44 protein-coding genes, 1 tRNA gene, 2 pseudogenes and 1 riboswitch are annotated in these 50,351 nt (G+C 64.7%); of the genes and pseudogenes, 23 read left to right on the top strand and 24 right to left on the bottom strand.

All coding sequences use genetic code 11. The features are described 5' to 3' along the window. Positions 1-57: 57 nt before the first annotated feature. From HMPREF0298_RS07295 to exaC, 5 genes are all read right to left on the bottom strand, one after another. Positions 58-444 carry a heat shock protein transcriptional repressor HspR gene (locus tag HMPREF0298_RS07295; RefSeq protein WP_006840501.1) on the bottom strand — a complete coding sequence of 129 codons (387 nt, stop codon included), beginning with the start codon at positions 442-444 and terminating at the stop codon, positions 58-60. 24 nt (positions 445-468) lie between these two features. Then, a complete protein-coding gene (gene dnaJ, locus HMPREF0298_RS07290; RefSeq protein WP_006840500.1) occupies positions 469-1,662 on the bottom strand; it encodes a molecular chaperone DnaJ in 1,194 nt (397 codons plus the stop codon). A 145-nt stretch (positions 1,663-1,807) separates the two neighbouring features. Beyond that, on the bottom strand, positions 1,808-2,476 hold the full coding sequence (gene grpE, locus HMPREF0298_RS07285) for a nucleotide exchange factor GrpE (protein WP_006840499.1): 669 nt from the start codon (positions 2,474-2,476) through the stop codon (positions 1,808-1,810). 12 nt (positions 2,477-2,488) lie between these two features. Further along, positions 2,489-4,342, bottom strand: a complete 1,854-nt coding sequence (gene dnaK, locus HMPREF0298_RS07280; RefSeq protein ID WP_006840498.1) for a molecular chaperone DnaK — start codon at positions 4,340-4,342, stop codon at positions 2,489-2,491. A gap of 196 nt (positions 4,343-4,538) precedes the next feature. Then, positions 4,539-6,059 (bottom strand): acetaldehyde dehydrogenase ExaC, encoded by a 1,521-nt coding sequence (gene exaC / locus HMPREF0298_RS07275; RefSeq protein WP_006840497.1) that lies wholly within the window; start codon positions 6,057-6,059, stop codon positions 4,539-4,541. Between the two features lie 253 nt (positions 6,060-6,312). On the opposite strand from exaC, the gene HMPREF0298_RS07270 reads away from it, so the two are divergent. Together HMPREF0298_RS07270 and HMPREF0298_RS07265 are read left to right on the top strand one after the other, a co-directional pair. Then, positions 6,313-7,674 (top strand): AI-2E family transporter, encoded by a 1,362-nt coding sequence (locus HMPREF0298_RS07270; protein WP_157464429.1) that lies wholly within the window; start codon positions 6,313-6,315, stop codon positions 7,672-7,674. Positions 7,675-7,778: 104 nt separating this feature from the next. Continuing rightward, positions 7,779-8,303 carry a type 1 glutamine amidotransferase domain-containing protein gene (locus HMPREF0298_RS07265; RefSeq protein ID WP_006840495.1) on the top strand — a complete coding sequence of 175 codons (525 nt, stop codon included), beginning with the start codon at positions 7,779-7,781 and terminating at the stop codon, positions 8,301-8,303. Between the two features lie 87 nt (positions 8,304-8,390). Here HMPREF0298_RS07265 and HMPREF0298_RS07260 read toward each other — a convergent pair whose 3' ends face one another. From HMPREF0298_RS07260 to HMPREF0298_RS07220, 9 genes are all read right to left on the bottom strand, one after another. Further along, on the bottom strand, positions 8,391-9,200 hold the full coding sequence (locus HMPREF0298_RS07260) for an alpha/beta hydrolase family protein (RefSeq protein WP_006840494.1): 810 nt from the start codon (positions 9,198-9,200) through the stop codon (positions 8,391-8,393). 18 nt (positions 9,201-9,218) lie between these two features. Further along, positions 9,219-9,446: a hypothetical protein gene (locus HMPREF0298_RS07255; protein WP_006840493.1), complete on the bottom strand. Its 228-nt coding sequence runs from the start codon at positions 9,444-9,446 to the stop codon at positions 9,219-9,221. Between the two features lie 198 nt (positions 9,447-9,644). Further along, complete coding sequence (locus HMPREF0298_RS07250; protein WP_006840492.1) at positions 9,645-10,595, bottom strand: sulfite exporter TauE/SafE family protein; 951 nt, start codon at positions 10,593-10,595, stop codon at positions 9,645-9,647. After that, complete coding sequence (locus HMPREF0298_RS07245) at positions 10,592-11,320, bottom strand: sirohydrochlorin chelatase (RefSeq protein ID WP_006840491.1); 729 nt, start codon at positions 11,318-11,320, stop codon at positions 10,592-10,594. The genes HMPREF0298_RS07250 and HMPREF0298_RS07245 overlap by 4 nt, the downstream gene beginning before the upstream one ends. 5 nt (positions 11,321-11,325) lie before the next feature. After that, the gene (locus HMPREF0298_RS07240; protein WP_006840490.1) at positions 11,326-12,594 is read right to left on the bottom strand and encodes a sulfate adenylyltransferase subunit 1; all 1,269 of its coding nucleotides are present in this window, start codon (positions 12,592-12,594) and stop codon (positions 11,326-11,328) included. Then, complete coding sequence (gene cysD, locus HMPREF0298_RS07235) at positions 12,594-13,517, bottom strand: sulfate adenylyltransferase subunit CysD (protein ID WP_006840489.1); 924 nt, start codon at positions 13,515-13,517, stop codon at positions 12,594-12,596. The genes HMPREF0298_RS07240 and cysD overlap by 1 nt, the downstream gene beginning before the upstream one ends. Positions 13,518-13,538: 21 nt before the next feature. Beyond that, complete coding sequence (locus HMPREF0298_RS07230; protein ID WP_006840488.1) at positions 13,539-14,318, bottom strand: phosphoadenylyl-sulfate reductase; 780 nt, start codon at positions 14,316-14,318, stop codon at positions 13,539-13,541. Beyond that, positions 14,311-14,607, bottom strand: coding sequence for a hypothetical protein (locus HMPREF0298_RS07225; protein WP_006840487.1), 297 nt, complete (start codon positions 14,605-14,607; stop codon positions 14,311-14,313). Before HMPREF0298_RS07225 ends, HMPREF0298_RS07230 begins: the two co-directional genes overlap by 8 nt. After that, entirely contained in the window at positions 14,604-16,280 is a 1,677-nt protein-coding gene (locus tag HMPREF0298_RS07220) for a nitrite/sulfite reductase (RefSeq protein WP_006840486.1), read from the bottom strand. Before HMPREF0298_RS07220 ends, HMPREF0298_RS07225 begins: the two co-directional genes overlap by 4 nt. Positions 16,281-16,564: 284 nt before the next feature. Between HMPREF0298_RS07220 and HMPREF0298_RS07215 the strand changes: the two genes are divergently transcribed. Next, positions 16,565-17,929 (top strand): FAD-dependent oxidoreductase, encoded by a 1,365-nt coding sequence (locus HMPREF0298_RS07215; protein WP_006840485.1) that lies wholly within the window; start codon positions 16,565-16,567, stop codon positions 17,927-17,929. Between the two features lie 9 nt (positions 17,930-17,938). Here HMPREF0298_RS07215 and HMPREF0298_RS07210 read toward each other — a convergent pair whose 3' ends face one another. Further along, the gene (locus HMPREF0298_RS07210) at positions 17,939-19,555 is read right to left on the bottom strand and encodes a CTP synthase (RefSeq protein WP_006840484.1); all 1,617 of its coding nucleotides are present in this window, start codon (positions 19,553-19,555) and stop codon (positions 17,939-17,941) included. Positions 19,556-19,722: 167 nt separating this feature from the next. On the opposite strand from HMPREF0298_RS07210, the gene HMPREF0298_RS07205 reads away from it, so the two are divergent. Genes HMPREF0298_RS07205 through HMPREF0298_RS07190 form a run of 4 tightly spaced genes read left to right on the top strand, consistent with a single transcriptional unit; the run spans position 19,723 to position 25,388 of the window. Continuing rightward, positions 19,723-21,438, top strand: a complete 1,716-nt coding sequence (locus tag HMPREF0298_RS07205) for an ABC transporter ATP-binding protein (protein WP_006840483.1) — start codon at positions 19,723-19,725, stop codon at positions 21,436-21,438. Position 21,439: 1 nt separating this feature from the next. Continuing rightward, positions 21,440-23,422 carry an ABC transporter ATP-binding protein gene (locus HMPREF0298_RS07200; RefSeq protein ID WP_006840482.1) on the top strand — a complete coding sequence of 661 codons (1,983 nt, stop codon included), beginning with the start codon at positions 21,440-21,442 and terminating at the stop codon, positions 23,420-23,422. A 10-nt stretch (positions 23,423-23,432) separates the two neighbouring features. Then, on the top strand, positions 23,433-24,056 hold the full coding sequence (locus HMPREF0298_RS07195; protein WP_006840481.1) for a DUF1707 SHOCT-like domain-containing protein: 624 nt from the start codon (positions 23,433-23,435) through the stop codon (positions 24,054-24,056). Between the two features lie 9 nt (positions 24,057-24,065). After that, a complete protein-coding gene (locus HMPREF0298_RS07190) occupies positions 24,066-25,388 on the top strand; it encodes a pyridoxal phosphate-dependent aminotransferase (RefSeq protein WP_006840480.1) in 1,323 nt (440 codons plus the stop codon). On the opposite strand, the gene HMPREF0298_RS07185 is transcribed toward HMPREF0298_RS07190, so the two are convergent. Continuing rightward, entirely contained in the window at positions 25,385-26,335 is a 951-nt protein-coding gene (locus HMPREF0298_RS07185) for an AraC family transcriptional regulator (RefSeq protein ID WP_006840479.1), read from the bottom strand. The two genes, HMPREF0298_RS07190 and HMPREF0298_RS07185, sit on opposite strands and share 4 nt — an antisense overlap. Before the next feature lie 156 nt (positions 26,336-26,491). Between HMPREF0298_RS07185 and HMPREF0298_RS07180 the strand changes: the two genes are divergently transcribed. Together HMPREF0298_RS07180 and HMPREF0298_RS11610 are read left to right on the top strand one after the other, a co-directional pair. After that, a complete protein-coding gene (locus HMPREF0298_RS07180; protein WP_006840478.1) occupies positions 26,492-27,361 on the top strand; it encodes an NmrA family NAD(P)-binding protein in 870 nt (289 codons plus the stop codon). Further along, a complete protein-coding gene (locus tag HMPREF0298_RS11610; RefSeq protein ID WP_006840477.1) occupies positions 27,362-27,832 on the top strand; it encodes an anthrone oxygenase family protein in 471 nt (156 codons plus the stop codon). Positions 27,833-27,839: 7 nt separating this feature from the next. Here the strand turns inward: HMPREF0298_RS11610 and HMPREF0298_RS07170 are convergent, their stop codons facing one another. Beyond that, a complete protein-coding gene (locus HMPREF0298_RS07170) occupies positions 27,840-29,159 on the bottom strand; it encodes a UDP-glucose dehydrogenase family protein (RefSeq protein ID WP_040422819.1) in 1,320 nt (439 codons plus the stop codon). 10 nt (positions 29,160-29,169) lie between these two features. Further along, the gene (dcd, locus tag HMPREF0298_RS07165) at positions 29,170-29,736 is read right to left on the bottom strand and encodes a dCTP deaminase (RefSeq protein ID WP_006840475.1); all 567 of its coding nucleotides are present in this window, start codon (positions 29,734-29,736) and stop codon (positions 29,170-29,172) included. An 85-nt stretch (positions 29,737-29,821) separates the two neighbouring features. Between dcd and HMPREF0298_RS07160 the strand changes: the two genes are divergently transcribed. Further along, positions 29,822-29,895 (top strand) — tRNA-Gly (locus HMPREF0298_RS07160). A gap of 206 nt (positions 29,896-30,101) precedes the next feature. On the opposite strand, the gene HMPREF0298_RS07155 is transcribed toward HMPREF0298_RS07160, so the two are convergent. Then, on the bottom strand, positions 30,102-30,602 hold the full coding sequence (locus tag HMPREF0298_RS07155; protein ID WP_040422818.1) for a VOC family protein: 501 nt from the start codon (positions 30,600-30,602) through the stop codon (positions 30,102-30,104). Between HMPREF0298_RS07155 and HMPREF0298_RS12960 the strand changes: the two genes are divergently transcribed. Continuing rightward, entirely contained in the window at positions 30,601-31,440 is an 840-nt protein-coding gene (locus HMPREF0298_RS12960; RefSeq protein WP_083789534.1) for a helix-turn-helix domain-containing protein, read from the top strand. The two genes, HMPREF0298_RS07155 and HMPREF0298_RS12960, sit on opposite strands and share 2 nt — an antisense overlap. Here the strand turns inward: HMPREF0298_RS12960 and HMPREF0298_RS07145 are convergent. Beyond that, positions 31,437-31,991 carry a hypothetical protein gene (locus tag HMPREF0298_RS07145; protein ID WP_006840472.1) on the bottom strand — a complete coding sequence of 185 codons (555 nt, stop codon included), beginning with the start codon at positions 31,989-31,991 and terminating at the stop codon, positions 31,437-31,439. The two genes, HMPREF0298_RS12960 and HMPREF0298_RS07145, sit on opposite strands and share 4 nt — an antisense overlap. Before the next feature lie 102 nt (positions 31,992-32,093). Next, positions 32,094-32,215, bottom strand: a riboswitch (SAM riboswitch). 389 nt (positions 32,216-32,604) lie between these two features. Here HMPREF0298_RS07145 and HMPREF0298_RS07140 point away from each other — a divergent pair. From HMPREF0298_RS07140 to HMPREF0298_RS07130, 3 genes are all read left to right on the top strand, one after another. Then, positions 32,605-33,693, top strand: a complete 1,089-nt coding sequence (locus tag HMPREF0298_RS07140) for a YibE/F family protein (RefSeq protein WP_006840470.1) — start codon at positions 32,605-32,607, stop codon at positions 33,691-33,693. A 121-nt stretch (positions 33,694-33,814) separates the two neighbouring features. Next, on the top strand, positions 33,815-35,695 hold the full coding sequence (locus HMPREF0298_RS07135) for an MFS transporter (protein ID WP_006840469.1): 1,881 nt from the start codon (positions 33,815-33,817) through the stop codon (positions 35,693-35,695). A gap of 33 nt (positions 35,696-35,728) precedes the next feature. Beyond that, positions 35,729-36,559, top strand: a complete 831-nt coding sequence (locus HMPREF0298_RS07130) for an esterase/lipase family protein (RefSeq protein ID WP_006840468.1) — start codon at positions 35,729-35,731, stop codon at positions 36,557-36,559. Between the two features lie 9 nt (positions 36,560-36,568). On the opposite strand, the pseudogene HMPREF0298_RS07125 reads toward HMPREF0298_RS07130, so the two are convergent. Further along, positions 36,569-37,486, bottom strand: a pseudogene (locus HMPREF0298_RS07125) (SUMF1/EgtB/PvdO family nonheme iron enzyme). A gap of 32 nt (positions 37,487-37,518) precedes the next feature. On the opposite strand from HMPREF0298_RS07125, the gene HMPREF0298_RS07120 reads away from it, so the two are divergent. The 3 genes from HMPREF0298_RS07120 (at position 37,519) to HMPREF0298_RS11595 (ending at position 40,000) form a co-directional block, all read left to right on the top strand. Next, positions 37,519-38,349 carry a bile acid:sodium symporter family protein gene (locus HMPREF0298_RS07120; RefSeq protein WP_006840465.1) on the top strand — a complete coding sequence of 277 codons (831 nt, stop codon included), beginning with the start codon at positions 37,519-37,521 and terminating at the stop codon, positions 38,347-38,349. A gap of 80 nt (positions 38,350-38,429) precedes the next feature. Next, a complete protein-coding gene (locus tag HMPREF0298_RS11600; protein WP_169304968.1) occupies positions 38,430-39,053 on the top strand; it encodes a sulfatase-like hydrolase/transferase in 624 nt (207 codons plus the stop codon). After that, positions 38,978-40,000 carry a sulfatase-like hydrolase/transferase gene (locus HMPREF0298_RS11595; RefSeq protein WP_006840463.1) on the top strand — a complete coding sequence of 341 codons (1,023 nt, stop codon included), beginning with the start codon at positions 38,978-38,980 and terminating at the stop codon, positions 39,998-40,000. Before HMPREF0298_RS11600 ends, HMPREF0298_RS11595 begins: the two co-directional genes overlap by 76 nt. Before the next feature lie 9 nt (positions 40,001-40,009). Here the strand turns inward: HMPREF0298_RS11595 and HMPREF0298_RS07110 are convergent, their stop codons facing one another. Further along, entirely contained in the window at positions 40,010-41,581 is a 1,572-nt protein-coding gene (locus HMPREF0298_RS07110) for a VanW family protein (protein WP_083789540.1), read from the bottom strand. Between the two features lie 138 nt (positions 41,582-41,719). After that, a complete protein-coding gene (locus HMPREF0298_RS07105) occupies positions 41,720-42,877 on the bottom strand; it encodes a glycoside hydrolase family 3 N-terminal domain-containing protein (RefSeq protein WP_006840461.1) in 1,158 nt (385 codons plus the stop codon). Between the two features lie 72 nt (positions 42,878-42,949). Here HMPREF0298_RS07105 and HMPREF0298_RS07100 point away from each other — a divergent pair, with 72 nt between their 5' ends. Beyond that, on the top strand, positions 42,950-43,168 hold the full coding sequence (locus HMPREF0298_RS07100; protein WP_083789539.1) for a DUF2613 domain-containing protein: 219 nt from the start codon (positions 42,950-42,952) through the stop codon (positions 43,166-43,168). An 8-nt stretch (positions 43,169-43,176) separates the two neighbouring features. Further along, a complete protein-coding gene (locus HMPREF0298_RS07095; RefSeq protein ID WP_006840459.1) occupies positions 43,177-46,092 on the top strand; it encodes an alpha-(1->3)-arabinofuranosyltransferase domain-containing protein in 2,916 nt (971 codons plus the stop codon). A gap of 33 nt (positions 46,093-46,125) precedes the next feature. Here HMPREF0298_RS07095 and HMPREF0298_RS07090 read toward each other — a convergent pair whose 3' ends face one another. Beyond that, positions 46,126-47,145, bottom strand: a complete 1,020-nt coding sequence (locus HMPREF0298_RS07090; protein ID WP_006840458.1) for an acyltransferase family protein — start codon at positions 47,143-47,145, stop codon at positions 46,126-46,128. Between the two features lie 33 nt (positions 47,146-47,178). Between HMPREF0298_RS07090 and HMPREF0298_RS07085 the strand changes: the two genes are divergently transcribed. The 4 genes and pseudogenes from HMPREF0298_RS07085 to HMPREF0298_RS12460 all read left to right on the top strand — a co-directional run. Next, the gene (locus HMPREF0298_RS07085; RefSeq protein WP_006840457.1) at positions 47,179-47,889 is read left to right on the top strand and encodes a DUF3068 domain-containing protein; all 711 of its coding nucleotides are present in this window, start codon (positions 47,179-47,181) and stop codon (positions 47,887-47,889) included. 120 nt (positions 47,890-48,009) lie between these two features. Then, on the top strand, positions 48,010-49,017 hold the full coding sequence (locus HMPREF0298_RS07080) for a type IV toxin-antitoxin system AbiEi family antitoxin (protein ID WP_169304967.1): 1,008 nt from the start codon (positions 48,010-48,012) through the stop codon (positions 49,015-49,017). Continuing rightward, positions 49,007-49,795 carry a hypothetical protein gene (locus HMPREF0298_RS07075; RefSeq protein ID WP_006840455.1) on the top strand — a complete coding sequence of 263 codons (789 nt, stop codon included), beginning with the start codon at positions 49,007-49,009 and terminating at the stop codon, positions 49,793-49,795. The genes HMPREF0298_RS07080 and HMPREF0298_RS07075 overlap by 11 nt, the downstream gene beginning before the upstream one ends. 134 nt (positions 49,796-49,929) lie before the next feature. Beyond that, positions 49,930-50,351: pseudogene (locus HMPREF0298_RS12460) on the top strand (hypothetical protein); the annotation flags it as partial.

Here is a 50,351-nt window from a genome sequence, read left to right as displayed (position 1 = left end):
TAAACACTAGCAACGAAAAACTGCACCGGGAACCTCCCGGTGCAGTTTTTTCATGCCTTAGCGTCCGCGGCGACGCATGTTCGGATCCCACGCCACGATTGCGGTTGAGCGGGGCACGTGAACGAGTTCCCCGCCGCGTCGGAAAGCGGACTCGGCGCGGCGGCGAAGCTCGTCGTTTTCCTCCTGCAGCTGTTCGATCTGGCTGGTGAGCTCAATGATCGTCTTGATGCCCGCGAGGTTGACGCCCTCTTCCTGGGACAGGTACTGGATGCGACGCAGCAGGCTGATGTCTCGGCGCGAGTAGCGACGCCCCCCGCCGCTCGTGCGCATCGGAGTCACCAACCCCATCCGGTCATAAGTGCGCAGCGTCTGGGCGTGCATCCCAGTCAGCTCCGCGGCGACGGAAATGACGAAGTACTCCTGGTCATCGCTGTGGTAAGCCACCGTAGATTGGCACCCCCCTTCCTCTTACTTCAACCCGGCCCACCCGGCGCGCGGGTCGAAGCCGGAATCCTTTTCGGCCTGCGCGTAGGCGCGCAGAGCCGAGGTCGCGGCAGCGTCTAGATGGGACGGGACTGCCACTTCCACGGCCACCAGCAAGTCACCCGCGGCACCCGATTTCTTGGGCACGCCGCGGCCCTTGACACGCAGCGTCCGGCCGTTCGGGGTGTTGGCCGGCACCTTGACCTTAACCGGGTTGTCCAACGTCGGTACGGTGACGGTTCCGCCGAGTGCGAGCTCGCTGAAACTCACCGGCACTGTGACCTCAAGGTCGTCGCCGGTGCGCGTGAACACCGCATCCGGGCGCACGTTGACGGAGACGAAGAGGTCGCCCGCCGGCGTGCCGTTCGGACCCGCTTCACCCTGGCCGGCAAGGCGCACCTTCTGCCCGTCGATCACCCCCGGCGGGATGCGCACCGTAATAGACCTGCTGCGCCGCACGGTTCCTGTCCCCGAGCATGTAGTGCACGGATCCTCGATGATCTCGCCCGTGCCACCGCACTGCGGGCAGGGCCGCGCCATGCCGAATGCTCCGCTGTTCTCGCGGAGGTAACCGGTGCCCGAGCATTGCGAACACGTCGTTGTCGTGCCCGACTTCGAACCGGAGCCGTGGCAGGTGGTGCAGGGCGCGTCGCCGGTGAGCTCCACCGGGATGGTGGTGCCCTTCGCCGCCTCGCGGAAGTCGAGGGTTATTTCCGTTTCGACGTCGGCCCCCCGCGTCGGCCTAGCATTCCTGCCAGCAGCGCCGCCGCGGTTAAAGAAGCCACCGAAGATATCACCAAGGCCGCTGTCTCCAGCTTGTCCACGAGATGCGGCTGATCCGAAGATGTCGCCGAGGTCGAAGTCTTGCGTCGACGTGGAGCGAAACCCGCCCGGGAAGCCCGAGCCTCCTGCCCCTCCGAAGCGGCCGAAGCCGCCGGAGTTCACCATAGATTTCAACTCGTCGTACTCTTTGCGCTTCGCCTCGTCGCCGATGACGTCGTACGCCTCGGCTACGCGCTTGAATTTTTCCTCCGCTGACTTGTTACCGGGGTTGCTGTCAGGGTGGTTCTCGCGCGCGAGCTTGCGGTACGCCTTTTTAATGTCAGCGGCGCTCGCCGTCGATGAGACGCCGAGGTCGCCGTAGTAGTCCTTGTTCACCCAGTCCTGCTGCATCGCCATGTCACAGCCTCCTTTCACGTGATCAGTTTGTGTGTGTTGGGGCTAAGTAGTTTTCGTTGAATCTAATCGTGATTAAGGCCGGGGATGAGGCCCCGCGTTGGCGTGTCCTCAGTCCCCGGCCATCTCAACCCTTTAAGTGGAGGGGTTAAGCTCCAGTGCCGCCAGCTGGGTCGGCCGGGTCGGTGATGATGACCATGGCGTTGCGCACGAGCCGGTCGCCGACGCGGTATCCCCTGCGCAGCACGGTCCCGAGAACCTTCGTGTCGCCCTCGGAGAGGTCCTGTACCGCCTCGTGGATTTCCGGGTCGAAGTCCTCGCCCTCCTCGCCGAAGGCGACGACCTTGTGGCTGCCGAGCGCGGAGCGGAACTTGTCCGCGAACACTTTCAGCGGACCTTCATTGAGGTCGCCGTGCTGCTCGGCGAGGTCGAGGTCGTCGAGAAGCGGCAGCATGTCGGAGAGCACGCGCGCTTTCGCCTGCTCGGCGATCTGGCCACGCTCGCGCTCGGTGCGGCGCCGGTAGTTCGCGTACTCGGCGCTCACCCGCTGCAAGTCTTCGGTGCGCTCCGCGAGCTTGAGCTCGGTTTCCGAGATCACTCCGTCACCGTCGGCATCCGGGTTGACCTCGCTCGCCAGAGCGTCCTCGATCTCGGCGTCGGTGATGTCCCCGAGGGGGTCCTCGTCCGCATCGAGCGCCGCGGACTCAGCCGCCTCGTCCGCCAGGGTCTCAGCCTGGTCGGGGGAGACGTACTGCTCGTCCGTGTTCTCTGGAGCGCCGGGGTCATCCGGCATCTGAGAGTTGGTCGGGTTCGTCATCAGTTACGTCCTTTACTTATTGTCGGAGTCGCCGGTGGTGCCGGTCTCCTCGGCGTCGTCCTCGACGACCTCTGCATCGACGACGTTGTCGTCGGCCGGGACGTCAGCCTGGGTGGCGCCGGAGTTGGCCTCGGCCTCGTAGAGAGCCTTGCCCAGTTCCTGGGACTCGGTGGTGAGCTTCTCCACCGCGGACTTGATTGCCTCGAGGTCGTCGCCCTTGAGGGCCTCGTCAACCTCGTCGGCTGCGGCGCTCACACGCGTCTTGAGGTCCTCCGGCAGCTTGTCGGTGTTTTCATCCATGAACTTGCGGGTCTGGTACGCCATGGTCTCCGCGTTGTTGCGGGTCTCCTGCTCCTCGCGGCGCTTGCGGTCCTCGTCAGCGTGAGCCTCGGCGTCCTTGATCATGCGGTCGATGTCCTCCTGGGACAGCTTGGAACCGTCCTGGATGGTGATGGTGTTTTCCTTGCCGGTTCCCTTGTCCTTCGCGGAGACAGAGACGATGCCGTTGGCGTCGATATCGAAGGTGACCTCGATCTGCGGCACGCCGCGCGGTGCGGGCGCGATCCCGCCGAGCTCGAACGAGCCGAGCAGCGTGTTCGCGGAGGCGATTTCACGCTCGCCCTGGAAGACCTGGATCTGCACCGACGGCTGGTTGTCCTCAGCGGTGGTGAAGGTCTCCGAGCGCTTCGTCGGGATCGTGGTGTTGCGCTCGATGAGCTTGGTCATCACGCCGCCCTTGGTCTCGATGCCGAGCGAGAGCGGGGTGACGTCGAGAAGCAGCACGTCCTTGACGTCGCCGCGCAGGACGCCGGCCTGCAGGGCAGCGCCGACAGCGACGACCTCGTCCGGGTTAACACCCTTGTTGGCGTCCTTGCCGGAGAGCTCCTTAACCAGGTCAGCGACGGCGGGCATACGGGTCGAGCCGCCGACGAGGACCACCTGGTCAATGTCGCCGACGGACATGCCGGCGTCCTTGATCACCTGGTGGAACGGGGCCTTCGTCCGATCGAGCAGGTCAGAGGTGATCTTCTGGAACTCGGTGCGCGTCAGCGTCTCGTCGAGGAACAACGGGTTCTTCTCAGCGTCAACGGTGATGTACGGCAGGTTGATGGAGGACTGCTGCTGGGAGGACAGCTCGATCTTTGCCTTCTCGGCGGCCTCACGCAGGCGCTGCAGGGCCATCTTGTCCTTGGTCAGATCAATGCCATTTTGGGCCTTGAACTTATCGACGAGCCAGTCAACGATGCGCTGGTCCCAGTCATCGCCGCCGAGCTCGTTGTCACCGGCGGTGGCGAGCACCTCGACCACACCGTCGCCGATTTCGAGCAGGGACACGTCGAAGGTGCCGCCGCCGAGGTCGAAGACGAGGATGGTCTGTTCCTTGTCGGCCTTTTCCAGGCCGTATGCCAGCGCTGCGGCGGTGGGCTCGTTGACGATACGCAGGACGTTGAGGCCCGCGATCTGGCCGGCTTCCTTCGTGGCCTGGCGCTGGGCGTCCTCGAAGTACGCCGGGACGGTAATGACGGCGTCGGTCACCTCATCGCCGAGGTAGGCCTCCGCGTCGCGCTTGAGCTTCATCAGCGTGCGGGCGGAAATCTCCTGCGGGGTGTACTTCTTGTCGTCGATGTCAACCGTCCAGTCCTCGCCCATGTGGCGCTTGACGGAGCGGATGGTGCGATCGACGTTGGTCACAGCCTGGTTCTTGGCCGACTGACCGACGAGGACCTCGCCGTTTTTCGCGAATGCGACAACCGACGGGGTGGTGCGGGAACCCTCGGAGTTGGCGATGACGACGGGGTCGCCGCCCTCAAGTACCGCGACGACGGAGTTGGTGGTACCGAGGTCGATGCCTACTGCACGTGACATGTAAGTCTCCTTGTTAGATAGAGTTTGTTCCTAAGTTGAATGCGCTTGACTCAACTTCTGACCCCAGTATACATACCAGACTCAGAACCTTGAGTTGATCACGCTCAACCTATCTAACAGGGCGCCGACAAGATTTGTTCCCGCAGCCCGAAAAAATCTTTGTTGCCGCCGCGCAGCGGTCCGAACGGCCCGGCGTTTAGAACAGTCCCGTCGGCTGGTCCGCGTAGCTAACAAGCAGGTTTTTCGTCTGCTGGTAGTGGTTCAGCATCATCAGGTGGTTCTCCCGGCCGATACCAGACTGCTTGTACCCGCCGAATGCCGCGTGCGCCGGGTAGGAGTGGTACTGGTTCACCCACACGCGACCGGCCTGGATGGCCCGACCCGCGCGGTAGGCGGTGGTGCCGTTGCGCGACCACACGCCGGCGCCGAGGCCGTAGATCGTGTCGTTGGCGATGGAGATCGCTTCGTCGAAATCCTTGAACGTGGCCACGGACAGCACAGGGCCGAAGATCTCCTCCTGGAAAATCCTCATGTCGTTGGTGCCCTTGAACACGGTCGGTTCGATGTAGAAGCCGCCGTCGAGGCCGTCGATGCGGTTGATGTTGCCCCCGGTGAGCGTCTCCGCACCCTCCTCCGGACCGAGCTTGAGGTAGCTGGTGATCTTGCCCATCTGCTCCTGCGACGCCTGAGCGCCCATTTGCACGTCCGTATCCAGGGGGTTGCCGGTCTTGATCTGCTTGACCCGCTCTACCCCGAGGGCGAGAAACTCGTCGGCGATGGATTCGTGCACCAGCGCCCGTGACGGGCAGGTGCACACCTCCCCCTGGTTGAGGGCGAACATGGCGAAACCTTCGACCGCTTTGGCCCGAAACGCGTCATCGGCATCCATGACGTCGGCGAAGAAGATCGACGGGGATTTGCCACCGAGCTCGAGCGTGACCGGAATGATCTTGTCCGCGGCCACTTTGTTGATGATCTTGCCCACTTCGGTGGAGCCCGTGAACGCGATTTTGGCAATCCGGTCGGAACCGGACAAGGCGGCGCCGGCCTCGTCACCATAGCCGTTGACGATATTGACCACGCCGGCCGGGATGAGGTCTCCGATGAGGTCCATCAGGTACAGGATCGACGCCGGGGTTTGCTCCGCCGGCTTCATCACCACGGCGTTGCCGGCGGCGAGTGCCGGCGCGAGCTTCCACACCGCCATCAGCAGCGGAAAGTTCCACGGGATGATTTGGCCCACCACGCCCAGAGGCTCATTGAAGTGGTACGCGACCATGTCGTCGTCAATTTGCGACAACCTGCCCTCCTGGGCGCGGATCGCGCCCGCGAAGTAGCGAAAGTGGTCGATGGCCAGGGGGATATCCGCCGCCAACGTCTCTCGGACGGCCTTTCCGTTCTCCCACGTTTCCGCGACGGCGAGCTCTTCGAGGTGCTCCTCCATCCGGTCGGCGATCCTGTTCAACAGCCGCGCCCGCTCCGCCGGGGTCGTCGCGCCGAAGGCGGGGGCAGCGGCGTGCGCGGCATCCAGCGCCTTGTCGACGTCGGCGGCCGTGCCTCGTGCAACCTGGCAGAACACCTCCCCGGTGACCGGGGTGATGTTGTCGAAGTACTGCCCCATTGCGGGCGCGGCCCACTCACCGTTGATGTAGTTGTCGTAGCGCTTTTTGAAGCTGACCTTTGAACCCTGGGTACCCGGGTTGGGATAGACAGTCACTCCCGCCTCCTTTTTCTAGCAAAACTATGGACTGTGACCGAGGTTACACTAGCGGGTGTGGCGTGCGCAATCGGCTGATTCACCGGGGCTTGTTTGGAGCCACCTTGTGGCAGGATTACTTACCGTGGATACCAATCGGGTGAACAACAGACCCCAACAGGGCTCATCGGGCGACAAGAGTCGTGACCCGCAGGCAGTTAAGAACGATCGCGATTTCGTCGGCGCGCTAGACACGCCGGCCGACGAGCCGGAAATGTACCCCACCCCGGCCGACGCCGCCCAGGAACTTTCCGGCCAGGAGATTGACCGCGGCGACGTCATCGCAGCTGACGGCCGAGCGGCGGCAGCGTGGGCACTGCGCTTCATCATTATCGTCGCAGCCACGGCGCTTCTGTTCTACCTGCTGCGTTACGTCTGGTTCGGGTTACTGCCCATCCTGCTGGGGCTCATCATCAGTACAGTGCTGTGGCCCCCGGTACGTGCACTGCGCCGTGTCGGCCTGCCGTCAGCGTTGGCCGTCCTCGTCGTCCTCGTCCTCTCCTTCGCCATCATCGGCGGCATCATCGCCGCGATGGCGCCGATTGTGCGCGATCAAGGCGGCGCCCTCATCGTCCAAGCCCAAGCAGGATTCAACGAACTTCTCCGCCTGACTGAGGAGAACCTCAGATTTATCGAGGCGGAGCGGGTCCAGGAAGGCGTTGCTCAGTTCACCGAGTTCATGCGCGGCCAGGCCTCCAACATCGCATCAGGCGTGTTCAGTGGTCTCGGCGCAGTCGCCAGCGTGGGCACCACATTGGTGCTGACACTGATTCTGACATTCTTCTTCCTCAAAGACGGCGACCAGTTCCTGCCGTTCGTGCGAAAGTACTCTGGTGTGCGCGCCGGCTGGCACCTCACCGAGGTCTTGATGCGCTCCTGGAACACCCTGTCCGGATTTATCCGCACCCAGGCGATCGTTTCCGCCGTCGACGCCGTGTTTATCGGGGTCGGCCTCATCCTGCTGGGCGTCCCGCTGTGGCCGGTGCTCGTGGTGGTCACTTTCTTCGCGGGCTTCATCCCCATCATCGGCGCGTTTACCGCCGGTGCTCTCTCAGTAGTTGTCGCCCTAGTGTCCAACGGTTTCACCAACGCGATTTTGGTTCTGCTGCTCGTCATTGCAGTTCAGCAGATTGAGGGCAACGTGCTGCAGCCGATCCTGCAATCGCGCGCCATGGGACTACACGCTGCCGTCGTTCTGCTCTCCGTCGCTCTTGGTGGCACACTGTTCGGAATCATCGGCGCCTTCCTCGCCGTGCCGGTCGCAGCGGTGGCCGCTGTGTTCCTCGGCTACTGGGCGGAAATGGTCTCGCTGCGCGCGGGCCACATCTCAGCCGACGACATCAAAATAGCTACGCAACAAAGCCAGACGCTGGACTCTAAGGAGGCCTTCCTCGCCGTGCGCGAGCGCATGCGCTCCCTCGCCCGCCCCGGCTTGGGCAAAAGCGACAAGAGTGCGACCAAAGCCGGTTCGACCCGCATTCCATCCGATAAGAAGGCACCGTCCAAGAAATACGACCGCCAAGTCCCGGGCAGGTCGCGCGCTACAGAGCCCGTAGACAAGGACGCGGAGGCGTAACTCGTCTATGCACCGATGAAACCCGGTGGCGAGCATCCCGCAATGCGCGACACCGGGTTTTCGCCTACCATGGGAAGAAGAAACCAGAAGAAAGGATTTATGTAGTGGCTGATCTTAATGGCAAGCGTATCGCAATCATCGCAACGAACCGATTCGAGGACTCCGAGCTGACCTCCCCGAAAGAGGCTGTCGAGGCCGCGGGTGCAACGACCCACGTCATCTCCACCGAGTCAGGTGAGATCGAGGGCAAGAACGGCACGAAGGTTACCGTCGACGTCACCAGCGCAGATGCAAAGGCCGACGATTACGACGCACTTATTCTCCCGGGCGGCACCAGCAACGCCGATACCATCCGCACCGACGCGGATGCGGTCGAGCTGGTGAAGAAGCTGCGCGAGGCGGGCAAGCCCGTCGGCGTGATTTGTCACGGCGGCTGGATCCTTACCGACGCCGACGTGATCAAGGATGTCACTCTGACCTCCTTTAAGTCCTTGCAGACGGACCTGCGCAACGCCGGCGCGACCTGGGTGGACGAAGAGGTCGTCGTCGATTCCGGCTTCGTGTCCTCCCGAACCCCGAAGGACCTCCCAGCGTTCAACAACGCCATTGTCAAGGAGTTCTCGCGCTAGAGCTGACGCGCTTCGGCGGGTCTCTTACTCGCCAACAAAGGCCAACCCCGCGGGGTTGGCCTTTTCTGCGCGCTAGAGCTGACGCGCTTAGTCGATGGCGCTTTGTGCACTTCCCGCAACCGCTGCAGCGATCCCCTGACCCGCCGAGCTGAAGCGCTCACTTGACCCATCGGCGAGCTCGTCCGGGCGCAGCGGGTTTGCCACATCAGGTTGGGCGTAGCTCGGCAGCGGGGGCTGCGATGCGTAGCGTGGCTCACCGAGCGCGGCGAGATACTCCCCGATCGCCGGCAACAACTCGGTCAGCTTGCTCGGCTCAATCCCGGGTGCGAAGTACTGGCTGTATTCAGTCGCTTGAGCGGCGCGCGTCCGATCTGCCGGCCCCTCGTGCTCCAAGGCGTCGAGGATCAACTGGTAGGCGGCGTTACTGCTCAAGATCCCGATGTGCCCCACCAGGTGAGTCGGGCAGACATCCTGCACGGCGATGTTCGCCGCCGAGGATATCGAGCTCACCTGCGTAGCTGGCTGAATGCCTTCATCGGTCAGGCTGTAGACGCTGGTGACGTCCACCGAATCGGGAAGCGGCTGTGCGTGAAGCGCCTGGACGAAATCAGAGTTCGGGTACATTTGCCACGCGATGACGGGGCAGTTGCCCACCGCCCCGCAGACAGGCTCGATGAGGGCCGTGCCGCGGTTTGCCCCGGCCACGGAAATAAAGTCGTCGACAAGCGAGGCGGCCTCGGCGTCGTAGCGCAACGCCCACATGATGGCGGGCGGGCCGGCGCTGTGCCCGATAGCGGCGACCTTGTCGCCCGAACGCTCGTGCGCCGCCTTGATGCCATTGGCCACGTACAACGCGCTCTGCGTGAGGTCGCCGCGGCCGCCGTGCGGGGGCTGCACCCAGCAGACGTCGTAACCCTATGAACGCAACTGCGGGATGTAATTCCACGCGAAAGCGGCGTGGACGGACTCCCCCACACCGGGCACGAGGACCACCGTCTTCTTCGCGGCCGGGTCGGCCGTGGGTTGCGCACACCCGAACGCGGCGTCGAGCTCAGCTTGCGGCGGAACGTAGTCGCCCATCGCGCGGGCATCAAGCCCGTTCACCGTCAGCGGCGCCACCAGGGCCGAGCTGCCGTTGGCCACTTCCTAGGCGTGCGCCGTACAACCCATGGTTGCCGCCAGTAGCGCCGTGGCTGCGGCTACTGCCGCGACGCGCCGCGAAAATACTCTCAATGATCTCTCCCGTCATCCGTGCATATTCGCTTATACATCGGGGTGCGTTATGCAACCGTTACTCTACCCGGGAGAGATGAGTGGCCTTGAAAATCAGGGTCGGCTTCCCTAGCGCGACTTCGCGTGGTCTTCCACGCTCTCGGGGGCGTGCGGGGCAGCCTCGATCCGCTCGCGGTCCGAGGCTGCCTTGGAGTGCTGGCGCGCCTTGACCACACCGCGCCACGACAGCACCAGGCCGATGCCCAAAATCAGCAGACGGGGGATCCACAGGTGACTGTCCAAGCCGATCGCCGTAAGAACGATCGGCAGGTTCAGCATCACGATGAGCGTGCCCACGATTCCGCCCAGCAGAATCGGGTTGAGGCGGGTGACCAACCATGCGGCCAGAGGCGCGGCGATGACGCCGCCGATCAACAGCGCAGCCACGGCGGCCAGGTTAGCCACGAGGTCGTCCCACATACCGAGCACAAAACCCAACGTGGCAGCCAAGGTGACAAAGAATTCGGCGGTATTGACGGTGCCGATGATCCGGCGCGGCTCGGAGCGACCCGCGGACAGCAACGTCGAGGTGGTCACCGGGCCCCATCCGCCGCCACCGGTGGCGTCGACGAAGCCGCCGAAGAGGCCCAGGACCCCGAGGAAGCCGCGGGAGTGCGGTTTGACGCCGAGCTTGCGCCTGGTCAGGCCGCGGGAGAAGCGCAGCATCAGGTTCGCGCCTATCAGCGCGAGTATCAGGGACATGATCGGCTTCGCCGCTTCCGTCGAGAGGTTCGACAGCACCGTCGCGCCGGCGAAAGCGCCGACCGCGCCCGGGATGCCGATGGAGGCGACGACCTTCCAGTCGACGTTGCCGAAGCGCCAGTGAGAGATGCCGGAGACGAACGTCGTTCCCAGCTCAGCGGTGTGGACTACCGCAGACGCCTGTGCCGGACCGAGGCCGGCGAGCATCACCAACATGGTGGTGGATGTCACGCCGAAGCCCATGCCGAGGCCACCGTCGACAAGCTGGCCCGCGAGGCCGGCGAGCGCGATGAGAATCAGCGTCGTGAGGTTGTTCATGTGGGATCCGAGCTTTCGCTTAGGGCCTCGCGGTAACGCGAAGCGACAATGTCCGACAGATCTGTGGTCAGTGGTGCCGAGTGGGTCAGGATCGCGCCTGTTGCGTCCTGGATGCGCCCCAGGTCGCGCGTTGCGCGGTTGAGCAGGAGTCCGTCGGTGACGAACAACGGAAGCAGGTGCATTCGTTCCCGATCCCGCGCGGCGGCTTCAATGCCCGGGTTGCCGATGAGGTCACCAGCACCGGTTGCCGGGACGACGGTGACCTCGCGGTCGAGTTTCTCGGCCAGCGCGGCTCCGAGGGCCGTGGTGCGCGCCGCCGCCTCGAGGTTGGACGTACCCACGGGGTAGAGGATCACCGGAACCGATGGCGGCGAATCGCGCCACACCCGCCGGGCGAGCACATTGACAATGTCGGCGCCCTGGCCGAGGCCGTTCGCCAACGTGAGCTGCACGCCGGTCGCGGCGCGGGCTTCGCGCAGCGCGGCCGGAACGTCGACGGTGGCGTGGAAGGCGCGGGTGAACAACAGCGGCACGACTACGGCGCTTGTGTAGCCCGCATCCGCCGCGACCTCGGCGGCACCTGCGAGGTCGGGGGTGTTGAACTCGAGGTGCGCGTCGACGGCCTCGACACCGAGCGTGATCGCCGCTGCCGCGGTGAGGCGTTCGACACCGCGCTGGGCGACGTCGTGCCTCGAGCCGTGTGACAGGGTGATCAGTGCCTGCATCGCGCTTACCTCAGCCGCGTTCCCACAAGACCCGCGGCAAGTGTGCTGCCAGAGGCTTGGTCGATGAGCAGGAAGTTGCCCACGGCACCGCGCGCGGCGTAATCCTCCACCGGCAGCTCCTGCGCGGTGTGGATGGTGACGTGGGCGATGTCGTTGAGACCGAAGGCGTCCGGGTAGTCGACATCGCCATCGGCCGAATCAATGTCGATCAGCTTATCAACGCTCACCACACGCGCCCTCACAAGCGAGGTGCCCAGCCGCAGTTTCACAGCCTGGCCCGCGGAGATGTTCTTCTCCGTCAGGCCAACGACGGTTGCCACGAACTCGCGCACATGCTCGGGCGGGTTTGCCCCGGCAATCAGCTCGCCGCGCACCAGGTCGATTTCGTCGGCCAGGCGCAGGGCCACGGAGTCGCCGGCCTGGGCCGTTTCCTGCTCCCCGTCAGCGGTGTCGATGTGGGTGACGGTGGTGCTGCGCCCGCCGGCGTGGACGGTGTCGCCGACAGTCACGCTGCCGGCGTTGACCCGCCCGGCGTACGCGCGGTAGTCAGTGGCGTGCTCGCGCAGCACGTACTGGATGTTGAAACGGAAGTCGAGCTCGAGCGCGCGGCCGGAGGTGACGGGGATGGATTCAAGGAGCTCCAGCACCGTCGGGCCGGTGTAGAAGTCCATGTGCGCGGAGCGCTCGACCACGTTGTCGCCCTTGAGCGCCGAGATGGGAACCACGTGTGGGTCCTCGATGCCGAGCTCGGCGGCCTTGGCCTCGAACTCAGCCTTGATGGTGTTGTAGATCTCCTCGGAGTAGTCGACCAGGTCGATCTTGTTCACGCCGAGGATCACGGTTCTCACGCCGAGCAGGGCGGCGACGTTGAGGTGGCGCACGGTTTGTTCGACCACGCCGTTTCGGGCGTCGACAAGCAAGACCACGACCTGGGAGGTGGACATGCCCGTGACCGTGTTGCGCGTGTACTGCACGTGGCCCGGTGTATCGGCGAGGATGAAGGTGCGCTTGTCGGTGGCGAAGTAGCGGTAGGCGACGTCGATGGTGATGCCTTGCTCGCGCTCGGCACGCAGACCGTCGACAAGCAGGGAGAGGTCGAGGCCGTCGAAGCCGCGGTCGGCGGAGGTGCGCTCCACCGACGCGAGCTGGTCAGCGAGCACGCTCTTGGTGTCGTGCAGCAGACGCCCGACGAAGGTGGACTTGCCGTCGTCGACGGAACCGGCGGTGCACAGGCGCAGCGTCTGGCGCTGGGCGAGAAGTTCAGTGGCGCTCATCAGAAGTACCCCTCTTTCTTGCGGTCTTCCATGGAGGACTCGCTCAGTCGGTCGTCGGCACGCGTGGCTCCGCGCTCCGTCAAGGTGGAGTTGGCGATCTCCGCGAGCACGGCGCTAATCGACGTCGCGTCCGACTCAACCGCGCCGGTGCACGACATGTCGCCCACCGTGCGGTAGCGCACGCGGCGTACCTCGAGCTTCTCGCCCTCGCGCGGTCCGCCCCACTCGCCCGCCGTCAACCACATTCCATCGCGATTGAACACCTCGCGCTCGTGCGCGAAGTAAATCTCCGGCAGCTGGATCCCGCGCGCGCCGATGTATTCCCACACATCGGCCTCGGTCCAGTTGGAGATGGGGAACACGCGCACGTTTTCACCCGGGAGCTTTTCGCCGTTGTAGAGATCCCACAGCTCGGGGCGCTGGCGGCGCGGATCCCAGCCACCGAAGGTGTCGCGGATTGAAAAGACCCGCTCCTTCGCGCGCGCCCGCTCCTCGTCGCGGCGCGCCCCGCCAAGAACGGCGTCGTAGCCGACCTCGGCGATGGTCTCCACCAGTGGGACGGTCTGCAGGGGGTTGCGGGTGCCGTCCGGGCGCTCCACGAGGTCCCCGCGGTCGATCCAGTCCTGGACTTTGGCGACACGCAGGCGCACCCCGTACTCGGCGACGATGGAGTCGCGGAACTCGATGACCTCCGGGAAGTTGTGGCCCGTGTCAACGTGGAGCAGCTCAATCGGCATCGCCGCGGGCGCGAACGCGCGGCGCGCCAGCTCAAGCACCACGCAGGAGTCCTTGCCACCGGAGAACAGCAGCCCGATCTTGTCAAACTGCCCCGCCACCTCGCGCAGGATGTGGATGGACTCGTCTTCCAAGTCCTTGAGGTGGGGCGAGATGCCGCCCGCGTGTGCAGAAGTATTCGTGTTCATAGCAACAGTCATCTATAGCCTTTATTCGTGGAGTCCGCATTCGGTCTTGGCGCTAAACGCCCAGCGACCCGCGCGCGGGTCGTCGCCCTCGGCCACAGGAAGCGTGCAGGTGGCGCAACCGATGGAGGGATACCCCTGCCTGGTCAGCGGGTGAATGATTAAGTTGTTGCGTTCCTCGAACGCGTCGGTGTCATCCAACGACCATGTCACCAGCGGGGAAATTTTCAGCCGCCCGGTGGCGTCCAGGGACAGCGCCGGCGCGTTCGCGCGCGTTGGGCCATCGGCGCGGCGCAAGCCCGTGATCCAGCCCACGTAGGGGCTCATGTGCACCGCCAGGGGCTCGACCTTGCGCATGCGGCAACAAGCCTGCGGGTGGGAGCGGTAGAGGTTCGGCCCGTAGGTTTCGTCTTGCTGTTCGCGCGAGAGCACAGCCGTGGCGCGCACCAGCTCGTGGTTGGGGTAGCGCTGCTCGACCTCCTCGGCGACCTCGAGGGTTTCCGGGAAGTGGTACTCGGTGTCGAGGAAAAGGAAGTCAGCATCCGGCAGGTGTCTCTCCGCGAGCTCCGCCAGCACGGTGTTTTCCATGGATAAGGTCACCACGAGCGGGCCCGGGGCGTGCTCGTGCGCCCAGTCGAGGATGACGTCGGCGGGGGCGTCGTAAAGCTCGCGCGCGTGCTTATCGACGAGCTCCTCGTTGCGCTTTCTCACCTCGGGCGCAAGCGGTGTCGTCTCGCGCGGGCCATCGGGGCTGACCTCGGGGTCTGCGAAGTTGCCGGAAGATCCTGAGAGCAGGTTAATCATTGCTAATCCCTTTCAAACGTTTCTCTCCAGTGTTACCTACTTCGCGCAAGACCGCAGCGTGACCGTGCTTGCGCAACGACGCCTGGAAGGCCTCCTCGGTGGACGGCGCGGGAGCGGGGGCGGTGTGCGGGTCGTCCTGGCCGAAAAACTTCACCTCGAAGATGCGCAGGCATTCCCCGCACTTCCAGGCGAAATCGGTCTCCTCGTTGGGGTAGAGGTCCTCCCCCGCGCAGTAGGGGCAGTGCGTGGGGAAATTCCGGTTCGGATTCGGGGCCCGGCGCACACTCACCTCAGGTCCTCCTCATCGGCGCGCAGTAGCCAGTCGCGGAAGATCTCGCCGTCGTGGCGTTGGTCCACGTAATTTTGCACGACGCGGCTGACGTAATCGGTCAGCTCACTGGAGAGCACCTTGTGCCCGCGCAGTTTGCGGCCGAAGTTCGCGCCCTCGCCGATGGTGCCGCCGAGGTGCACCTGGAAGCCCTCGACCTTCTCGCCCTCGGAGTTGACCACCATCTGGCCTTTGAGCCCGATGTCGGAGATGTGGTGGCGGGCGCACGCGTTCGGGCAGCCGTTGAGCGAGATGGACACGGGCGAGTCGAGGTCGCCGAAGCGTTCCTCGAGCTCGTCGGCAAGCTCGATGGCGCGGGACTTGGTGGTGACGTGCGCGAGCTTGCAGTACTCCAGGCCCGTGCACGAGAGCAGGCCGCGGCGGAACTCGCTCGGTTGCGAATACAAGCCCATCTGCTCTAGGTCGCCGCGCAGCTTGTCGACGTCCTGTTCACGCACGTCCAAAAAGAGCATCTCCTTGAACGGCGTAAACCTCAGGCGGGTTAGCCCGTAGGATTCCGCCAGCTCAGCGGCGGCGATGAGCTGCTCGCCGGACATGTGGCCGAGCGTCGGCTTGACCCCGATGTAGAAGTTGCCGTCCTTTTGCTCGTGGACCCCGATGTGGTCGCGGTCCACGAGGTTGTTCGGCGCCTTCGGGCCGTCGGGAAGCTGGTAGCCGAGGTAGTCGCGCTCGAGGATCTCGCGGAACTTCTCGACACCCCACTCGGCGACGAGGAACTTCAGCCGCGCGCGGTTACGCAAGCGGCGGTAGCCGTAATCGCGGAAAATGCGCACCACGTTCGCCCATACCTCGGGCACCTGCTCGAGGGTGACAAACGCGCCAAGCGACTGAGCGAGCATCGGGTTGGTGGACAGGCCGCCACCGACGTAGCACTCGAAGCCAGGGCCGAGCTCGGGGTGCTCGACGCCGATGAAGGCGAGGTCGTTGACCTCGTGGACGACGTCCTGGCGGGCGTTACCGGAGATTGCCGACTTGAACTTGCGCGGCAGGTTCTGGAACTCCTCGTCGGTGACAATCTGCTGGATCTTCTCGATCGCCTCGGTGGCGTCGACGATCTCGTCCTTCGCAATGCCGGCGACCGGGGAGCCCAGCACGACGCGCGGCACGTCGCCGCAGGCGTCCCAGGTGTTCAGGCCGACCGATTCGAGCTTCTCCCAGATCGCTGGGACGTCCTCGATGGCCACCCAGTGCAACTGGATGTTCTGGCGGTCGGTCAGGTCCACTGTGGAGCGGGCCCAGTCCCGCGAGATCTCGCCGACGGCGCGGGCCTGCTCTGTGGAGCACCGGCCGCCGTCGAAGCGGATGCGCATCATGAAGTACTCGTCCTGGAGCACCGAGTTGTCCTGGCCGGTGAACTCGCCGCCGAGGTTCTGCTTGCGCTGGGTGTACATGCCCAGCCACTTGAAGCGCGGCGCGAGGTCCTCCGGCGGGATGGAGGCGAAGCCCTGCTTCGAGTAGGTGTCGATGACGCGCTGCTTGACCTGCATCACGGGCTCGAGCTGCTTGAGTTCCTCGTCGTGGTTCAGGGGCGCGGTGCCGTCGATGAGCCACTGCCCTTCGGGCTTTCTGGCCCGGGCCTTGACTGCGCGCGTTTTCGCGGTGGGGGCTGTCATAACACTCCTTAAATATAGACCGGATGGTCTATTAGATAGCCAGATTTCGGCGCTGCAACGGCAGTCTGCCGGACTACTTTGTCTATGGCAACAGCAGAGGGGGGTTAACCGGGTTTGAACAGGGATTTTTGAGATGAATTTAAAAGATTACCCTGGCCCGTTGAATCAATTTATACGTTGAAACTTGACATGCTGGGGATCGTAGGTAAATTTTCAGACCAAGCGGTCTATGGTTTACCATGGATGAATATAAAACATTGAAAACCCGAAAGGACCCACCCTCTATGAGTCTGCGCGTCGCCGTCATCGGCGCCGGCCCCGCCGGCATCTACGCCTCCGACCTGCTGATCCGCAACGAAGAGCTCGACATCTCTGTCGACCTGTTCGAGCAGATGCCTGCGCCGTTCGGGTTGATCCGCTACGGCGTTGCGCCTGACCACCCGCGTATCAAGGGCATCGTCACCTCCCTGCACAACGTGCTGGACAAGCCCCACCTGCGGCTGCTCGGCAACATCGAGGTGGGCAAGGACGTCACCATCGAGGAGCTGCGCGATTACTACGACGCGATTGTGATCTCCACGGGTGCGGTTCGCGACCGCGACTTGCTGATCCCGGGTGGAGACAAGTCCATCGGCGCTGGCGAGTTCGTCGGCTTCTACGACGGCAACCCCCGCTTCGAGCGTGACTGGGACCTCTCCGCGCGCGAGGTCGCCGTCATCGGCGTCGGCAACGTCGCCCTCGACGTCTCCCGCATCCTGGCCAAGACCGGCGACGAACTTTTGGTCACCGAAATCCCGGACAACGTCTACAACTCACTGAAAGACAACAAGGCCGAGGTTGTCCACATGTTCGGCCGCCGCGGCCCCGCCCAGGCGAAGTTCACCCCGAAGGAGCTGCGCGAACTCGACCTCTCCGACACCATCCAGGTGCTCGTCGACCCGGAGGACATCGACTACGACCAGCTCTCCGAAGAGCTGCGCCGCGCCGACAAGTCCATCGACCTCAACTGCCAGGTGCTCGAGCAGTACGCGATGCGCGAGCCGGATGACGCGCCGCACAAGATACACATCCACTTCTTCGAAGAGCCCGTCGAGGTGCTCACCGAGGGCGACGCCATCGTCGGCGTGCGCACTGAGCGTCAGGAACTCGACGGCGAAGGTGGCATCCGCGGCACCGGCAAGTTCACCGACTGGCCCGTTCAGGCCGTCTACCACGCGATCGGCTACCGCTCCGAGCCCGTCATCGGCGTGCCCTTCGACCACGACCGCAACGTTATCCCCAACGACGGCGGCCACGTCCTTAACGAGGAGGGCATCGAGAACTCCCTCTACGTCACCGGCTGGATCAAGCGCGGCCCCGTCGGCCTGATCGGCAACACCAAGTCCGACGCCAAGGAAACCACGGGCATGCTCTTCGAGGACGCCGCCGCCGGCAAGCTGCACGCCCCGAAGTACCCCGACCCCGACGCTATCATCGCCCTGCTGCAAGAGCGCGGCATTGCCTACACCACCTGGGACGGCTGGTACCGCCTCGACGCCGAGGAGCGACGCCTCGGCGAGACCAGCGATCTTTTGCCGCGCGAGCGCCGCAAGATCGTCGAGTGGGAAGAGATGGTCGCCCACGCCCGCGCCGTGCCGCAGGTGCCCTGACCTCGGTCCTTAGCCCTGGCGCTCCAGCGCGGCGGCGATCAGGCCGTCGAAAAGCGGGTGCGCCTTAGTCGGGCGCGACTTCAGCTCGGGGTGGGCCTGGGTTGCAACCAGGTACGGGTGGACCGACTTCGGGTACTCGACGAACTCGACCAGCGTGCCGTCGGGTGAGGTTCCGGAAATGACCAGCCCAGCTTCCGCGAGCTTGTCGCGGTAAGCATTGTTGACCTCGTAGCGGTGGCGGTGGCGCTCGGTGACGTCGGTGGTGCCGTAGACGTCCGCAACAACGGAGCCCTCCAACAGTGTCGCCGGGTAGGACCCGAGGCGCATGGTGCCACCCAGGTCGGCCTCCCCGGAGACTGCGCGCAGCTGCTCCTCCATCGTCGCGATGACCGGATCGGCGGTGGTCTCGTCGAACTCGGTGGAGGACGCACCCTCCACACCCGCCGCGCGCGCGGCTTCAATCACGATGCACTGCATGCCCAGGCAGATCCCCAAAAGCGGTGTGCCGGTCTGCTTTGCGTAGCGAACTGTCCCGATCTTGCCCTCGATGCCGCGGCCGCCAAATCCGCCCGGGATGATGATCGCGTCGATGCCCTCCATGTTCTTAGCCAGGCCCGCCTCGGTTTCGCATTCGTCGGAGCCGACCCAGCGGATGTTCGCCTTCACCCGGTGGGCGAAACCGGCCGCGCGGACGGCCTCGGCGACGGAGAGGTAGGCATCCGGCAGGTCGATATACTTGCCCACGAGAGCGACGTTGACCTCACCTTCCGGGTTGTGCACGCGGTCGAGCAGGTCACCCCACACGGTCCAGTCGATGTCCTGGAACGGCAGATTCAAACGGCGGATGATGAAGGTATCCAGGCGCTGGTCGTAGAGGACCTTGGGGATGTCGTAGATGCTTGGCGCGTCCGGGCAGGACACCACGCCTTCGCGGTCGATGTCGCACATCAGCGCGATCTTGTCTTTAAGGCCATCGCCCACCTCGCGGTCACTACGCAGCACCACCGAGTCCGGGACGAGGCCGATGGAACGCAGTTCCGCCACGGAGTGCTGGGTGGGCTTGGTCTTCAATTCCTTCGACGGCCCGAGGTACGGAACCAAGGAAACGTGCAGGTAAAAAACGTTTTCCCGGCCGACATCGTGGCGGATCTGGCGGGCGGCCTCCAAGAAAGGCTGGGATTCGATATCGCCGACAGTGCCGCCGATCTCGGTGATGACCACGTCGGGCTTCTCGCCGTGTGCGTCCGGGGCACCCATCGCGATGATGCGGGACTTGATTTCGTCCGTGATGTGCGGGATGACCTGCACGGTCTGGCCGAGGTACTCGCCGCGGCGCTCCTTGGCGATGACCGAGGAGTACACCTTTCCGGTGGTGACGTTGCCGCCGGCCGAGAGGTTGCGGTCCAAGAAGCGCTCGTAGTGCCCCAGGTCGAGGTCGGTCTCGGCACCGTCCTCGGTGACGAAGACTTCCCCGTGCTGGAAGGGGTTCATGGTGCCCGGATCCACGTTCAGGTAGGGATCGAGCTTCTGCATGGTCACCTTCAGACCACGAGAGGTGAGCAAGCGGCCGAGCGACGCCGCGGTCAGGCCCTTTCCAAGGGAGGAGGCGACGCCTCCGGTAACCATGATGAATTTCGTAACCACGGAACTTCAGACTATCAAGTGACAGGCTGCACTGGCAATACGAATGCGGCATCCACCGAGCCTGCGCGCACGCACGACGACATGCCTGTCCGCCCTGGTGTGTAGGCTGACAGAGCCTTACTACCGCTCACGGAAGGGCCATCCCCCCAATGGACCTCGTCAGAATCCTCGCCCGCAGTTCGAAACCCTACGCGGGCTACATCGTCACCGTGGTGGTGCTCCAGCTAATCACCACCCTGGCCACGCTGTACTTGCCCGACCTCAACGCCAAGATCATCGACAACGGCGTGGCCCGCGCCGACATCCCCTACATCTGGCGCGTGGGCGGTGTCATGCTCGTCGTCGCGCTCGTCCAGGTCATCGCCGCGGTCGTCGCCGTCTATTTCGCCTCCCGCACGGCGATGGGAGTCGGACGCGACGTGCGCCGCGCTGTGTTCCGGCACGTCAGCCTGTTCTCCGCCGAAGATATGAGCTACTTCGGCACCCCGACGCTGATCACCCGCGGCACCAACGACGTGCAGCAGGTGCAGATGGTCTACCTACTCTTCCTCAACTTCATGGTCGCCGCGCCGATTATGGCCGTCGGAGGCATCATCATGGCGGTGCGCCAGGACCCGGGGATGAGCTGGCTGGTCGTCGCGGCCGTCGGCGTTCTCGCCGTCGTCGCCGGCGTGCTCATCGCCCTGCTCATGCCGCTGTTTCGCAGCATGCAGGACAAGCTCGACAACGTCAACGGGGTGCTGCGCGAGCAGATCACTGGCATCCGCGTGGTGCGCGCCTTCGGCCGCGAGGAGCACGAGACGCAGCGCTTCACCGCCGCCAACGACGACATCACCCGGGTTTCGCTGAACATCGGGCGGATCTTCGTGCTGCTCTTTCCCGTGATCATGCTCATCCTCAACGTCGCCACCGCCGCGGTGCTGTGGTTCGGCGGCCACCGCGTCGACGCCGGACAGGTCGAGGTCGGATCGCTCACCGCGTTCATGCAGTACCTGATGCAAATCCTCATGGCCGTGATGATGGGCACCTTTATGGCGATGATACTGCCGCGTGCCATCATCTGCGCGCGCCGCATCGAGGAACTGCTGGATCGCCGCCCGACGATCGAGGAACCTAGCGCGCCCGCAAAGGCGCCGTCGCGCGCGGGCGTCGTCGAGCTCGAGGGAGTCTCCTACACCTACCCCGGCGCCGAGGAACCCGTGCTCAAGGAGGTATCGCTGAGAGCTGTGCCGGGGCAAACGACGGCGATCATCGGCTCCACCGGGGCGGGCAAGTCGACGCTGCTCTCCCTCATCCCGCGCCTGACGGCGGCCACGTCCGGGCGCGTGCTACTCGACGGCGTCGACGTGACCGACATGGCGCGCGCCGACATCGTCGAGCGCGTCTCCATGGTCCCACAAAAGCCCTACCTGTTTTCCGGCACGGTGGCGTCCAACCTGCGCATGGCCAAGCCGGATGCCACCGACGCCGAGATGTGGGAGGCGCTGCGCACCGCTCAGGCGCACTTCGTCACCGACTTGGACATGCCCATTTCCCAGGGCGGCACCAACGTCTCCGGCGGGCAGCGCCAGCGGCTGTCCATCGCCCGCATGCTGATCAGCCGGCCGAGGATCTACCTCTTCGACGATTCCTTCTCCGCCCTGGACGCCATCACCGACGCCAAGGTACGCGACGCGATGCGCGCCTACACCGCCGACGCGACAACCATCATCGTCGCCCAGCGGGTTGCCTCCATCGAACAGGCCGACCAGATCATCGTCATGGAAGCCGGGGAGATCGTCGCCCGCGGCAGCCACGCGGAGCTGCTCGAGAGCTCGGAAACCTACCGCGAAATTGTCGAGTCCCAAAGAACGGTGGACGCCTAACATGTCTGAGACACGCACAACCACCCCGGCCGACCCCGCCGATATGACCGATGAGGAGCTCGCCGCCCTCGAGGCGAGCATGGCCGGCGACGACTTCTCCGGCAGCGCACCGCGCCAGGCGAAGCAGTTCTGGCCCAGCGCCAAGCGACTGATCGGGCTGCTCATGTCCCACCGGTTCAAGCTCGTCCTGGTGCTGGCAATGAACATCGGCTCCGTCGTCCTCGCGGTCTACGCCCCGCGCGTGCTGGGCCACGCGATGGACGTCATCTTTTCCGGCGTCATCTCGCGCGATCTCCCCGCGGGGGCGAGCAAGCAGCAGGTGATCGACGGCCTGCGCGCCTCCGGGCAGGAACGCTTCGCCGACATGGCCGAGGCGATGGACCTGCGCCCCGGCTTCGGCATCGACTTTGACCGGCTCGCGCAGCTGATCACCTTCGTCATCGTCCTCTACGTCGTCTCCTCCCTGCTCATGTGGGCCCAGGGTGCGATTTTGAACCGGCTGACCATGGCGACCGTCTTCGACCTGCGCCAGTCCGTGGAACGCAAGGTCAACCGCCTGCCGCTGAACTACTTCGATTCCCGCCAGCGCGGTGACCTGCTCTCGCGCACCACCAACGACGTGGACAACGTCCAGCAGGCCCTGCAGCAGGCGATGTCGCAGATCCTCAACGCCGTGATGATGGTCCTGGGCATCATCGTGATGATGTTCTGGATCTCCTGGCAGCTCGCTCTGCTGGCGCTGGTGGCGATCCCGCTGACCGGCGCGGTGATGGGGATCATCGGAACCCGCTCGCAAAAGCATTTCGCCGCGCAGTGGAAGTCCACGGGTGAACTCAACGGGCACGTCGAGGAGTCCTTCTCCGGCCACGAGCTGGCGCTGATCTTCGGCCGCACCGAGGAGCTCAACCGCGTCTTCGACGAGCGAAACTCCGCGCTCTACGGCGCCGCCTCGCGCGCGCAGTTCCTCGCCAATTCGATGCACCCCATCATGCAGTTCATCTCCTACCTGTCGTATGTGGCCATCGCCGTCGCCGGCGGGCTGCGCGTGGCCTCCGGGCACATGACGCTGGGAGATGCGACGGCATTTATTCAATACTCGCGTCAGTTCAACCAGCCGCTCGGCGAGATCGCCGGCATGGCGCAGATGGTGCAGTCGGGTGTGGCCTCGGCCGAGCGCATCTTCGAGTTCCTCGACGCCGAGGAGGAGGTCACCGACACGTCCGCGGACGCAACCCTGCCCGGGCGCGCCCGCGGCCTGGTCGAGTTCGACAACGTCGACTTCTCCTACTCCCCCGACACCCCGCTGATCCAGGATCTCTCGCTGCGCGTGGAGCCGGGGCGCACAGCCGCGATCGTCGGGCCCACCGGCGCGGGCAAAACCACTCTCGTCAACCTCATCATGCGCTTCTACGAAATCGACGCCGGGGCGATCCGCATCGACGGCGTGGACACGCGCGCGATGACCCGCAGTGAGCTGCGCTCCAACATGGGCATGGTGCTGCAGGACGCGGTGCTGTTCAAGGGCACCATCATGGACAACATCCGCTACGGCCGCCTCGACGCCACCGACGAGGAGGTCATCGCCGCGGCCAAGGCCACCTACGTCGACCGCTTCGTCCACGCCCTGCCCGAGGGTTACGACACCGTCATCGACCAGGACTCCGGGGCGATCTCCGCGGGTGAGCGCCAGCTGATCACCATTGCGCGGGCGTTTCTTTCCCAGCCAACGATTCTGATTCTGGACGAGGCCACGTCGAGCGTCGATACGCGAACTGAAGTGCTGGTCCAGGAGGCGATGAACGCGCTGCGCGCCGAGCGCACCTCGTTCGTGATCGCGCACCGGCTGTCCACGATCCGCGGCGCGGACCTGATCATCGTCATGGAGAACGGCCGGATTGCGGAGCAGGGCTCGCACGACGACCTGCTCGCGGCGCGCGGCGCCTACTGGCGGTTGAACCAGTCCCAGTTCGCCGAGGAAGGCTAGAATCAACCCCGTGAGCACCCCCTACGGCAGGTACCGGTTGAGCGACGCGGAGCGCAACGACGCCATGAGCGCGCTCAGCACAGCACTCGGCGAGGGCCGCCTGACCATGGACGAGTTCGACCGGCGCTGCACCATGATCGCCCAGGCCGAGTTCCAGGGAGATCTCGAGCCTGTGTTCACCGATATCCCGCAGCACCCGGTGCTGCGCGCCACGCCCACCACCGCGGTCGAGGTCTACAGCGCCGACGAGATCGTCGCCGCGCGCCGCGACGGCCAGAAGACCCGCGCGGGGGTGTTCTGGCTGGGCACCCTCGGCTCCGTCGCGGGCACCGCCATCGTTGCCTCCGCCACGGGCGGCAGCGGGCTCGCCGCACTGATCCTGCTGCTCATACCCACCCTGTTCATCCTGCTCTACGTGATGAAGGTGGGCCCCGAATCCTGGTACACCCCCAGCCTGCGCCAGCTCGAGCGCAAGCGCCGGCAGCTGGTGCGCATGCGGCAGCTGGAGATCGAGTCCGCGAACGCGCACGAGGAAGCGTTGCGACGCGCCCAGCGCAAGGCCCAGGTAAGCCAGCTGACGGACGACGCTCTCGATGTCGCGCAGCGGACGGTCAAACGTTTCAGGGGCAAGTAGTATTGACCTATGAGCAAGAAGCAGGCACACGACGAGAACTCCTACCCCGCTAACGACGTTGTCGAGGAAGCGGTGACGGGGGCGTCGGCAAGCGGAAAGCCGTTGAAGAAGCACCGCCACTTCGACGAGGCGGAGAAGCTGAAGAACGTGTTTTACGACATTCGCGGGCCGGTGAGCACCACCGCGGAGGAAATGGAGCGCGACGGGCACACTATTCTCAAGCTCAACACCGGCAACCCGGCGCTCTTCGGCTTCGACGCGCCGGACGTGATCATGCGCGACATGATCGCCGCGCTGCCCACCTCGCAGGGCTACACCACGTCGAAAGGCATCGTGCCGGCGCGGCGCGCAATTGTGACCCGCTACGAGATGATCGAAGACTTCCCCGAGTTCGACATCGACGACGTCTTTTTGGGCAACGGTGTCTCCGAGCTGATCAGCATGGTCACCCAGGCCCTGCTTAACGACGGCGACGAGATCCTCATCCCCGCCCCCGACTACCCGCTGTGGACCGCCGCCTCGACGCTCGCCGGTGGCAAGGTCGTGCACTACCTGTGCGACGAGGACGACGGGTGGAACCCCTCGCTCGAGGACATCCGCTCGAAGGTCACCGACCGCACCAAGGCGATCGTGGTGATCAACCCCAATAACCCGACCGGTGCGGTCTACTCCCGTGAAACGCTCGAGGGTATCGCCGACATTGCCCGCGAGCACGAGCTGATGGTGCTTGCCGACGAAATCTACGACCGCATCCTCTACGACGATGCGCAGCACATCTCCATGGCAGAGGTCGCCCCCGATCTGATCACCGTGACGTTCAACGGCCTGTCCAAGGCGTACCGCGTGGCCGGATACCGCGCCGGCTGGATGGTCATCACCGGCCCGCGCCGCCGCGCCACCGGGTTCATCGAAGGCCTCAACCTCCTGTCCGGCACCCGTTTGTGCGCCAACGTGCCAGGCCAGCACGCCATCCAGGTGGCGCTCGGTGGACGGCAGTCGATCTACCAGCTCACCGGGGCTGGCGGGCGCCTGCGTGAGCAGCGCGACGTCACCGTGCGCAAGCTACGCGAGATCCCGGGCATCTCCGTCGTCGAGCCGAAGGGGGCGTTGTACTGCTTCCCCAAGATCGACACCGAAATGTACAACATCCACGATGACGAGCGCTTCATGCTCGACCTGCTCAAATCGGAGAAGATCCTCATGGTGCAGGGCACGGGCTTTAACTATCCCACACCCGACCACTTCCGTGTGGTCACGCTTCCGTGGGCGTCGCAGCTGGAGAACGCGATTGAGCGCCTGGGCAACTTCCTGAGCGACTACCACCAGCACTAGTTTGCTTGACGACGAAGCGCTGCCTGCCTGAAGGCGCTGGGTGAGATCCCGACGCTGCGGGCGAACGCTTTGGAGAAGGCGGATTCGGAAGAATACGACACCGAAGAACCAACTACTGCGATCGGCTCGTTGGTCTCAATCAACCGGGTTTTTGCGACCTCCATGCGCCAGTTCGTCACGTACGCTGCCGGCGCTACTCCGACGACCTCGCGGAACTTCTCGATAAACGATGTGCGTGACATGGCGGAAATTTTTGCCATATCTGCGATAGCCCACGGTTTTTCTGGCTCATCATGGATTGCGTGTAGGACTCTCCCGATCGCAGGATCAGCTAATCCCGCGATGAGCCCAGGTTCGAAGGAGCTTTCCTCGTAGAACCATTTTCGAATGATCTGCACCACGATGATGTCGGCCAGCCGAACCGCTACGGCCTCCCCACCCAACCTGTCTGCGGAAAGTTCGTCTGCCAAGAGGCCGACTAGCTTCACGACGGACGAAGCGTCGTTCAAATTCATACCTCTTGCAGAGACCACAGGGGGAAGGGCTTGCACGATGTTGTGAACATCTGGAGCGTCAAAACTCACCATCCCGCAGAGCAACCGTGTGAATGATCCGTCGCAACCTACGTTGACGATTGAGTAGTTCTCGCTGAGATACCTCTGGGGCAATTGATCGACCCGGGGAGCTACCGTTCTATCCGGGCTGGCGGAGAGCATGTGCTCCCTTCCGAGCTGCACGAGAGCAACATCCCCTTCCCGGAGTTGGAGCTTCGGTATGCCGTCCGAAATCAACCAGCATGAGCCCTCGGTGACCACATGAAAACTCAGACATTGGGGATCAACTGGCATCCGCAGACCCCAATCACCGCGGGCAGTCGTATTGCAGTAGAACACACCGCTCATACGCAACTGCCTCAGGAAGTGCGCTACCTCCGGTTTCACATTCATAGAACTATGATCGCACCCTCGGAGTTGTCAACTCCACATATCCGGACGATCGGCAAAGAAAAATGGACTGACGGGCCTACTGACGGTCGCTGGCGATTCCTAACGTGAATTGAGCCAGTCTCCGTAACCCTCCCTACTTTGAGAAAAGAGGCCCCGATGTTTGCTATTTCCGGTTCGACGGGACGCGTTGGATCCAACGTTGTCGCCGAACTACTCAAGCACGACCAACCCGTTCGAGCTCTCGCGAGATCGGAAGAATCCTTGAAACAGTGGTCAGCGCAAGGCGTCGAGACTGCAGCGGTTGACCTGCTCGACAGCGCGGCATTGTCCGCGGCGCTGAAGGGTGCGGAGGGATTCTTCGCATTGCTCCCGTTCCACTTCGGTGCAGACGACCTTGACCGCTACGCAGATGCAGTCATCGCATCAGTGCGCTCTGCGGTCGAATCCGCAAACGTTCCTCACGTCGTCATGCTCTCGTCGGGAGGCGCCCAACACGAGCATTCAACGGGCCCAATCACAGGACTGCACCGAATGGAGCAGGCACTCCTGTCCGCTACTCCCCTGCTCACCGCCCTTCGGCCGGGACATTTTCAAGAGAAGTTTCAGGATGTGCTGCCCGCAATTCTCCAGGAGGGCGTGTACCCCGTTTTCGGCGCAGCTGATGAGCCGAAGCCGATGGTCGCGACCAAGGATATCGGTGTTTTCGCCGCACACAACTTGATGAATCCTCCCGTCTCTCAAGAGCCGGTTGACATCATCGGTCCGAGCTACACCGAACGGGACGTGGCCGGTGTGATTGCGGAGCAGCTTCACAAAGACGTGGCGGTCGTCGAAATTCCCGATGAGGCGTGGGAGTCCGAGCTCGAGCGGGCTGGTTTTTCAACCGGCGTCGCTCACAGCCTTGCCCTGATGTACCGGGCGGACAGTGATGGGTTGCTTGCACCTTGCGCGTCGAAATCGATCTCGGCCCCGACGCCGCTTACCGAGACGGTCAGCACCGTCCTGCAGAATCGGGAGGGCGCGTAGATGAATCTTCCCATCATCACCAGTGCAGTGGCGCTTTGCGCAACGGTCACCGGCGGGCTGCTCAGCGGTCTCTATTTTGCCTTTGAGGTCAGTACTCGGAAGAGCTTCGCACGTTTACCCGATGATCAGTACGTCGAGGTCTTCGCAGGCATCAACCAGGCGATCCTCAACCCCCGATTCCTGACAGTATTCGCGCTTGCACCACTGTCCTCAGTATTACTGGCCATCCTCGTACCGACCAGATGGACGATTCTCGCTGCAACAGCGTCGCTCGTCGCACTGGGCATCACCGTCGCGGGAAATGTCCCACTGAACAACTACCTCGACAATGCGTTCACAAGTCAGAATGCGGTGTCCGAGATTCGCGCGAACTTCGAGTCCCGGTGGAACTCGCTCAACGCTGCCCGATGCGTAGCGCAGACGGTCGCTGTTGGAGCGACGCTGCTCTTTGCGCTGAACACGAAGGGATAAAAACCCCTTACAGGCTGCGCCCCAAGGCGTGGATCTCCCAGCCTGCGGCCTGCCACGCGTCGACGGGCAGGACGTTGCGGCCGTCGATAATGCGCTGCTCGGCCACTAGCTCGGCGGCATGCTTCGGATCGAGCTTCTTGAATTCGGTCCATTCGGTAGCGAGGATGACAAGTTCCGCGCCGCGGAGAGCGTCGTCAAGCGAGGTGGCGTAATCCAGCGTCGGGAAGACCTTCTTCGCGTTGTCCATCGCCTCCGGGTCGAACACGCGCACCGCCGCGCCCGCCAGGGACAGCTGACCCGCGACAGCGAGGGCCGGCGAATCACGCACGTCGTCGGAGTTCGGCTTGAACGCCGCACCGAGGACGGTGACGCGACGGCCGATCAACGACCTCAGCTCCTCGCGGGCGAGATCGACCACGCGCTGGCGTCGGCGCATGTTGATCGCGTCGACCTCGCGCAAGAATGTGAGCGCCTGATCGGCGCCGAGCTCACCGGCGCGGGCCATGAACGCGCGGATGTCCTTGGGCAGGCAGCCGCCGCCGAAGCCGAGGCCGGCGCCGAGGAACTTGCGGCCGATGCGGTCGTCGTAGCCGATGGCGTCGGCAAGCTGGGTGACATCCGCACCCACAATCTCGCAGACCTCGCTGACGGCGTTGATGAAGGAGATCTTGGTGGCCAAGAACGCGTTGGCGGAGACTTTCACCAGCTCCGCGGTTTGCAAATCGGTGACCACGAACGGAGTGCCGGTTTCCAGCGGTGTGGCGTAGACCTCGCGGGCGATCTGCTCGGCCTGGGTGTTATCCGCGCGGGTGCCCAGCACAATGCGGTCCGGCTCAATCGTGTCCTTCACCGCGTAGCCCTCGCGCAGAAACTCCGGGTTCCACGCGATCTCCACCTCGGTGCCCTCTTGTGCGAGCTCGTTGGCGCGCTCCTGCAACGCAGCTGCCGTGCCCACCGGCACCGTGGACTTGCCAAAAATCACGTGGCGGCCCGTGAGCTTAGGCACGAGATCCTCGATCACCGCCTCCACGTAGCGCGTATCTGCCGCATACGAGCCGCGCTGCTGCGGAGTACCCACGCCGATGAAGTGGACGTTGGCGAACTCGGCCGCGCGGGCGTAATCGGTGGTGAAGTCAAGGCGCCCGGCGGCGATGTTACGTTCAAGGACCTCCGGCAGGCCCGGCTCATAAAACGGGACCTTGCCCGCCTTGAGTTGCTCGATTTTTCTCTCGTCCACGTCCACGCCCAGCACCTCGTGGCCCAACTCCGCCATGCAGGCGGCATGCGTTGCCCCGAGGTAGCCGGTCCCGATCACCGTCATTCGCATGGGCGCTACTCTAGTCGCGGAAGTTCAAGTACGCGCGGGATGGAGTGGGGCCGCGCTGCCCCTGGTACTTCGAGCCCAACTTCCCCGAGCCATACGGCGTCTGCGCCGGCGAGGACATGCGGAACAGCGCGAGCTGACCGACCTTCATGCCGGGCCACAGAGTGATCGGCAGGTTGGCCACGTTCGACAGCTCTAGCGTGATGTGTCCGGAAAAGCCGGGGTCGATAAAACCGGCGGTGGAGTGGGTGAGCAGGCCCAGGCGGCCCAGCGAGGACTTCCCCTCGAGCCGGCCCGCGAGGTCGGCTGGCAGCGTGAACGTCTCCAAGGTGGAGGCGAGCACGAACTCGCCGGGGTGCAGGACGAACGCGTCGCCGTCTGCCACCTCGACCAGCGTGGTCAGGTCAGGCATCTCCTGCTTCGGGTCGATGTGCGTGTAGCGCGAGTTGTTGAACACGCGGAAGAACCTGTCCATACGCACGTCAATCGACGACGGCTGCACGAGCTCCGAGTCGTACGGCTCAATGGCCAAGCGGCCCGAATCGATGGCGGCGCGGATGTCATGGTCGGATAAAAGCACGCCTGCAAGTCTAGCTGTCAGCGGTTTTACGTTCGGGGTTTGACCGGTGCTACAGTGTTTTCCACTGTGTTTTACGTTTTACGCTGCCGGCGTAGTTTAGTGGTAGAACATCAGCTTCCCAAGCTGAGAGTGCGAGTTCGATTCTCGTCGCCGGCTCCAATTTTCTGAGTACACGGGCAAAAGTGGTAAACCGGCCCCCTGGCTGTTTAAGCTGGGGCGCCGGTTTTCTTCAGTCGGTGGCGGTTTTTGCCGCGACCCCCTCACCACACCAGCCCCGACTTAAAAGTTTTCTGTACCAGTGGCGGTGAGATTGGTGACCCAACCCCCCCCGACATGACCACAGGCTGCGGCCGACAGTTTTAGAGCTAGCCAAGCGTTTCCATCCATTCCTTGACCTGCTGCTCAGACTCCTCGTCACTCAAGTCTTCGACGCGCGTCATGATCGTCCACCGAACCCCGAAGGGGTCACGAATACTGCCATAGCGATCGCCGGAGGCGAAGTAGGCCACTGGCTCGCGAAGTGTGGCTCCATGGGCAATGGCCAGTTCAACTACCCGATCCACGTTCGTGCAGTACAAAGCTAGGGAGAATGCCACCGTATCCGACTCTGGTTCAGAAGCAACGGTGTTGTAGTCAGAGGACGCTTCGCCCAGCTCGAGTCGCCCATTGTCGAATTGGATTTCTGCATGGACCACTGCCTCGTTGTTTGTCATGGCGGTGATGATCTTCGCGTCGAAGACTGAAGCGTAGAAATCCAGTGCCGCTTTCGCGTCTGTGACGGCCAAGAAGGGGGTGATAGTGGAGTATCCGTGTGGCACGCCGTTTGTGGTGTGCGCGCCATCGGCTGGCGTGGTGTTATCGGTCATGAAAATCAAAGTAGAGGGCCCAAGCGACGCTCGCTTGTATATTTGTGCCATGAATGATCCGCTATCTCGCGCGGAGCGGGGAGTACTCAGGCCGGACTTGCTGCCGGTTGCTTTCCGACGACTCGCCCCCGCCGAGAGCATTTCCGGGCTCGTTCGCTGGTGGTGGTTCTCTTCGTGGGACCTTCCACATGGGCAATCGGCGACGCAACAAATTTTGGCCTTTCCATCTTCAAACGTGGTGGTTGAGCCCCACATGGTTGGAATATCCGGGCCCACAACGAAGAGCTCCACCCGAACGTTGGAAGGCAGTGGCTGGGCCGTCGCCGCGCTTTTGCAACCCGCGGCAGTTCCCGCAGTGGTCGGAGATCCCGCACGATACCGCGATAGCTACCGTGCATTGGCCGCCCCGGGACTACTCAAGGATGTGGGGGAAAGCGTCGTAAAGCTTGACGTGGAGGCAGCCTTCTGCGCGTTTGAACATTGGCTGACCAGCACAGTTGGGCCCGTAAGTAGCAATGGCTTGTTGGCCAACGCAGTGATGGAGCGAGTTGAGTCTGATCCCCCGATCCGCAACGTCACGGAGTGGGCAGGCGCCGCGCATGTGTCAGTGCGCACACTGCACCGGCTCACTGCGAAGCATGTAGGGTTAACGCCCCTAGCCATAATCCGGCGCCGGCGGCTTCAAGATGCCGCCCATGAGCTGCGCGCAACCCCGGCGCCGGTGGGAGCCATCGCCGTTCGCATGGGATACGCGGATCAATCGCATTTCACGCGCGAGTTCCGCGCTACGTTCGGGACCACACCATCCGACTACCGGAGGACGGCGCATACCCTCTAGGAAGCAGACGCCACCGTATGCCCTTCCATCACCTGAACCTGGTCACAGGGCAGAGTCGGGTACTTCTGCGACGCGGTGCACGGCGCGATCGGCGTCGGCGAGACCCAGAAAATTGCGTGGCTGCCGTTGGGCCGCTTCTTACCTTGCAACAAACTGAACCGCGGGTGGTACGCGACAGCATCATCGTGGTCCAGCACGAAGTGGTTGTAGACATCGAGTGTTTCCTCTGGGGTGCTAAGCGTGACCCGGTTGCCATCCACTTCGATGATCTCGACCGGCACCCAATCGGCGGCCGGGACTCGGGAAGCGCCTCGGATGCCGGCGATGGAGGGGAGATGGCCCCGGGAAAGCAGGTCGCATTCGCGGGGTGTGACCTGCACACGTTCGCCATTTGGCTGCGGCAGGAGGACAACCTCGCCATCGTCGAACCGCACGGCGTTTCGGGCGGGAGAATAGTCAAACTTTCGCGTGAGTGAGGTGGCGAAGTTCAGCGCGGCCGGTTCAGTAGCAAACGCCCTCGCCACAACTTCGATCTCTGAAGAGAACGTCACCTCTGTTGAGTTGAGGTTTTACATCCTCACTGGCACCCAATCTTCGGGCAGGTCATCGGGAAAGAACATGGACATGTCGTCGGACATGGAAATCTCCTAGAAATATCGCACTTCCGGCGCGCGGTCGCGTCGCCGGCCGATCTTCCCCCGGGAGCACCGTGCGCGATTGCGCGGTTGCTAGTCGACGGGCCGGGAGACCCGAAAAAGCGTCGAACTTCTTGATCGCACCGACCACCCTAACAGACAGCTCGGTCTAGTGCAGCTTAACCCAGGCACCCACGCTCAACCAGCCACTGGTGCGCGTCGCGCTCGGGGCCGTCGTTAAGCAGCGGCGACAATTACCCCAAAAACCTTCGCTACCGTCTTTGCCATACGCCCTCCCTTACGCGCGTCAGAGTCTAGCGCCTTCGCGGAACCCGCATCATTAACGACTACGGTTATCAGCATGGGAAAGCACGCAACAATAATGCCGCCGCGCACACGCTCTACCGCCCGGCTCATCCTCGCCGGGGTCCTCGTCGCAGCCTTCGTCGCGACACTTGTCGCGCTCGCCGTCCTCTGACCGACCGGGCCCGCCCCCACCCCCGGGCCGGGTTTCAAGCAGTCCCAATCCATGGCCGCCGACGCGGTCAACGGCACCGTCATCGACCACCGCCAGGGCCCCTGCTCCTCCCCCGACGTGGGGCGCGTCTTCGAGGGCGAACCTCGCCCCGCCACCCCGCAGCCCGTGCCGCTGGGCACCATCGCCGACGAGCCGGTGTGCGAGCTCTCCATCGTCAAGCTGACATCCGGCCCTGACGTGGGCAAACGCACACTTCTTTCAAGCTCCGGGCTGCCCGGGGAATCCACCCTAGCCACCGGCGACGCGATCACCCTGGCAACCAACACCGACGGCGACACCACCACCTACACGCTTTTGGACATGGAGCGCAGCCAGGCAATCTGGCTGTGGATCGCCGTGGCGGTGATACTCATCGTGGCCATCGGCGCCCTGCGCGGCCTGCTGGGCCTCGTCGGGCTGGTGCTGACCGGGTTGGTCGTGTTCGGCTTCCTCATCCCCGCGCTGCTGCGCGGCACCGACCCCACGGCGGTGGCGATGGCTGCCGGCGCCGCGATCCTCTTCCCCGTGCTGTTTTTGGTTCACGGCGTCAATTGGAAATCAGCGTCAGCGCTCGCCGGAACACTGGCCGCGATGGCGCTGGCGGCGGTACTAGGCAACGTCGCGGTGGACACCTCTCAACTGCGCGGCCTGGGCAACGAGGACAACCTGCTCATCCACCTCTACCTGCCTGAGGTATCCGTCCCCGGGCTGCTCATGGCGGGTTTCATCATTGGAGCGCTCGGCGTGCTTAACGACGTCACCATCGCGCAATCCTCCACCGTCCACGAACTCTTCCTCGCCTCCCCGGAGTCCTCGGCGCGCTCCACCTTCGCCGCGGCATTGCGCGTCGGCCGCGACCACATCGCCTCGATGGTCTACACCCTCGTGCTGGCGTACCTGGGCACCGCGCTGCCGCTGGCCATGCTGCTGAGCGTCTCCGACCGCCCGCTGATGCAGGCGCTGTCCTCCGACGTGGTTGCCACCGAGCTGATCCGCTCGGCGATCGGCGCGATTTCGCTGGTCCTGGCGGTTCCGATCACCACCTTCATCGCCGCGCACACCGTCCGCGCACGCAAGCCCCAATTAGCAGCGAAAATTTGAAAACGCTATGGTTGAGTGTCGGCCTGGAACACGAGACATGTAGCGCACCACGCGCGTAAACCTGATGACGCCACCGAAGCCACTGGTCAGTAACTCGTCTTCTCACGTCACAAGAGGTTCCATGTCTGCTTCGGTTCCCCACCGCCACACCGGCGGTTCGCGCTTCATCATGGTGGCGGCCGCGCTCGCCGCGTTCATCGCCACTTTCAACGAAACATTCCTCAACGTCGGGTTCACCCCGATCATGGCTGATCTCGGCGTCACCGTGCCCACCGTGCAGTGGCTCGCCACCGCCTACATGCTCGGCGCCGCCGTGATGACGCCCACCGCCGGGTTCTTTATCACCCGCTTCGGCACCAAACCGCTCTTCCTCGCCACCACATCCACACTGTTGATCGGCGGTATCGTCACCGCGCTGGCACCGAACTTCCCCTTCTTGCTCGCCGGGCGCATCATCCAGTCCATCGGCACCGGCTTGTTGGTCCCGATCGGCGTGATGATCGCGCTCACGGTCTCCCCGAAGCCGAAGATCGGCAAGTACATGGGAATCATGGGCTCCATGACCACCCTCGGGCCGTCGATAGCCATCTTGGCCTCGGGCTTCATTTTGGAGCTGACCGACAGCAACTGGCGCGCCCTGTGCTGGGCCTTCACCGCGCTATCCGCGCTGGTCTTCGTTGTCGGCGCAGCCACGGTGTACAACATTTCCGAGTCCGAGAAGGCGCGCCTGGATTACCCCTCGCTCGTACTCGTCGCGATCGGCCTGATCGGCCTGCTCTACGGCATTTCCACCATCTTCGGCCCGGCGAAGTTCACCGCGGCCGCCGCATTCTTCGTCGGCGCGGTGGCGCTGGGGCTGTTCGTTAAGCGCCAGGGCACGATTGCCAACCCGCTGATCAACCTCGCCCCGCTGAGGGTCTTCCCGTTTACCGCGGGCGTGGTCATCAACGTCGTCGCGCTGATCATCGTGTTCTCCATGAACATCCTCGTGCCCACGCACCTGCAAAGCGTGCAGGGCACCTCGGGGCTGACCGCCTCGCTCGTGCTTTTCCCCGCGATTTTGTGCGCGGCCGTGTTCGGCCCCATCGCCGGTAACATCTACGACGCGCACGGCGCGCGCTGGCTGCTGCCCGCCGGCATGACGCTGATGGCCATCTTCGCGCTCGCCACCGCGTACACCATGCGTGTCGACGCCCTGTGGATGATCACCCTGGTCTACATCCCCGCGATCGTGGGTTCTGCCCTGACCATCGGCCCAGTGCAGTCCTTCGCGCTGGGCTCGCTGCCCCGCCAGCTCAACCCGGACGGCGTAACGATCTTCTCCACCAGCTTCCAGATCGCCGGCTGCCTCGGTACCGGGCTGTCCACCGGAATCTACGGCGCGGTTCTTGCCCGCGGTGAGGGCACTGACACCGCCAACACCGGGTTCTTTCTCGTCGGCGCGGTTCTGTTCGCCCTGGCCCTTGCCGCAGCCGTGCTCGGCTACACCGGCACGCGCGCAACCGCGGACGCCCCGCGCACGGAAGCAACGCCGGTCGCCCCGGACTCCCTGGTCAGCCGCCTAATGAAGACCGACGTCTACCACCTCGCACCCGACGCCACGATCCGCGAGGCCCTGCACCTGTTCGTGTCCAACCGCATCTCCGGCGCCCCGCTGATCACGAACGGGACGCTGCGAGGCTTCGTCTCCGACGGTGACGTGCTCAACGCCATTAGCGATTCGGTGCCCGCCTTCACCACCCCGTACGCACTGTTGAAGAACGAGGACTCCCCCGAGTTCTCCACGGATGTTTCCGCCGTGCTGGACCGGAGGGTTGCGAGCATTGCCACGGAGCCGGTCATCACCGTCAACGTCAACGACGATCTCGGCCACATCTCCGCAGTGCTCGCGGACCGGCATCTGAAGAAGGCCCCCGTGGTCGACGACGCAGGCCATGTCGTCGGCGTGATCAACCGCTCCGACATCAACCGCTTCCTGGTGAGCACCTACATCGACGCCTAGCTCATCGCGCCCCCGCGGCACTAGGCTTTAGGTATGAAGCTCACCCACCTCGCGCTCCTGGGAATGTACGCCGCTGGCATCTACATCGGCGCCACGCGGCGACCCGAGCTACCGTTTAATGACCCGGACTTCTCACCCTCCCACCCGACCCCGGTGCTGTATGTCCACGGGTTCACCAGCGCCACGAACACGTTCACCGTCAACGCCCTGTACCTGCGCGAACACGGTTATTGGACGTGGGGCTTCGACTACGGCACCAACGATCGCGCGAGCCTGGCCGCGATCATCCCCGTACTGCACGGCTTCGGCGACCTCAACGACCTCGTTCGCGAGCTCGCCGACAACGTGGAAAGGGTCAAAGCCGCGACAGGCTCAGACAAGGTCGACATTGTTGCCCACTCCCAGGGCGGGCTGCTGACCAAGCTCTACATCGCCGGCGGCGGCGCCGAGAACGTCCGCCGCGTCGTGGCCATCGGGGCGAACTTCCACGGCACCGACATCGGCGGGTTGGCCGAGCGCGTCATCCCGTTTATCCAGCGCCGCCCCGGCATCGCCGAGGCCGTCGCCAGCACGAGCGCGCTGCAGCAGCTGGCGGGCTCGCCGTTTTTCGAGGAGATCGGGGACCTGCCCGATTCCGACCCGCGGGTGGTCTACACCTCGATCTACACCCCGGCCGACCGCACGGTCACCCCAAACGAGGCGTCCATCCTCGACAGCGTCGACGGGGCGGACGTGATCAACATCGACCTGGAAAAGGCCTACCCGGGCTTCGCCCCGGTGATCCACTCGCTGCTGCCGCGCGACCCGAACGTCGCCGAGCTGACGCGGTGGGGACTCGAGCGCGAGGCCCACACCCCGCAGTAACACCGGCACTTACGCCGCGCAGCGGAACCCGATATGCGTGGTCGCAGAGTCCCCCAACTGGCCTTGGCGCGCGGGCGGGCGGTAGCGGTGGCAGTACTCGGGCGCACACAGGTGCGAGCCGCCCTTGACCACCCGGCGCGGGTAGGTCTCGCCCGGAGCCGTCGCCACGCGGCGCGCCTCATCCAGGGCTGACGACGGCGCACAGCACGAGCCGGCTCGCTCGACGACACCGCGCGCCGCACCGGACGCGTAGTAGGTCGAGCTCCACTGCCACACGTTGCCAATCAGGTCAGAAAAACCCCACGGGTTACGGCCGAACTGGCCCATCGGCGACGTCGTACCCCATCCCTGGTTGTCGTAGGGGAAGCGACCCTGCCAGGTGTTGGCGCGGACGATCCCGTCCGGCGCGTACTCCTCACCCCAGACGTAGGTGGTTGCCGCGCGCCCGGCGCGGGCAGCGCACTCGAGTTCCAGCTCGGTCGGCAGCCGGCGCCCCGCCCACCGCGCGTACGCCACGGCATCCGGCTAGGCCACCTGGACCACCGGGTGATCCGGAATGTCCTCGTGGCTCACGCCGGACGGCCCGTACGGCGCGCGCCACGACGCCCCAGGCTCGAAGCGCCACCACTGCCGCCAGTCGCGCAGGTCCACCGGGCCCGTGGTGGGCTGAAACACCAGCGCGCCCGCGACCAGCAGCTCCAGGTCGACGCCGGGGAATTCCTCCGCGGATGGCACCCGCTCGGCCACGGTGACGTAGCCCGTCTCTTGGACGAACCGTGCGAATCGGGCATTGGTGACGGGGTCGGCCTCCAGCGCAAACGCGTCGACGCGGACTGTTCGCTGCGGGGACTCCTCAGGGTAGAAATCGTTAGACCCGGCCGTAAAGGTGGTCGGCGCGACGTCGATTAGCTTTGTCAGCCTGGCCATGTCAGCGACCCTACCAGTGGCGAGGTCAGCCCATGTTTGAGTTCTTCCAATCCTTAGCGAGTACGCTCACCACGCTCTTCATACTCACCAGCATGTTCAACGTGGGCCTTACCCAGCACCCGGCGCGCATTGCCAAGCACCTGCGCGACTGGCAGTTTCTCACCCGCATGGTTGTGGCTAACTTCCTAGTCGTGCCCGGTGTGATGCTGTTGTTCATCATCATCACCGGCATCGGCGCGCCGTACTCGGCGGCGCTGATCCTGTTCGCCTGCGCCGCCGGGGCCCCGCTGCTTATCAAGCTAACGCAGGAAAGCGACAACGACATCGCTGCCGGCGCGACCGTACAGATGGTACTCATGGTCTCCACCGTCGGCTTTTTGCCTTTCCTGTTGCCACGCCTTATCGACGGCATCGAGGTCGACGTGTGGCAGATCGCCCAGCCGCTACTTCTGCAGATGATCCTCCCGCTGGCGCTCGGCATGGTCTGCCACGTTGGCGTCGAAAAGCTCGCGGCGACCATGCAGCCCTGGGTGGCGAAGATTTCTAACCTGGCGCTCTACGGGCTGCTCATCTTCACCATCATTGGCTACCTGCCCGAGATGGCGGACGTTGACCTGTGGATCGCGATCATCATCGGTGTCGTCGTGCTTCTGATCGCCTTCTACATGGGATACGGTACTGGCCAGGGCAACACGAACCACGCTCAGCTCGGTGCATTGGCCACCGCGCAGCGCAACACGTTGATGATGTTTGTGCTGCTCAAGCTCGCTACTCGCTTGGGCAACGACTCCGCCATTGCGTTCTTAGAACCCCTTGAAGCGGACATGCCCGGCGGCATCACCCGCCCCTATGCCCAAAAATAGCAACGTAAAGGTCGATACTATGGGGTGGCATGACACAACCCCACATTCTCATTCTCTGCATGGACCAGTGAGACATGCGCATGGAACTTCCCGACGACGTCGAGCTTCCCGCACTGCAGTCGCTGATGGACAAAGGCGTCACCCTCGATCAACACTATTGCACGGTTCCGCAGTGCACACCGTCTCGTACCGCGATGTGGACCGGCCAGCACGCGAAAACGCTGGGCACGTGGGACAACACGGACTTCGCCTGGATCAAGCCGCTGACACCGGACACCCCCACGCTCGGGCACATGATGCGCGAACAGGGCTATTACACCGCGTTCAAGGGCAAGTGGCACCTCTCGGACACCGGCTTTGGCACCTCGGAGGTGCTCGAGAAGTTCGGCTTCTCCGACTACCAGCTCTGGGGTGACAACTGGGGCCGCCCGCTCGAGGGCCAGGTCAAGGACGGCACGGTTGCGATGGAGACAGTCGATTGGCTGCGATATAAAGCACCGAAGGACCAGCCCTGGCTGCTAATCTCATTCATGGTCAACCCCCACGACATTATGTACTACCTGGCGGATCAGGACGAGCTGGGCCACGAAAATGGCGTGATGCGCCCGAAGCTGCACGGTTTGCCCCCATGGCGAAGCTCGAGCGCTGGTGGGACCCTGCCCTTCCGGAATCGGTCGACGACGACATGGCGCAGCAACCGCTAGGCCCGCACAACTACAAGGAGTTCGCGCAGCTCAACTACACCGACGTGCCGAAGGGCCGCGCCGATATTTGGAAGCAGCGTCGCAACTACCTGATTAACTGCATGCGCCTTGTCGATGCCGAGTTCGGCAAGATCCTCGACGAGCTCACCGCCCAGGGCCTGTGGGACAACACGGTGGTCATCTTCACGTCCGACCACGGCGAGATGAACGGCGCCCACGGCAAGACGCAGAAGGGTGGCATCCACTTCGACGAGGCGACCGTGGTGAATATGACAGCCGTGGTCCCCGGCGGGGCGCAGGGCGTCGAGAGCACCGCTGTCGGTTCGCACATCGATCTCGTGCCCACCGCCCTCGCTTTTGCCGGGCTTGACGACGCCACCCGCACTAGACGCTACCCCGCTCTACCGGGCCGCAACCTCTCCGCAGTGCTGACCAACCCAACCTCGACGGTACCGCCGCGCGGCAGCGCCAGCGAGCCCGGTGACGGTGCGCTGTTGATGTGGGAAGGATTGCACCAACTCGACCCGGCGTGGGCTGTGACAGGCGCACTCGGCGAGTTGGTGGACCTGCCGCTGGACACAGAGTTGCGCGAGGAAAAGATGCGCGAAGCGGGTGAGAAGTTCGGCGCGCCCGACTTCACGCGCCGATCCTTCTTCCGCGCGGTCGTCGATGGGCTCTACAAACTGGTGCGTTGGTTCTCACCGGAAGAGTACTGCACCCCGTCCACGGTTGAGGAGCTCTACGCCACCTCGGATGTGTCCCTGCACGATCTGGTGGAGGACCCTAATGAGCTGGAAAACCTGGGCAACCCGGAGCACCCTCGCTACGACGAAGAGTTAGTCGCCACGCTGTTGGCCAAGCTCAACGCGCTGATCGAACGTGAGCTTGGCGACGACACGTGCCCGATGGACCTCGACATGTTCGGCACCCGCGACGTGACCTACTAGCGCGGCGCGCTACTCGCAGCGCACTATCGGCTGCGGGTCGTAGACCGTGGTGGAGGTGTTGCGACTGATCTCATTGCCGCTGAGGTCACGCACAATCCGGGTATCGGAGGTGGTAAAGCCCTGCGCCCCGCCCGAGGGAATGCAGTCACCACTGGTGACGGTCACGGGCTTCGGCGAGGTGTAGGCCCAGCGCCCTCCGTTGATGGACTCCACCTCGACGGTCTTGGTGCCCATCAGGCTCACCGTCACCTCGCCGCCCCCGACGCTCGTGGAAATCTTGACCGGGTGGGGCGAATCGTTGCGGAATTGCAGGTCAATCGCCCCTTCATACACGGTCGCCTCCCTGCCAGCCGGGTAGCGTGAGATGTAGTAGGAGTGCGGGGTGGAGGCGACATCCGTCATGCCGGCAAAGTAAGCCGCGTTGTACAAGGTCGTGGCAAATTGGGAGATTCCGCCACCCACTGCCTTGCCGGGGCGTCCATTTTCGATGATGACCGACTCGACGTAACCCTGCGCGGCACCGCGCGCGCCGGTGTAGCCGTTGAGCGAGAAGGTTTCACCGGGGTTGACAATTGCGCCGTTGACAACGCGGGCCACCGTAGCGATGTTCGTGCCGGATGCGCCGCTGTACCCGCCGGTGGTGAAACTTCCCACCACCTCGTCGAAGGTGGCACGTTGGGCTTCCTCTGTAGTGAAGTCGGCCGGGCGGGCCTTGTATTGCGCGTCCCAGGTGCGCTCGGCGGAACCGATCAACCGCTCGTCGAAACCGTCCATCGCGGCCTCCCAGTCGATAATGGAGCCGTCGACGGACGGTTCCACCCCGCCGCCGGGCAGCACGCGCGCGTTTTTCATCTGCGTCTCGGTCGCAGCGAGCTGCTCGCCCAAGATGCCCTGGGCGTTTTCCACGTTCACCTCGGGGGCGATTTTGCCGTCGACGTTGGGGAACTGGACGACCTCGCCGATGCGCTCTTGGGCAATGACACCGTCGATGCCGTCGCGGCCGTGCAGCGTCAAGGCGCCGGACAGCGCCGCCTTAACCGGCCCGTCTAAGGCTTCCTTGATCGCCTGGTCGCCGATAGCGGGTTCGATCTCGCGCGGCTCGACCTCCACACCGTCGGGGTTGAGCCAGCCGGTGGTGACACGTTCGAACAGCTCGGTTTTGTCAACCTCCTGGCCCGGCACCGGTTCGGTCACTTTCGCCTCGCCACCGTCGATGGCGATCGCGCCGTCGGCGGGGTCGAGGTGCAACTCGCCGGCCACTCGCTCAAGCTGCGGGGTGAGAGCGGCCTCGTTCACGGTCGACACAATGTCGACTTCGCGTGTGCGAAACAACCCGGCGAGGCGAGTGAACGGGTTCGCGGACTCTTCGCCCGCGCTTGCTACGGTCGCCTCCCAGTCGATGCCGAGGCCGGATTCGGCGGGCACGAGCTGCGAGCTTTGCGTCGCTGCCTTCACCGTCACCGGGTTACTCGCCGTCTCGCCGAGCTCTGCTTCGAGCTTCGCGGTGGCCTCGTCGTGGCTCATGCCGCCGATCTCGACACCGCCGACGGCGGTGCCACGCGGCACGTTCCCGCGGTTCATTGCGAGGTCGGCGAGGTAGATCGCGAGCAGCACCGCGAGCACACCGAGCAGCACACCGAGGAGAATCTTCCCGGTGCTGACCCCGCGCCCACCGCGGGCACCTGTTGCATTTACCGTAGTCACCTCAACAAGATTACCTTAGAGCCCGACATCGATTAACTGCTGCTGCGTGCGCACCGCGGCGGCGTCGATGCGCTCGGGCGCGATTGTCCCGTCCGCGGCGGCCGAGGTAACCAGGTCGATAATTGCCACGAGGTCCTCCCCCGATGACCACAGTGCCTGATCCGCCCCGGCGGCGATCGCGTCGCGCACCGACTCCGGGGTGGGGCGGTAGTCCGTGATGCCGCGCATCCCCGACAGGTCATCGGTGACGATCACCCCGTCGAAGGGCTCGCCGCCCGGGTAATCGCCCTCGCGCAGGATGCGGTAGGCCTCCGGGTTCAAGGAGCTGGGCACGTCGCCGCCGCCAAGGCCCGGCACGATCATGTGGCCCATCATCACCGACGCCGTCGGGCGGGAAGGCAGCACCTCTGCGTAAGGCTGCATGTCCGAGCCCTCCAGCACGTCGAGGGGAGGTGTCGTGGCCAGCGTCAGGTGCGTGTCCCCCGTGGCGCGGCCGTGGCCGGGGAAGTGCTTGAAGGTGGGGGTCACGCCGGCGTCGATAAGCCCTTGCGAGAACAGCCCGCCGACGCGCGCCACGTCGCCCGGCTCCGCGCCGAAGGAGCGGTCGCCGATGATGTTGAGGCCGGTGACGTCGAGGTCAAGCAGCGGGGCGTAGTCGACGTTGACGCCGCGCTCGCGCAGCGAGCGGCCGATGTCGTAGCCGGAGCCCTGGATTACTTCGTCCGGTTGCCCGGCCAGCGCGCGCGGCGGCATCCACTGCCCGAAAACCTGCGTGTGGCGCTGCACTCGCCCGCCCTCGAAATCCACGGCGACGGAGAACGGCCGGTCGTACTCGGCGCGCAGGGCGTTGATGTCGCGGCCCGGCTCGACAAGCAGCGCCGGGTCCGCCCACGAGGGGATGAACAACCCGCCGGCGCCCTGATCGAGGGCGAAACGGGCCTGGTCGTAATTGGCTACACCGACGACCATCAGCGAGGCGACCTTCGCGCGCAGGTCGTCCGGGACGCGCTGCGCGGCGCTCGGCGGGGGCGGCGGGGCCGTGCTGGTTACAGTCTGCGTGGAGGTCACCGTCAGCGTCGTCTCCACCACGTGCGGCGCCGGCGCACACGCCAACACCGTGCTGACCAGGGCCGAAGACGTCACCGTGGCCACAGCGATGCGCACTCGGCCCATCCGCGGCCTCCTTTCCTCCCGTGACGCGCACTTACTCTACCTGCCACGGCAAGGCTGCTACGATTGGTCACCATGTCTAGCGCAGTTGCCATTGACGCCACAGGGGCCGCCTCCGCTCCGCGCCGCGCCACCACCAGTGTGCTTGCCAGCGCCGTGGTGGGTGTCGTGCTCGGCGCCATCGGTGTGATCGGCATCGCCGCGTTCTCGGGGCAGTCCACGGTCCCGGCGGGCAACGCGGTCACCGCCGACCAAGCCGTGCTGGGTGGCCCGGAGTACGGCTCCCGCCAGTAGGCGCCCGCGTGCGCGCCCGCCTGAATCACCCCTCCGCCGCCCACCTGCTCGGCTGGTTGGCGCTGGCACTCGTCTCCTTCGCCCAGCCGCCGGGCCAAGTCGCGGCGGACACCAAGTTCAACCTCACCCACAACCCCGGCGCGTTCCTCGCCTCGGCGACGCGCGCGTGGACGGATCACTTCACGCTCGGCCAGATTCAGAACCAGGCCTACGGCTACCTCTTTCCGCAGGGACCGTTCTTCCTGCTGCCACTGCCTGATTGGGTGCTGCAGCGACTGTGGTGGGTGCTTGTGCTGTGCATCGCGTACTCCGGCACGCTCGCCGTGGCGCGGCGCATGGGTGTGCCGGGTGTGATACCCGCGCTGCTCTACGCGCTGAGCCCGCGCATCGTGACGACGCTGACGGCGATTTCCTCCGAGGCGTGGCCGGTGGCGTTGGTGCCGTGGACCATTTTGCCGCTGCTCAACCGGCGCCCGCAGGTCGCGCCCGCGCTGGTGGCGGTGGCCCTGATGGGCGCGGTCAACGCCGCGGCCACCATCGCGGCGTGCCTGCCGGCGTTCGTGCTGCTTGTGTGGCGCCGCGAGTTCTCGCGCGCGGCGCTCTACGTCGCGGGTTGCGTCCTTGTCAGCGCCTGGTGGCTCGGTCCGCTGCTGGTGCTGGGGCGCTACTCCCCGCCGTTTACCGAGTTCATCGAGTCGGCGTTTGTCACCTCTTACTGGCTCAACCTGGCCGAGGTGTTGCGCGGCACGACGAGCTGGGCGCCGTTTGTGGATACCGAGCGCACCGCCGGGTTCCTGCTGGTTTCGGAGCCGGTCTTCGTCCTGGCGACCATGGCCGTCGCCGCGCTCGGGCTGGCCGGACTGGCGCGCGCGGACATGCCCTGGCGCGGCTTTCTCGTGGTTGTGTTCTCGCTTGGGGTGGCCATCTTGGCCACCGCGCACTTTCTGACTTCGCTTTACGACGGCCCCCTGGCCCCGTTTCGCAACCTACACAAGTTTGATCCGCTGGTGCGCCTGCCGCTGGTGCTGGGCGTGGGCTGGGTTGTTTCGAAGGTGCGCGCCCCCGGTGTGGTGGCGGTGTCTCTGGTGGTTGCCGCCGCCGTGGCCCCGGCGTGGTCACTGCGGCTGTTGCCGACCGGCACGTGGTCGGAGGTGTCCCCGGACTGGGTTGCCGCGGGGCACTGGCTTGACCAGCACGTCGGCGCAACCCGCACCGTGGTCATCCCGCCGGCGTCCTTCGCGCGGCAGACGTGGGGGTGGACACGCGACGAGCCGATCCAGGCCGTCGCACACGTTCCCTTTGCCGTGCGCGACGCGATCCCCCTGGTCGATCCGGAGGCGATCCGCGGCCTCGACGGCCAGATGGAGGCCCTCGACGCCGACGCGCTGCGCTCCATCGGCGTCGGCGCGGTGGTCGTGCGCGGCGATCTCGACTCCGGCGCGCGTGGCCGGTGGCCGGGCGAGCCTGAAGTTGCCTTCGGCGACGTGGAGATCCACCTCATCTCCCCCGAGCGCGGCATGATGGTGACCTCCGCTGCGCCCGTGCGCGTCGATGGCGGCGGCGAGGTGCTGGCCCTGTTGTGGCAGCGCTACGGCTACTTCCCCGCCCAGCTGGTGGATTCGGAGGCGCAGATTGTCACCGACACCCCGGCCGCCGCGGTGCGCAACTACGGCACCCTCGATTCGGCCGTCTCGGCGCACCTCGCCTCTCCCGAGGAGGGTGCGGACGTGCGCAACCGCCTGCCGGACTACCCCTCCGCCGGCACGCGCGTCGGGGTGGACATGTCGGGCGGCACCGCTTCGGCGTCGAGCTCGGCCGCTGACGCCACTGCTTTCGGTGGGGCGGATCCCTCGCGCTCGCTCACCGCCGCCTTCGACGGCCTGGAGGACACCGCCTGGTGGCCCGCGCCGGGTGATCTCGGCTGGATTAGCTCGACGGTCTCCGGCGGGCGCGTCACCATCACCGCCACCGACTCCACCGTGGTGCGCGTGGTATCCGGCTCCGAGACCCGGGACCTGACGTTGGAAGCGGGCGAGCCGCGCACGGTCAGCGTCCCCGGCGACACGGTGCGCATCGAGCTGACGGAACCGGTCGGGATCGCCGAGCTGGACACCGGGGTGCGCCGCATTGTCGACGTCCCCGGCACGGCCGACACCTACTTTTTCCAACGCCTGCTCCCCCACACCGACGTGTTGCAGCGCCGGTTCACCACCGCCGCCGACGCGACGTGGCGTTTAAGCGCACCCGCCACCATCGACGGCGAGGCGGTCGAGGGCGAGGTGTTCCTCCCCGCCGGGGCGCACGAGCTAGTCACCGACGCCGAGACCATCACCATCACGCGCGGCGAGGTGCCCACGGCTCGCGCGGAGACTTTCGGGGGCGTGGTGGGGGCGTCGACAAGCGAGCAGCTCATCCTCACCGCGCGCGGCTTCAACGAGGGGCTGCGCGCACGCGTCGGCGGAGTCGAGCTGGAGCCGGTGCGTATCGACGCCGGCATGCAGGCCTTCCGCGTGCCGCCGGGTGTGAGCGGAACGTTTGAGATGCGCTTTGCCGGCGACGCTCCGTACCGGTGGAGCCTGCTGCTCGGCGCCGTGGTCTCTCTACTCACCGTGGCGTTGTGCCTGTGGGTGCGGTGGCGCACCATCTCGCGCTTCACTCCGTCTTCCGCGTCGACGCCGATATCCCCGCTGCTCACGGCGCTGGCGGTGGGCCTTGTTCCCGGCGCGGTTGCGGTGGCGCTGGCGTGGACTGTGCGGCGCTTCACCGCCATCCCGGCGTGGGGCTTAAGCGCCGGCGCCGCCGGTTTCATGGGGCTGTGGCTGGCGCGCGCCCCGTGGCCGGGGGAGAACTACGCGGGTTCTTCCGTTCTGGTGCTCTTCGCCGGGTGCGTGGCCGTCGCGGCGCTGGCGTTTCCCGACGACTAGCGCTGCCCTCCCCTTCCCCCTAAACCCGGACGCCTAAGAGTGCGCCGGTTCCACCGAAACTCGGACCAGGTTAGGGGTGTCCGAGTTTCGGTGGAACCGGGAGGTGACCCAGCGCGCACCCGGCACCTCCACGAGCTCGTAGGAGACGTAGGACACGGCCACGCTAAACGCCACAGTAAATACCAGCACCGCGGCGAAATGCCCGCCAAAGACGGGCACCCCGAGCAGCGGGAAGGCAAACGACAGCACCCAGACGTGCCACAGGAAGATCGAGTACGACCACCTCCCGAGACGTCGCATCGCGCTCGAAGCCAGTACGCCATCCTCGCGCGGCGAGAGGGCAAACGGCGCAACCACCAGCGCCGCGAACAGGGCGCCCAGGATCACGCGCGCGTTGAACTCCGCCGGCGAGGGGTGCTCCAACCCCGCCGGCCCCACGACACCCGCGAACCACGCAACGGGTAGCGCCACAAGTGCGAATGGCAGGCGGGGGCCGCGGTAGCTCACCCCGATCCGCTCCAGCTCCGCCAGGATGAGGCCGACGGCGAACCACAGCACGTACGACGGCGGCCAGATCTGCATGTTCACTGCCGTAACACCCGCAATAGCCCACGGCCACGCCAGTGACAGGGGGATCGTCACGGCGAGGGTGAGCGTGCGGTGGGGCGTCGATAAGCGCAGGTACAGGGGCAAAACCAGGTAGAAGGCCACTTCCACGCAGAGCGACCAGATCTGCGTCAACCCGGCGACGAGGCCGTCGGGAAGGTAGATCTGCACCATGAAGACCTGCGCCAGAACCTGCGGCGGCGAGATGTGCGCCAGCTCCGGCAGCGTCGCCAGAACCACTGCGACGCAGACGAGATAGGCAGGCGCGAGCCGCGCTAGGCGACGGCGGTAGTACCCCGGGCGCTGTCCCCCGCGCGTCAGCAGGAACGCCGACAAAGCGTAAAACACCGCGACGAAGTAATCGAAGCGCTCCAGCACCGGGTGGTACGTCGCGGTCTGGAAGGCGACGTGCGTGACGACGATGCCGAGGGCGGCGACAGCGCGCAAGCCCTCGAGCTCGGGAAGTAGAGTGTTAGCGATATGAACAGTGTAGGAGTCAGGCGGACGTTAGCGAAGTGCCTCGTGGTGCTCGTCGCCGGCTTCGTCCTGAACTTGATCTCGCCGGTGGTGATCGCGCAGCAGCGCACGATCCACCCCGGGGAGACCTCCGTGGTCACTTTCGATGGACCGGCGGAGCTGACGAAAAGGTTCTCGACGTCCGAGGGCCCCGAGTCCGGCCAGGTTGTCATCAACGCCATGACCGTGCTCGGCGGGAACGAGTTGGCTGACTCCTACACCGTCCACGCCAGCACCGCCCTGCCCGTCGATGGCCGGGCGGGGCTGACCTACGTGTTTCCCTACCGCCCAGAGCGGATCTCCTACCCCTATTCCGACCCGTTCGCGCCCGGGACGTTCGACACCCCGGCGCGGCTCGACTACCTCGGCCCGGGCAGCGTCGGCGGCCTGGACACGTACAAGTACCGCGCCAACATCACCGCGCCGGGCTACGAGGCGCAGCGGATCATCGACCTGCAGGTCAGGACGGGTGAGGTCCTGGACGAGACGTGGACGGTACGCGAGGGCCCCGTTGCGGGGCTGTACCGCATGTCGGAGCAATCCCGCGATGTGGCGTGGCAGCGGGCCGCGGCGGAGGTGCATGTGCTGCGGGGACTGCAGGTACTTGCGTGGGTGACGCGCTTTATTGCGGTAGTCGCGCTCGCGTGGGCGGCGGTGGCCGTTGCGCGCCGGTAGCTGGCTGGGCGCGTGGGCCGCTGTCCTCGTTGTACCCGCACGGTGCCGCCGTTCCAAAAAGTCGAACGTTCACTTTTGTTAAACGTTCGTCAATAGCAAACGACTGCTACCATGAGCACCATGGACCACGTGAACTGGGAGAAATGGAATGACAACTTCGCCAGCGCTTCCGTGCCACTCCGGATAATCCTCTCCGAGGGCAAGCCGCTGCTGGAAATCAGCGGAGAAGGCGCAACTTTCCACATCCGGTATGAAGAAAACCCCGACCAGCAACCCTCTTCCCAAACCAGGGTAGCCTCCCACGAAATTCTCCTCGCACCTGCAATTACGCCCCGGGTTGCGGAGCGATTTCGCGAACTCGACCAGGCTTTCGCCGATGGCCGCGGAAATTGCTACATCAACCGGCCAAACCTCTATATCGATGTCAGGGGAAGAACGACCGCCGGCAACAGCCAGGTGAGCTCATCGCGGCGGCGCCGGGGAACGGCCTCCCTCTTCACGCCCCAACGAGCGCAAGTCAGCGCGGCCCTGATTACCACACCAGAACTGCTTCGAGCCCCCATCCGGGAGCTCGCCTCGGCAGCGTGCACGTCCGTCGCAACAGCCCATAAGACTCTTTCCCTATTGGTGGATTCGGGCTACCTCGAAGGCGAACCAGCTTTCTACCGTTTCGCCAACGTGAGGGGCCTCATTGACGCCTGGGTACACTCCTACGCCGGCGGCCTCGGTGCACGCCGGGAGTTGTTTCGAGGGTCGGGAGATACCGAGCTGTTCAAACAAGGTCCGCCGCTTGGGTGGATAAGTGGAGAACCAGCCGTCTCAACTGAAATCCTGGGAGGGCAGAGCGCGCACTTCTACGTCGAGAACCCCGCTGAAATGGCCCGCATTGTTAAAAGCGCCCGGCTGCGCGCTGATCCACAAGGAAATGTGGTGATCAGGAGTTCTTTCTGGAGCCCACGGACTCGTAACACCTCCGCGTTGACGCAGTCCACTTGGTCGTGGCCTGTCGCCCCTGCGATCGTGGTACTGGCAGATCTTCGGTCAGTCGGCGACCCGCGGGTATCGGAAATCGCTGGAGAGCTGGAGACGAGGATCGCCGGGGACCTCGGAGGGTCAGATGACATCTGACGCTGATGATGTCCGCCGGGTGCTGAAGGGAATCTCCGGTGTGGTCGATGTGGACAATTTCATGCTGATCGGGGCGAAATGCCGCGATATCCTCCACGCGGATTTTTCCTGCGAGACCCCGCTGCGGATGACGCGCGATGTCGATCTGGCCATGGCGGCGCAAGGCTTAGAATCCTTCGCCAGGTTGAAGGAGCATTTCTCCACCAAGGACCGACCCTGGCAGGAGATTTGCGTCGACGGCATGCGTTCAGATGTCGTTCCCTTCGGTGCTGTGGAGAATCCTCCTGGTGAAGTTTCACCAGTCGATGGCATACGCTTCAACGTCAGCTGCTTCAAGGAGGTTTTTGATTCCGCTGAGCACAGGGACTTCGGTGATGGACTGTGTATCCGGGTACCGTCCTATCCCGGTTTCGCGGCGCTTAAACTCCACGCCTGGTTCGACCGTGCGCCCGGAGGTGTTTACAAGGACGCATCCGATCTCGCACTGGTGCTAACTTGGTACGAATCCAGGCAAGACCTGTGGGATCTGTTTCCCGATGATGACGAAAACTTCGGGGTTGTCGCCGTTATGACGGCATGGGTATTGGGCAGTGAGATCGCGAAGACTTTGGGGCAAGAGAGAACCGCGGAGCTTCTGCAGCGTTTTGCACAGCACCAGGGGCCGCACCTCGCGGACAAGCTCTTCGAAGGCCGCGGCCCAAGCGCCCCGCTGCAGAGCCGAATTGAGAAGGTCGATGCACTACAAGATGGGTTAAGGCAGGGGTTGGACTGTGAGTGAGCTATACACTCGGTGTGCGGACAGTTCTAAGAACTCTCACCCGCAACGTAGCGCGGTCGCGCTCGCGTGGGCGGCGGTGGCCGTTGCGCGCCGGTAGCTGGCTGGGCGCGTGGGCCGCTGTCCTCGTTGTAGCGGTGACCTGGCCTTTCATGGTGCCCGGCGAGGCGTTCGCGCTGCGCGACATGGTGGTGCTGCCCGAGATGGCGCTCACCCACGCGTCCTTGGGGTTCGGGGACCTACCGGCGCGCAACGTGCCCCAAGACGCGGTGCTGTCGCAGTTGGTCTTTCCCGTCCTTGCGGTGCGCCTGATCGTTGTCGGGGCGGCGTGCGCGGCGGCATGGGCGGGATACCGGCTCGGCACGTCGCCCTTCGCCCGCGCCGCCGCGATGACGGTGGCGGTGTGGAACCCCTTTGTCATCGAGAGGCTTCTACAGGGCCAGTGGTCGCTGGCGGTGGCGGCCTGGCTCATGCCGTTCATCGCGGTCACTGGATCAGTGACAGCAATGTGGGTGGCCTCGCTGACACCGACCGGGGCGCTGGCGGCTGCGAGCCTGTC

Origin of the sequence: Corynebacterium lipophiloflavum DSM 44291, assembly GCF_000159635.1 — a bacterium.
Lineage (GTDB): Bacteria > Actinomycetota > Actinomycetes > Mycobacteriales > Mycobacteriaceae > Corynebacterium > Corynebacterium lipophiloflavum.
The sequence above is the reverse complement of the archived record's forward strand: the minus strand, read 5'-3'. Positions and strand labels throughout refer to the sequence as shown.

Coding starts and splice junctions, on each gene's coding strand:
- dnaJ (WP_006840500.1), bottom strand. CDS start 1,662: ATGGCGATGCAGCAGGACTGGGTGAACAAGGACTACTACGGCGACCTC.
- grpE (WP_006840499.1), bottom strand. CDS start 2,476: ATGACGAACCCGACCAACTCTCAGATGCCGGATGACCCCGGCGCTCCA.
- dnaK (WP_006840498.1), bottom strand. CDS start 4,342: ATGTCACGTGCAGTAGGCATCGACCTCGGTACCACCAACTCCGTCGTC.
- HMPREF0298_RS07270 (WP_157464429.1), top strand. CDS start 6,313: ATGTACCCCACCCCGGCCGACGCCGCCCAGGAACTTTCCGGCCAGGAG.
- HMPREF0298_RS07250 (WP_006840492.1), bottom strand. CDS start 10,595: ATGAACAACCTCACGACGCTGATTCTCATCGCGCTCGCCGGCCTCGCG.
- HMPREF0298_RS07245 (WP_006840491.1), bottom strand. CDS start 11,320: ATGCAGGCACTGATCACCCTGTCACACGGCTCGAGGCACGACGTCGCC.
- HMPREF0298_RS07240 (WP_006840490.1), bottom strand. CDS start 12,594: ATGAGCGCCACTGAACTTCTCGCCCAGCGCCAGACGCTGCGCCTGTGC.
- cysD (WP_006840489.1), bottom strand. CDS start 13,517: ATGAACACGAATACTTCTGCACACGCGGGCGGCATCTCGCCCCACCTC.
- HMPREF0298_RS07230 (WP_006840488.1), bottom strand. CDS start 14,318: ATGATTAACCTGCTCTCAGGATCTTCCGGCAACTTCGCAGACCCCGAG.
- HMPREF0298_RS07220 (WP_006840486.1), bottom strand. CDS start 16,280: ATGACAGCCCCCACCGCGAAAACGCGCGCAGTCAAGGCCCGGGCCAGA.
- HMPREF0298_RS07215 (WP_006840485.1), top strand. CDS start 16,565: ATGAGTCTGCGCGTCGCCGTCATCGGCGCCGGCCCCGCCGGCATCTAC.
- HMPREF0298_RS07210 (WP_006840484.1), bottom strand. CDS start 19,555: ATGGTTACCGGAGGCGTCGCCTCCTCCCTTGGAAAGGGCCTGACCGCG.
- HMPREF0298_RS07205 (WP_006840483.1), top strand. CDS start 19,723: ATGGACCTCGTCAGAATCCTCGCCCGCAGTTCGAAACCCTACGCGGGC.
- HMPREF0298_RS07200 (WP_006840482.1), top strand. CDS start 21,440: ATGTCTGAGACACGCACAACCACCCCGGCCGACCCCGCCGATATGACC.
- HMPREF0298_RS07190 (WP_006840480.1), top strand. CDS start 24,066: ATGAGCAAGAAGCAGGCACACGACGAGAACTCCTACCCCGCTAACGAC.
- HMPREF0298_RS07185 (WP_006840479.1), bottom strand. CDS start 26,335: ATGAATGTGAAACCGGAGGTAGCGCACTTCCTGAGGCAGTTGCGTATG.
- HMPREF0298_RS07180 (WP_006840478.1), top strand. CDS start 26,492: ATGTTTGCTATTTCCGGTTCGACGGGACGCGTTGGATCCAACGTTGTC.
- HMPREF0298_RS11610 (WP_006840477.1), top strand. CDS start 27,362: ATGAATCTTCCCATCATCACCAGTGCAGTGGCGCTTTGCGCAACGGTC.
- HMPREF0298_RS07170 (WP_040422819.1), bottom strand. CDS start 29,159: ATGCGAATGACGGTGATCGGGACCGGCTACCTCGGGGCAACGCATGCC.
- HMPREF0298_RS12960 (WP_083789534.1), top strand. CDS start 30,601: ATGAAAATCAAAGTAGAGGGCCCAAGCGACGCTCGCTTGTATATTTGT.
- HMPREF0298_RS07155 (WP_040422818.1), bottom strand. CDS start 30,602: ATGACCGATAACACCACGCCAGCCGATGGCGCGCACACCACAAACGGC.
- HMPREF0298_RS07140 (WP_006840470.1), top strand. CDS start 32,605: ATGGCCGCCGACGCGGTCAACGGCACCGTCATCGACCACCGCCAGGGC.
- HMPREF0298_RS07135 (WP_006840469.1), top strand. CDS start 33,815: ATGTCTGCTTCGGTTCCCCACCGCCACACCGGCGGTTCGCGCTTCATC.
- HMPREF0298_RS07130 (WP_006840468.1), top strand. CDS start 35,729: ATGAAGCTCACCCACCTCGCGCTCCTGGGAATGTACGCCGCTGGCATC.
- HMPREF0298_RS07120 (WP_006840465.1), top strand. CDS start 37,519: ATGTTTGAGTTCTTCCAATCCTTAGCGAGTACGCTCACCACGCTCTTC.
- HMPREF0298_RS11600 (WP_169304968.1), top strand. CDS start 38,430: ATGGAACTTCCCGACGACGTCGAGCTTCCCGCACTGCAGTCGCTGATG.
- HMPREF0298_RS11595 (WP_006840463.1), top strand. CDS start 38,978: ATGGCGAAGCTCGAGCGCTGGTGGGACCCTGCCCTTCCGGAATCGGTC.
- HMPREF0298_RS07110 (WP_083789540.1), bottom strand. CDS start 41,581: ATGAACCGCGGGAACGTGCCGCGTGGCACCGCCGTCGGCGGTGTCGAG.
- HMPREF0298_RS07105 (WP_006840461.1), bottom strand. CDS start 42,877: ATGGGCCGAGTGCGCATCGCTGTGGCCACGGTGACGTCTTCGGCCCTG.
- HMPREF0298_RS07100 (WP_083789539.1), top strand. CDS start 42,950: ATGTCTAGCGCAGTTGCCATTGACGCCACAGGGGCCGCCTCCGCTCCG.
- HMPREF0298_RS07085 (WP_006840457.1), top strand. CDS start 47,179: ATGAACAGTGTAGGAGTCAGGCGGACGTTAGCGAAGTGCCTCGTGGTG.
- HMPREF0298_RS07080 (WP_169304967.1), top strand. CDS start 48,010: ATGGACCACGTGAACTGGGAGAAATGGAATGACAACTTCGCCAGCGCT.
- HMPREF0298_RS07075 (WP_006840455.1), top strand. CDS start 49,007: ATGACATCTGACGCTGATGATGTCCGCCGGGTGCTGAAGGGAATCTCC.